Source organism: Terrabacter sp. 05T424 (assembly GCF_056396225.1).
The window spans coordinates 111,078-167,179 of sequence record NZ_JBFTLB010000002.1; the positions used below are offsets into that span (position 1 = coordinate 111,078).

Annotated in this window: 53 protein-coding genes (2 of these 53 cut by a window edge); 20 read left to right on the forward strand and 33 right to left on the reverse strand. The window is 71.7% G+C overall.

Annotated features, from left to right (window positions below; all coding sequences use genetic code 11):
* The 6 genes from AC1DE0_RS05575 to AC1DE0_RS05600 all read right to left on the reverse strand — a co-directional run.
* Window positions 1-924 carry the 5' portion of a glucoamylase family protein gene (locus AC1DE0_RS05575; protein ID WP_478098030.1) on the reverse strand. Its footprint begins 690 nt before the window's first position, so only the first 924 of its 1,614 coding nucleotides appear in the window; its start codon is at window positions 922-924; its stop codon lies off the left edge, out of view.
* Between the two features lie 36 nt (window positions 925-960).
* Window positions 961-1,890: a carbohydrate ABC transporter permease gene (locus tag AC1DE0_RS05580; RefSeq protein WP_478098032.1), complete on the reverse strand. Its 930-nt coding sequence runs from the start codon at window positions 1,888-1,890 to the stop codon at window positions 961-963.
* Window positions 1,891-1,892: 2 nt separating this feature from the next.
* Window positions 1,893-2,900, reverse strand: a complete 1,008-nt coding sequence (locus tag AC1DE0_RS05585; protein ID WP_478098034.1) for a carbohydrate ABC transporter permease — start codon at window positions 2,898-2,900, stop codon at window positions 1,893-1,895.
* Between the two features lie 4 nt (window positions 2,901-2,904).
* The gene (locus tag AC1DE0_RS05590) at window positions 2,905-4,191 is read right to left on the reverse strand and encodes a sugar ABC transporter substrate-binding protein (protein ID WP_478098037.1); all 1,287 of its coding nucleotides are present in this window, start codon (window positions 4,189-4,191) and stop codon (window positions 2,905-2,907) included.
* A gap of 138 nt (window positions 4,192-4,329) precedes the next feature.
* Window positions 4,330-5,439 carry a LacI family DNA-binding transcriptional regulator gene (locus AC1DE0_RS05595; RefSeq protein WP_478098039.1) on the reverse strand — a complete coding sequence of 370 codons (1,110 nt, stop codon included), beginning with the start codon at window positions 5,437-5,439 and terminating at the stop codon, window positions 4,330-4,332.
* Window positions 5,440-5,698: 259 nt separating this feature from the next.
* The gene (locus tag AC1DE0_RS05600; RefSeq protein WP_478098042.1) at window positions 5,699-6,037 is read right to left on the reverse strand and encodes a VOC family protein; all 339 of its coding nucleotides are present in this window, start codon (window positions 6,035-6,037) and stop codon (window positions 5,699-5,701) included.
* Window positions 6,038-6,158: 121 nt separating this feature from the next.
* On the opposite strand from AC1DE0_RS05600, the gene AC1DE0_RS05605 reads away from it, so the two are divergent.
* Together AC1DE0_RS05605 and AC1DE0_RS05610 are read left to right on the forward strand one after the other, a co-directional pair.
* Window positions 6,159-7,091, forward strand: coding sequence for a sigma-70 family RNA polymerase sigma factor (locus AC1DE0_RS05605; RefSeq protein ID WP_478098044.1), 933 nt, complete (start codon window positions 6,159-6,161; stop codon window positions 7,089-7,091).
* Between the two features lie 26 nt (window positions 7,092-7,117).
* The gene (locus AC1DE0_RS05610; RefSeq protein WP_478098047.1) at window positions 7,118-8,155 is read left to right on the forward strand and encodes a patatin-like phospholipase family protein; all 1,038 of its coding nucleotides are present in this window, start codon (window positions 7,118-7,120) and stop codon (window positions 8,153-8,155) included.
* Between the two features lie 36 nt (window positions 8,156-8,191).
* On the opposite strand, the gene AC1DE0_RS05615 is transcribed toward AC1DE0_RS05610, so the two are convergent.
* Complete coding sequence (locus tag AC1DE0_RS05615; protein ID WP_478098049.1) at window positions 8,192-8,962, reverse strand: glycoside hydrolase family 16 protein; 771 nt, start codon at window positions 8,960-8,962, stop codon at window positions 8,192-8,194.
* Between the two features lie 97 nt (window positions 8,963-9,059).
* On the opposite strand from AC1DE0_RS05615, the gene AC1DE0_RS05620 reads away from it, so the two are divergent.
* Both AC1DE0_RS05620 and AC1DE0_RS05625 read left to right on the forward strand, forming a co-directional pair.
* Window positions 9,060-10,115, forward strand: coding sequence for a Y-family DNA polymerase (locus tag AC1DE0_RS05620; RefSeq protein WP_478098051.1), 1,056 nt, complete (start codon window positions 9,060-9,062; stop codon window positions 10,113-10,115).
* 88 nt (window positions 10,116-10,203) lie between these two features.
* Window positions 10,204-11,007 (forward strand): arylamine N-acetyltransferase family protein, encoded by an 804-nt coding sequence (locus tag AC1DE0_RS05625; protein WP_478098053.1) that lies wholly within the window; start codon window positions 10,204-10,206, stop codon window positions 11,005-11,007.
* A 9-nt stretch (window positions 11,008-11,016) separates the two neighbouring features.
* Here AC1DE0_RS05625 and AC1DE0_RS05630 read toward each other — a convergent pair whose 3' ends face one another.
* The 3 genes from AC1DE0_RS05630 to AC1DE0_RS05640 form a co-directional block, all read right to left on the reverse strand.
* Window positions 11,017-11,427 (reverse strand): VOC family protein, encoded by a 411-nt coding sequence (locus AC1DE0_RS05630; RefSeq protein ID WP_478098055.1) that lies wholly within the window; start codon window positions 11,425-11,427, stop codon window positions 11,017-11,019.
* Between the two features lie 74 nt (window positions 11,428-11,501).
* Complete coding sequence (locus AC1DE0_RS05635; protein WP_478098057.1) at window positions 11,502-13,070, reverse strand: HNH endonuclease signature motif containing protein; 1,569 nt, start codon at window positions 13,068-13,070, stop codon at window positions 11,502-11,504.
* 52 nt (window positions 13,071-13,122) lie between these two features.
* Window positions 13,123-14,547 carry an esterase/lipase family protein gene (locus AC1DE0_RS05640; RefSeq protein ID WP_478098059.1) on the reverse strand — a complete coding sequence of 475 codons (1,425 nt, stop codon included), beginning with the start codon at window positions 14,545-14,547 and terminating at the stop codon, window positions 13,123-13,125.
* A 178-nt stretch (window positions 14,548-14,725) separates the two neighbouring features.
* Here AC1DE0_RS05640 and AC1DE0_RS05645 point away from each other — a divergent pair, with 178 nt between their 5' ends.
* Complete coding sequence (locus tag AC1DE0_RS05645) at window positions 14,726-15,358, forward strand: hemerythrin domain-containing protein (RefSeq protein ID WP_478098061.1); 633 nt, start codon at window positions 14,726-14,728, stop codon at window positions 15,356-15,358.
* A gap of 218 nt (window positions 15,359-15,576) precedes the next feature.
* On the opposite strand, the gene AC1DE0_RS05650 is transcribed toward AC1DE0_RS05645, so the two are convergent.
* The 3 genes from AC1DE0_RS05650 to AC1DE0_RS05660 are packed head-to-tail and all read right to left on the reverse strand — an operon-like array spanning window position 15,577 to window position 19,212.
* Window positions 15,577-16,773 (reverse strand): benzoate/H(+) symporter BenE family transporter, encoded by a 1,197-nt coding sequence (locus tag AC1DE0_RS05650; RefSeq protein ID WP_478098063.1) that lies wholly within the window; start codon window positions 16,771-16,773, stop codon window positions 15,577-15,579.
* Window positions 16,774-16,780: 7 nt separating this feature from the next.
* Entirely contained in the window at window positions 16,781-17,581 is an 801-nt protein-coding gene (locus tag AC1DE0_RS05655) for an inositol monophosphatase family protein (protein WP_478098065.1), read from the reverse strand.
* Entirely contained in the window at window positions 17,560-19,212 is a 1,653-nt protein-coding gene (locus AC1DE0_RS05660) for a hypothetical protein (protein WP_478098067.1), read from the reverse strand. Before AC1DE0_RS05660 ends, AC1DE0_RS05655 begins: the two co-directional genes overlap by 22 nt.
* Window positions 19,213-19,741: 529 nt before the next feature.
* On the opposite strand from AC1DE0_RS05660, the gene AC1DE0_RS05665 reads away from it, so the two are divergent.
* The 3 genes from AC1DE0_RS05665 to AC1DE0_RS05675 are packed head-to-tail and all read left to right on the forward strand — an operon-like array spanning window position 19,742 to window position 22,559.
* Window positions 19,742-20,953, forward strand: a complete 1,212-nt coding sequence (locus tag AC1DE0_RS05665; protein ID WP_478098069.1) for a GNAT family N-acetyltransferase — start codon at window positions 19,742-19,744, stop codon at window positions 20,951-20,953.
* The gene (locus AC1DE0_RS05670) at window positions 20,950-21,504 is read left to right on the forward strand and encodes an SRPBCC domain-containing protein (RefSeq protein WP_478098071.1); all 555 of its coding nucleotides are present in this window, start codon (window positions 20,950-20,952) and stop codon (window positions 21,502-21,504) included. The genes AC1DE0_RS05665 and AC1DE0_RS05670 overlap by 4 nt, the downstream gene beginning before the upstream one ends.
* The gene (locus AC1DE0_RS05675) at window positions 21,501-22,559 is read left to right on the forward strand and encodes an NAD(P)H-binding protein (RefSeq protein ID WP_478098073.1); all 1,059 of its coding nucleotides are present in this window, start codon (window positions 21,501-21,503) and stop codon (window positions 22,557-22,559) included. Before AC1DE0_RS05670 ends, AC1DE0_RS05675 begins: the two co-directional genes overlap by 4 nt.
* Window positions 22,560-22,811: 252 nt before the next feature.
* Here the strand turns inward: AC1DE0_RS05675 and AC1DE0_RS05680 are convergent, their stop codons facing one another.
* Entirely contained in the window at window positions 22,812-23,564 is a 753-nt protein-coding gene (locus AC1DE0_RS05680; RefSeq protein WP_478098075.1) for an SDR family NAD(P)-dependent oxidoreductase, read from the reverse strand.
* 332 nt (window positions 23,565-23,896) lie between these two features.
* Between AC1DE0_RS05680 and AC1DE0_RS05685 the strand changes: the two genes are divergently transcribed.
* Window positions 23,897-24,277, forward strand: a complete 381-nt coding sequence (locus AC1DE0_RS05685) for an antitoxin (RefSeq protein ID WP_478098077.1) — start codon at window positions 23,897-23,899, stop codon at window positions 24,275-24,277.
* A 120-nt stretch (window positions 24,278-24,397) separates the two neighbouring features.
* On the opposite strand, the gene AC1DE0_RS05690 is transcribed toward AC1DE0_RS05685, so the two are convergent.
* The 3 genes from AC1DE0_RS05690 to AC1DE0_RS05700 are packed head-to-tail and all read right to left on the reverse strand — an operon-like array spanning window position 24,398 to window position 27,214.
* Window positions 24,398-25,330 carry a DUF4097 family beta strand repeat-containing protein gene (locus AC1DE0_RS05690; RefSeq protein WP_478098079.1) on the reverse strand — a complete coding sequence of 311 codons (933 nt, stop codon included), beginning with the start codon at window positions 25,328-25,330 and terminating at the stop codon, window positions 24,398-24,400.
* Window positions 25,331-25,337: 7 nt separating this feature from the next.
* A complete protein-coding gene (locus tag AC1DE0_RS05695; RefSeq protein ID WP_478098081.1) occupies window positions 25,338-25,979 on the reverse strand; it encodes a response regulator transcription factor in 642 nt (213 codons plus the stop codon).
* Entirely contained in the window at window positions 25,967-27,214 is a 1,248-nt protein-coding gene (locus tag AC1DE0_RS05700; protein ID WP_478098083.1) for a sensor histidine kinase, read from the reverse strand. Before AC1DE0_RS05700 ends, AC1DE0_RS05695 begins: the two co-directional genes overlap by 13 nt.
* 277 nt (window positions 27,215-27,491) lie before the next feature.
* Here AC1DE0_RS05700 and AC1DE0_RS05705 point away from each other — a divergent pair, with 277 nt between their 5' ends.
* The 4 genes from AC1DE0_RS05705 to AC1DE0_RS05720 all read left to right on the forward strand — a co-directional run bounded on the left by AC1DE0_RS05705 (window position 27,492) and on the right by AC1DE0_RS05720 (window position 29,972).
* Window positions 27,492-28,040, forward strand: a complete 549-nt coding sequence (locus AC1DE0_RS05705) for a DoxX family membrane protein (protein WP_478098085.1) — start codon at window positions 27,492-27,494, stop codon at window positions 28,038-28,040.
* A gap of 134 nt (window positions 28,041-28,174) precedes the next feature.
* A complete protein-coding gene (locus tag AC1DE0_RS05710) occupies window positions 28,175-28,681 on the forward strand; it encodes a hypothetical protein (protein ID WP_478098087.1) in 507 nt (168 codons plus the stop codon).
* 32 nt (window positions 28,682-28,713) lie between these two features.
* The gene (locus tag AC1DE0_RS05715; protein WP_478098089.1) at window positions 28,714-29,424 is read left to right on the forward strand and encodes a dienelactone hydrolase family protein; all 711 of its coding nucleotides are present in this window, start codon (window positions 28,714-28,716) and stop codon (window positions 29,422-29,424) included.
* 107 nt (window positions 29,425-29,531) lie between these two features.
* Entirely contained in the window at window positions 29,532-29,972 is a 441-nt protein-coding gene (locus tag AC1DE0_RS05720; protein ID WP_478098091.1) for a hypothetical protein, read from the forward strand.
* Window positions 29,973-30,175: 203 nt separating this feature from the next.
* On the opposite strand, the gene idi is transcribed toward AC1DE0_RS05720, so the two are convergent.
* The 4 genes from idi to AC1DE0_RS05740 are packed head-to-tail and all read right to left on the reverse strand — an operon-like array spanning window position 30,176 to window position 33,548.
* The gene (idi, locus tag AC1DE0_RS05725) at window positions 30,176-30,790 is read right to left on the reverse strand and encodes an isopentenyl-diphosphate Delta-isomerase (protein WP_478098093.1); all 615 of its coding nucleotides are present in this window, start codon (window positions 30,788-30,790) and stop codon (window positions 30,176-30,178) included.
* Complete coding sequence (locus AC1DE0_RS05730; protein ID WP_478098095.1) at window positions 30,787-31,932, reverse strand: NAD(P)/FAD-dependent oxidoreductase; 1,146 nt, start codon at window positions 31,930-31,932, stop codon at window positions 30,787-30,789. The genes idi and AC1DE0_RS05730 overlap by 4 nt, the downstream gene beginning before the upstream one ends.
* The gene (locus tag AC1DE0_RS05735) at window positions 31,929-32,468 is read right to left on the reverse strand and encodes an isoprenylcysteine carboxyl methyltransferase family protein (RefSeq protein ID WP_478098097.1); all 540 of its coding nucleotides are present in this window, start codon (window positions 32,466-32,468) and stop codon (window positions 31,929-31,931) included. The genes AC1DE0_RS05730 and AC1DE0_RS05735 overlap by 4 nt, the downstream gene beginning before the upstream one ends.
* A 9-nt stretch (window positions 32,469-32,477) precedes the next feature.
* Complete coding sequence (locus AC1DE0_RS05740) at window positions 32,478-33,548, reverse strand: type III polyketide synthase (protein ID WP_478098099.1); 1,071 nt, start codon at window positions 33,546-33,548, stop codon at window positions 32,478-32,480.
* A gap of 103 nt (window positions 33,549-33,651) precedes the next feature.
* On the opposite strand from AC1DE0_RS05740, the gene AC1DE0_RS05745 reads away from it, so the two are divergent.
* Complete coding sequence (locus AC1DE0_RS05745; RefSeq protein ID WP_478098101.1) at window positions 33,652-34,458, forward strand: UbiA family prenyltransferase; 807 nt, start codon at window positions 33,652-33,654, stop codon at window positions 34,456-34,458.
* A 24-nt stretch (window positions 34,459-34,482) separates the two neighbouring features.
* Here the strand turns inward: AC1DE0_RS05745 and AC1DE0_RS05750 are convergent, their stop codons facing one another.
* A complete protein-coding gene (locus AC1DE0_RS05750; protein WP_478098103.1) occupies window positions 34,483-34,884 on the reverse strand; it encodes a PPOX class F420-dependent oxidoreductase in 402 nt (133 codons plus the stop codon).
* 212 nt (window positions 34,885-35,096) lie between these two features.
* On the opposite strand from AC1DE0_RS05750, the gene AC1DE0_RS05755 reads away from it, so the two are divergent.
* Window positions 35,097-37,292 carry an ATP-dependent DNA ligase gene (locus AC1DE0_RS05755; RefSeq protein ID WP_478098105.1) on the forward strand — a complete coding sequence of 732 codons (2,196 nt, stop codon included), beginning with the start codon at window positions 35,097-35,099 and terminating at the stop codon, window positions 37,290-37,292.
* A 314-nt stretch (window positions 37,293-37,606) separates the two neighbouring features.
* Here the strand turns inward: AC1DE0_RS05755 and AC1DE0_RS05760 are convergent, their stop codons facing one another.
* From AC1DE0_RS05760 to AC1DE0_RS05785, 6 genes are all read right to left on the reverse strand, one after another.
* Entirely contained in the window at window positions 37,607-37,777 is a 171-nt protein-coding gene (locus AC1DE0_RS05760) for a hypothetical protein (protein WP_478098107.1), read from the reverse strand.
* A gap of 153 nt (window positions 37,778-37,930) precedes the next feature.
* Entirely contained in the window at window positions 37,931-39,622 is a 1,692-nt protein-coding gene (gene ptsP, locus AC1DE0_RS05765; protein ID WP_478098109.1) for a phosphoenolpyruvate--protein phosphotransferase, read from the reverse strand.
* Window positions 39,623-39,627: 5 nt separating this feature from the next.
* Window positions 39,628-39,897 carry an HPr family phosphocarrier protein gene (locus tag AC1DE0_RS05770; protein WP_478098110.1) on the reverse strand — a complete coding sequence of 90 codons (270 nt, stop codon included), beginning with the start codon at window positions 39,895-39,897 and terminating at the stop codon, window positions 39,628-39,630.
* A gap of 151 nt (window positions 39,898-40,048) precedes the next feature.
* Window positions 40,049-42,148, reverse strand: a complete 2,100-nt coding sequence (locus AC1DE0_RS05775) for a PTS fructose transporter subunit IIABC (protein WP_478098112.1) — start codon at window positions 42,146-42,148, stop codon at window positions 40,049-40,051.
* Between the two features lie 69 nt (window positions 42,149-42,217).
* Complete coding sequence (gene pfkB, locus AC1DE0_RS05780; RefSeq protein WP_478098114.1) at window positions 42,218-43,162, reverse strand: 1-phosphofructokinase; 945 nt, start codon at window positions 43,160-43,162, stop codon at window positions 42,218-42,220.
* Window positions 43,159-43,920 carry a DeoR/GlpR family DNA-binding transcription regulator gene (locus AC1DE0_RS05785; RefSeq protein WP_478098116.1) on the reverse strand — a complete coding sequence of 254 codons (762 nt, stop codon included), beginning with the start codon at window positions 43,918-43,920 and terminating at the stop codon, window positions 43,159-43,161. Before AC1DE0_RS05785 ends, pfkB begins: the two co-directional genes overlap by 4 nt.
* Before the next feature lie 204 nt (window positions 43,921-44,124).
* Between AC1DE0_RS05785 and AC1DE0_RS05790 the strand changes: the two genes are divergently transcribed.
* Both AC1DE0_RS05790 and AC1DE0_RS05795 read left to right on the forward strand, forming a co-directional pair.
* Window positions 44,125-45,066, forward strand: a complete 942-nt coding sequence (locus AC1DE0_RS05790; protein ID WP_478098118.1) for a lysophospholipase — start codon at window positions 44,125-44,127, stop codon at window positions 45,064-45,066.
* On the forward strand, window positions 45,063-45,248 hold the full coding sequence (locus AC1DE0_RS05795) for a hypothetical protein (protein WP_478098119.1): 186 nt from the start codon (window positions 45,063-45,065) through the stop codon (window positions 45,246-45,248). The genes AC1DE0_RS05790 and AC1DE0_RS05795 overlap by 4 nt, the downstream gene beginning before the upstream one ends.
* Window positions 45,249-45,414: 166 nt before the next feature.
* On the opposite strand, the gene AC1DE0_RS05800 is transcribed toward AC1DE0_RS05795, so the two are convergent.
* From AC1DE0_RS05800 to AC1DE0_RS05810, 3 genes are all read right to left on the reverse strand, one after another.
* Window positions 45,415-47,007 carry a DUF4389 domain-containing protein gene (locus tag AC1DE0_RS05800; protein ID WP_478098121.1) on the reverse strand — a complete coding sequence of 531 codons (1,593 nt, stop codon included), beginning with the start codon at window positions 47,005-47,007 and terminating at the stop codon, window positions 45,415-45,417.
* A gap of 219 nt (window positions 47,008-47,226) precedes the next feature.
* Window positions 47,227-47,721, reverse strand: a complete 495-nt coding sequence (locus AC1DE0_RS05805; RefSeq protein ID WP_478098123.1) for a hypothetical protein — start codon at window positions 47,719-47,721, stop codon at window positions 47,227-47,229.
* Window positions 47,718-49,136, reverse strand: coding sequence for a cyclic 2,3-diphosphoglycerate synthase (locus AC1DE0_RS05810; RefSeq protein ID WP_478098125.1), 1,419 nt, complete (start codon window positions 49,134-49,136; stop codon window positions 47,718-47,720). The genes AC1DE0_RS05805 and AC1DE0_RS05810 overlap by 4 nt, the downstream gene beginning before the upstream one ends.
* A gap of 175 nt (window positions 49,137-49,311) precedes the next feature.
* On the opposite strand from AC1DE0_RS05810, the gene rocD reads away from it, so the two are divergent.
* A complete protein-coding gene (gene rocD, locus AC1DE0_RS05815; protein ID WP_478098129.1) occupies window positions 49,312-50,574 on the forward strand; it encodes an ornithine--oxo-acid transaminase in 1,263 nt (420 codons plus the stop codon).
* A 275-nt stretch (window positions 50,575-50,849) separates the two neighbouring features.
* Complete coding sequence (locus AC1DE0_RS05820) at window positions 50,850-51,071, forward strand: hypothetical protein (protein ID WP_478098132.1); 222 nt, start codon at window positions 50,850-50,852, stop codon at window positions 51,069-51,071.
* 270 nt (window positions 51,072-51,341) lie between these two features.
* Here the strand turns inward: AC1DE0_RS05820 and AC1DE0_RS05825 are convergent, their stop codons facing one another.
* Window positions 51,342-53,003 carry an HNH endonuclease signature motif containing protein gene (locus tag AC1DE0_RS05825; protein WP_478098134.1) on the reverse strand — a complete coding sequence of 554 codons (1,662 nt, stop codon included), beginning with the start codon at window positions 53,001-53,003 and terminating at the stop codon, window positions 51,342-51,344.
* Between the two features lie 39 nt (window positions 53,004-53,042).
* Window positions 53,043-55,220, reverse strand: a complete 2,178-nt coding sequence (locus AC1DE0_RS05830; protein ID WP_478098136.1) for a glycogen debranching N-terminal domain-containing protein — start codon at window positions 55,218-55,220, stop codon at window positions 53,043-53,045.
* Between the two features lie 159 nt (window positions 55,221-55,379).
* Between AC1DE0_RS05830 and AC1DE0_RS05835 the strand changes: the two genes are divergently transcribed.
* Window positions 55,380-56,102 carry the 5' portion of a LacI family DNA-binding transcriptional regulator gene (locus tag AC1DE0_RS05835; protein WP_478098138.1) on the forward strand. 336 nt of this gene lie beyond the right edge of the window, so only the first 723 of its 1,059 coding nucleotides appear in the window; its start codon is at window positions 55,380-55,382; its stop codon lies off the right edge, out of view.

Below are 56,102 nucleotides of genomic sequence, written 5' to 3' on the forward strand. Positions count from 1 at the left end.
GTTCTCGCCGACCGGCTGCATCTCGTGCCACGACCAGTCGCACGTGGCCGGGAAGGTGCGCCACATGGCGAAGTACTGCTTGGGCGGGATCTGGCCGGTGATGATGCCGAGGTAGCTCGTGATGCGCGTCTCCGACACGGTGGTGTCGTAGTGGTGCGTCGTGAGCCAGACGGGGGCGCCGCCGATGTGGGTGCCCTGGTAGGTGCCTCCGGGGCGGCCGTCCTCGTACGGGTAGAAGCCGCCGTGGATGAGGCCACCGGTGCGCACCTGGTGGGCCGGGTCGCTGTTGTCGTTGTAGAAGGCGTCCCAGCGCATCCGGTCGAAGATGCGCTTCGCCCAGGGGCGGGCGGCCGGGTCGGACTGCTGCACGACGAGGAGGGCGGCGCCGAGCCAGCCGTTGTCGACGCTCGAGCAGAACGGGACGACCTTGTCGCCGGAGTCGGGCCAGGTGTGCAGCGTCGTGGCCGTCGCCTCGTCGTACCAGTTGAAGTACATGCCGCTGGGCGTGTGGTGCTCCATGCGCTCGACCGTCTTGAGCGTGCGGATGAGGCGGGCCGACGCCTCGCCGCGGGTGATCAGGCCGAGCTCGCGGGCCACGACGGTCGACCACAGGTAGCCACCGATATTCGTCGGCGAGGTGTAGCCCGAGCGGTCACCTGCCGCGAGCGACTCGGGAATGTTGTCGGCGGGGAGCCCGGTCTTCGGGTCGGTCATCGCGACGAGGCTGCGCCACGTGTCGGCGGCCCACGTGTGCACGCGGCCCTTGTCGAGGGCGAGCGTCGGTGCGCTGCGCACGAAGGCGGGAGCCGAGGCCGCCCGTGCACTGCCGGTGGGGGCGAGGGCGAAGGCGGCGACCGAGGCCGCCCCGCCCACGAGCAACGAGCGGCGGCTCGGTGCAAGGGTCTGCTTGGAGGTGTGCTGCATGGGGTGTGCTCCGTTCACTGGGTTCGGTTCACTTGGTCACTTGAGACCGGTCGTGGCGATGCCCTCGATGAAGCGCTTCTGGAAGATGAGGAAGACCACGAGGATCGGGACGATGACGACCGTCGCTCCGGCGAGGAGCAGGCCGTAGTTGGTGCTGTTCTGGCCGGTGGAGTAGAGCGCGAGGGCCACGGGGAGGGTGTAGCGCTCCTCGGACTGGGCCACGACGAGCGGCCAGAGGAAGTTGTTCCAGCTGCCGAGGAAGGTCAGGATGCCGAGCGTCGCCAGGGCGGGTCCGCAGAGCGGCAGGATGATCTTCCAGAAGATCTTCAGCTCACCCGCACCGTCGACGCGGCCGGCGTCGAGCAGGTCCTTGGGCAGCCCGAGGATGAACTGGCGCATGAGGAACACGCCGAACGGGCTGACGAGGAACGGCAGGAAGAGGCCGGGCAGCGTGTCGATGAGACCGGCGTTCGCGACGAGCACGAACAGCGGGACGAACGTGACGACGCCCGGGATCATGAGTGTGGTCATGACGGCCGTGAAGATGAACTTCTTGCCCTTGAAGTCGAGCATCGCGAGGGCATAGCCGAGCATCGAGCAGAAGATGAGGTTGCCGGCGGTCACGACGACCGCGACGACGATCGAGTTGGTGAAGAACTGCCCGAAGTTGAGCTTGTCGAACAGCTGCGTGTAGTTGTCGAGCGAGGCGCTCTCGGGCAGCCAGGTCGGCGGCACCTGCCGGAGCTCACCCTCACCCTTGAAGCTGCCGAGCACCATCCAGACGAAGGGTGCGATGACGGCCAGCAGGGCGACGGTCAGGACCAGGTAGAGCCACCAGCGGCCGCCCTGGCTCGAGCCGACCATGCCGGAGCGGGGCTTGCCCGCGCGGCTCCCGGAGCCCCCGGAGCGAGCCGGACCGGACTGACCGGGCTTGCCGACAGGGCGTGGTGCGGTGTCGACGGACATGGTCAGGTCCTCTCTCGGAGCAGCCGGAACTGCAGCGCGGTGACGATGGCGATGACCACGAAGATGAGGTAGCTCATGGCCGACGCCAGTCCGTAGTTGCCGAATCCGAACTGCTGGTACGTGTAGTAGGACACCGTCATGGTGCTGTTGAGCGGCCCGCCTTTGGTCATCACGAAGGGCTCCTCGAAGACCTGGAGGTAGCCGATCGAGGTGGTGACCATGACGAAGAGCAGGGTCGGTCGCAGCAGCGGCAGGGTGACGTGGCGGAAGCGCTGCCGGGCGTTGGCGCCGTCGATGGCGGCGGCCTCGTGCAGCTCGGCCGGCACGGCCTGCAGGCCGGCGAGGAAGATGATCATCGCCGTTCCGAAGTTGCGCCACGCGGCCATCATGATGAGCGCGGGCATCGACCAGTTCGGGTCGCCGAGCCAGTTCGGGCCGGTGATACCGACCCAGCCGAGGGCGGTGTTGATGAGGCCGCCCGGGTCCTGCAGCAGGAAGCGCCACACGACGGCCACCGCGACGATCGAGGTGATGACCGGCATGTAGAAGCCGAGTCGGAAGATCGCACGGAACCGCGTGATCCCCTTGTCGAGCGCGAGGGCGGCGGTCAGGGCGAGGACGAGAGTCAGGGGCACCCCGACGAGCACGAAGTACGCCGTGTTGGCGGCGGCCTTGCGGAAGATCGGGTCGGACAGCGCCTTGGTGAAGTTGTCGAGCCCGATGATGTTGACCGAGAAGGGCTTTCGCAGGTCGCGCGCCTTCGTGTCGGTGATGCTCATGAAGAGCGACTGGGCCACCGGCCACGCCGTGAAGGCGAGGAAGAGCAGGCAGAAGGGGATCGCGAGGACCCACGCCGCCCGGCCCTCCCGGCCCCGGGACGTTCCCCGGCGCCGGGAGCCTCCGTCGCCCACCCCCCGGGGCGACCTGTCGTCAGGTCGCCCCGGGGCTGCGGCCGGAGCTGGCGTCACGGGTCCGGTGGGGGACCCGGTCGTGCCGGTCTGGGCGGTCATGCGATCACATGCCCGTGCCGATTGAGTCGGCCTGCTGCTGGGCGTTCTTGAGACCGGTCGCCGGGTCCTCGCCGCTCTTGGTGACCTTCTCCATCTCGGTGTCGAGCGCCTTGACGGCCTGCTCCCACGTCGGGAACGACGGCGGGGCCTTGGCGGTCTCGAGCTGCTTGCCGAAGACGGCGAGCTTCTTGTCGGACGCGAGGGCCGGGTCCTGCCAGGCGCTCTTCACCGACGGGAGGTCGGTCGAGAGGGTATACCACTTCGACTGGACCTTGGGGTCGGCGAGCCAGTTGACGAACTTCCAGGACGTGTCGCGGTTCTTCGTGTTCTTGAAGACGACGAAGTTCGAGCCGCCGACGAACGACGAGGAGCCCGACGAGCCGGCCGGGATCGGCGCGACGTTGTACTTGTCCTTGAAGCCGGCGCCGCCGACCTTCTCGACCGCGGACATCATCCACGGACCGGAGATGAACATCGGGACCGTGCCCTTGGCGAAGTCCGGCTCGGTGGTCGGGGTCGCCGGGGCGGCCTTGTTGGAGATGCCGTCGGTGAAGTACGACTGGTAGTACTGCGCAGCCTTGAGGATCTGCGGGCTGTCGAAGTTGTACGCCTTGCCGCCGTCCTTGGTCAGGTCGGCGCCGTCGGACCACGCGAACGGCATGAGGGTCTGCCAGGAGCCCTCGCCGCCGGCCTGCAGGCCGATGCCCCACTTGGCGCCGGCCTTGGTCTGCATGGCCTTGGCCATGTCCTTGAGGCCCTGCCAGTCGGTGGGGGCGGCGTCGTAGCCGGCCTTCTTGGCGAGGTCACTGCGGTAGAAGAGCACGCGGGTCTCGACGTACCAGGGGATGCCGTAGGAGGTGCCGTTGACCTCGGTCGTCTTCTGCGCGCCCTCGAAGAAGGCGGACTTGTCGACCTGGGCGGGCGTGGGGTCGAGCGCGTCGCTCGCGGCAAACTCGCCCATCCACGTGGTGCCGACCATGGCGACATCGGGCGTCTTGCCGGCAGCGATCGCGGCGGTGAACTTGTCGTGGGCGGCGTCCCACGGGATCGCCGTCACCTTGACCTTGACGCCGGGGTTGGCCGTCTCGAAGTCCTTGGTGAGCTTGGGCAGGTTGTCACCTTCGGCGCCCATGGCCCAGACGGTGATCTCGCCGGTGGCCTTGCCGGAGCTGACCGCAGCGCCCGTCTGGGCCGCGCCGGAGCCGCCGTTCTCGCCGTCGCGACCGCAGGCGGTCACGGTGAGGGCGGCGGCCGTCATGCAGGCGACCGTGATGGCTGTGGTGCGTCTCATCGGTGTCTCACTTCCTTGTGTGCTCTTCGAGACGAGCGGGGTTTCAGGGGGTGGAGGTGGTGGTGGTTCTGGGGGCGTTCTGGGGGTGGGCTGGGTGGATGGAGGGCGCCCGGTGGGACGGGCTGTGGGCGTATGCCGTCAGGTCGCGCGGGTGGGTGGGGTGGCGCGAGGCGCGGCCGCACAGCCGCAGGAGCCTCGGATGATCACCTGGGTCGGGAGGACGCGCGGCGCAGCGAGCAGCTCGGCCCCGTGGACCCGTTGGTGAAGACGTTCGGCCGCGAGCGCCCCGAGCTCACGGACGGGTTGGCGCACGGTGGTCATACCCGGACGCACGTAGCGGGACGTCATGACGTCGTCCCAGCCGACCACCGCGATGTCACCGGGCACGTCGCGGCCGGCGTCCTGCAGGTGGCTCATGATCGACAGGGCGAGCTCGTCGTTCGCGCACACCAGTGCGTCGGCGGTGATCTCGCCGGCGAGGATGCGCTCGGCGACGGCCTCGCCCTCACCCTCGCGGAAGGGGACGCGCACCGGCTCGGCGGGCTCGAGACCCTGGGCGTGGTGGGCGGCGACGAAGCCGGCGTGGCGCTCGCGGATGTCGGGGGCGCCGTCGGGGTCACCGACGAAGAGGAGCTGGCGCCGGCCGTGGCCGAGCACGTGCTCGGTGAGCTTCTGGGCACTGTGGGCGTTCTCGGCACCGACGCTCTCGATGCCCTCCTGCGGCGACCCGGCGATGATGACGACCGGCTTCTTGCCGTGCAGCGCCTTGGCGACGGCGGGCGGCATGGCGGCCGAGCCGAGCACGGCGATGGCGTCGACGTGGGTGGCGAGCTGGCGCACTGCGCGGGCGATGTCGGCCTTGCCCTCGGTCAGCATGAGCGTGACGCTCTGGCCGAGCTCGGCGGCGCGGGACTCGAAGCCCATGAGCAGCTCGGAGTAGTAGGGACCGGTGAGCTCGGGCAGCACGAGGCCGTGGGCCTCGTGGTGTCGGACGGCGAGGCTGCGGGCGGCGCCGAGCGGCACGTAGTCGAGCTCGTCGACGGCATCGAGCACCTTCTGCGTCGTCTTGGCCGAGACGGTGCCCGCGCCCTGGAGGACCCGCGAGACGGTGGCGATCGAGACGCCGGCCCGCTCGGCGACCGAGTAGATCGTGGCGCCCGGGTGGTTCGCCGCGCTGGGCGCGGGGTGGGCGGCGGAGACGGCGGGCGTGGAGGTCGCGGCCGGGTTCTGCTTGCGTGCCGTTGCCACTGGTCCCACCTCTCGCGTCTCGTCGTTGAGTCGTTCGCGCTCTGTAAGCGCTTACATCTGCCTTTCCATACTGCACAGGTCCGCGGGCCGGCGCAAGACCCGCGCGCCACGACGCCGCCGGGCGGCGGCTCGGAAGGGCCACCCGGGGGCGTACGCAATCGGCGTGCATTTGCTTGTCCCACAGTCGTTTTCATAAATGTGAGGGCGCCCGGTCCGTCGCGACACGCGCGGAGAACCGGACGCCCGGAAAGTGGACGAATCAGTCCTGCATGAGGCCGATCATGTTGCCGTCGGCGTCGGCCAGCGAGGCCGTGCGGCGGCCACCGCCGACGTCGGTGGGCTGCTGCGTCACCGTGGCCCCCGCCTCGACGAGAGCGGCGATCGTCGTCTCGAGTTCGTCGACCGACCAGAACGGCGTGGCGCCCGTGATGCCCTTGCGGTGACCGTTGGGGTCGAGGGCGAGCTCCTGGCCGTCGACGTTGTAGCCGACGTAGTAGGGCTGGTCGGTGTGCGGCGCCACCCCGAGCAGGGCGGTGAAGACCCGCTTGGCGGCGTCGAGGTCGGCAACGGGGTAGATGAGGGTGTTCACGGCAGACATCGGTCTCTCCTTGGTTCTCGTGGTTTTCCTGGTTTGCCTGGTTTCCACGAGCGCGGTGTCACATCGGGTGGCTCCGGCTCGTCAGTGCTATGACGGACCACGAGACGAGGATGTGACGGGGATGGACGACGAGAACCTGACGCGGGAGCAGTGGCTGGCGCGTGACTTCGAGGAGCACCGGCCCCGGCTGCGCGCCGTGGCCCAGCGGGTGCTCGGCTCCTCGGCCGACGCCGACGACGCCGTGCAGGAGGCCTGGCTGCGCCTGCGCCGCAGCGACACGAGCGACGTCGCGAACCTCGGCGGCTGGCTCACCACCGTCGTCGGCCGGATCAGCCTCGACATGCTGCGGTCGCGCGCCTCACGCCGCGAGGACAGCTGGGACGCGGGGCTCGCCGAGCTCACCGAGAGCGAGCGCGCCGCCCACCCGACCGCGCGCACGCCCGACCCGGCGTACGAGGCCGAGCTCGCCGACAGCGTCGGCGTCGCGCTGCTCGTCGTGCTCGACACGCTCGGTCCCGCCGAACGCCTCGCGTTCGTGCTGCACGACCTCTTCGGCATGCCGTTCGAGCAGATCGCCGACATCATCGACCGCTCCCCCGCCGCCACCCGCCAGCTCGCGAGCCGGGCGCGCCGACGGGTTCGCGCCGCCGACTCGGAGGCGGAGGTCGAGAGCGCCGGCGGGGGCGGGCCCGAGGGTCAGCGGCAGCGGGCCGTCGTCAGCGCCTTCCTGCACGCCGCACGCGGTGGCGACCTCGCGACCCTGCTCGAGCTGCTCGACCCCGACGTCGTGCTCACCTCCGACGCCGCGTCCGCCGCCATGGGCTCGCCCGACCGCCTCGTCGGACCCGAGGCCGTGGCGGGTCGTTTCAACGGCGGGGCCCAGTCCGCGCGGCTCGCTGCCTTCGACGGCGGCATCGGTCTGGTGTGGGCCCTGCGCGGCAAGTCGAGGGTGGCCTTCCGGTTCACCGTCACCGACGGACTCGTCACGGCCATCGACATGCTCGGTGACGAGGCCTGGCTCGAGTCGCTGGAGATCTACTACCTGCGCGACTGACACAGCCCGGTCGTAGGGTCGAGGTCGTGGCAGACCGTATGCGTGCAGCAGTCGTCCTCGGGTCGGGCGGGGCCCGCGGCTACGCCCACATCGGCGCGCTCGAGGTGCTGGGCGAGCGGGGTTTCGACGTCGTGTCGATCGCCGGGACGTCGATGGGCGCGCTCGTCGGCGGGGTGGCAGCGGCGGGCAAGCTCGAGGCGTACACGGAGTGGGCGCGCAGCCTCACGCAGCGCGAGGTGTGGCGGCTGCTCGACCTGACCCTCAGCGGCGCCGGAGGGGCGATCCGGGCCGAGCGGATCATCGGCAAGGTCGGCGAGATCCTCGATGGTGCGACCATCGAGAAGCTGCCGATCCCCTACACGGCGGTCGCGACCGACATCAACGCACGGCGCGAGGTGTGGTTCCAGCGCGGGCCGGTCGAGCACGCGATCCGGGCCTCGATCGCCATCCCGGGCGTCATCACCCCCGCGGTCATCAACGGTCGCGTGCTCGTCGACGGCGGCCTCATCAACCCGATCCCGATCGAGCCGACCGCGGCGGCGTCGGTGGACGTGACCATCGCGGTGTCGCTGTCGGGTATGCGGTCGGCGGCCGGTGCCGCTCCGGTCAAGGAGTCGTCCGAGCCGGTGCCGCGCGAGGAGTGGACGAGCCGGCTGCGGCGCAGCGCGACGGAGGTGCTCGAGTCCGAGCGGTTCCGGGGGATCACGAGCCGGCTCGGCGGCTACGCCCGAGACTCCGAGAGCTCCCTCGCCGCGAGCCCGGCTGACGGCGTCCCGGGCCCGACGGACAACGCCCTGGCCGAGGCGACGCTCGTCGTGCCGCAGACCCCGAGCGAGGCGTTCGTGCTCGGGCAGGCCGATGTCGGGCTCGTCGACCTGCTCAACATGTCGTTCGACACGATGAGTGCGCTCATCTCCCGCTACCGGATGGCGAGCAACCCGCCGGACGTGCTCGTCACCGTGCCGTCGAACGCCGTGCGCACCCTCGACTTCCACCGCGCCGCCGAGATGATCGAGCTCGGCCGCCAGCTGACGACCGAGGCCCTCGACCACGCCGGCTACTGAGGACCTCACCGGGTCCTTTGGCCCCGCCCTCCCGGGCTAGGCGTAGCCGCGCACCCAGTCGACGACGAGCTCAGGGACGAGATGGCCGTCGTCTCCCACGGACTTCTCCGGGAAGTCGAACGTCGCGAGCATGAGCTGCAGCGGGTAGTCCGGCGGACGAGGGCACGACCGCACGAGAGCGCCGTCGACGTGGAAGTCCGCACGGTCGCGGTCCCACCGGACGGCATACGTGTGCCATTCGGCGAGGTCGATCGGCAGGCGCGGGGCCGCGAAGTCCTCGCTGACCTCCGGGTCGCGGAACGGGTGCAGGCCCATGCCGACGGCGGTCGAGACGCCCGGCTCGACCGCATCGCCGAACATCTCGGTCACGCAGATCTCCGCCGACTCCTCAGGCGTCTTCTCGAAGCCGACCATCCACAGCGCGACCATCGAGCGGGGCGAGACGACGGCCCGGGCACGCAGCTCGACCCACCCACCGTCGGGAAGCCAGCCGCGGTGCTCGGGCTGCTCCTCGCGCACGACCTGACCGTCGCGGAACGGCTGCTGGCCCTGCGTGCTGCCGGCTGGGCCCGACCAGCTGCCCGACTGGATGCCCGAGACGCGGATCGGCGGCAGGTGCTCGCCCGCGCACCAGACCGGGTGGTCGACGGGGACCCGCAGGTGCAGGCACGAGTCGCGCACGTCGTAGGCGGCTTCGGTCTCGGCGCGCGAGCTCCAGGCGGGCAGGTAGTGCGGCACCCACGTCGTCGGGTCGAGCTCGGTGCCGTCGAAGTGGTCCTCGAAGACGAGCACACGGTCATCGGCCATGTGGACATCCTCGCGCGAACGGCCGGCGAGCCCGCAGGTTTCCGGGCCGTCCATGCGGTGGCTCTGCACTGTCGGCGGCGGCCGCCAGAGTGGAGGTGTGATCCTCCACGCCGACGCCGATGCGTTCTTCGCCTCGGTCGAGCAGCGCGACGACCCCCGTCTGCGCGGCCGTCCGATGGTCGTCGCCCACGAGGTCGTCGCGTGCCCGTCCTACGAGGCACGCGCGCTGGGCATCCACGCCGGTATGCCGCTGCGCCAGGTCCAGCGCCGGTGGCCCGATGTCCTCGTCACGGGCTACCGGTCGGAGGCCTACGAGGAGGCGTCGGCTCTGCTCTTCGACCTCTTCCGCCGGTTCACACCGCTCGTCGAGCCGGGCTCGATGGAAGAGGCGTTCCTCGACGTGACCGGCCGCGACCGCGGCGACGTGAGCGGCATGGCATACGCGTTGCGAGCCGCCGCACGAGCTGAGGTCGGTCTTCCCGTGTCGGTGGGGGCCGGCCGCACGAAGCTCATGGCCAAGCTCGCGAGCAGGCGCGCCAAGCCTGACGGCGTGGTCGTCGTCGACGCCGAGCTCGAGTCCCGGGTGCGGCCGCGGCTGCGGCTCGACGACCTGTGGGGCGTCGGGCCGGCGACGTACGAGAAGCTCCACGCCGCAGGGCTCTTCGTCGTCTCCGACCTGCACGGCCTGTCGGAGGACGACCTCAAGCGCGTCGTCACCACGGCCATGGCACGCCGCCTCGTGTCGATCGCGCGCGGCACCGACGACGCGACGATCCGGCTGCCCGGCCCACGGCGATCCGTGAGTGCGAGCCGGTCGTTGCCGTCCACGCGTACGCGGTCCAAGGTCGTCGCTGTCCTCGACGAGTGCGTCGGCCGTGCAGTCGCGCGGGTGGCCGGCCTCGACGAACCGCCTCGCCTGCCGAGTCGGCTCGAGGTGTTCGTCCGCTACGACGACGGCACGCAAGTGCTCGAGCGGGGGCCACTCGGGGTGCCAACGCTTGACGCGGACACGTTGCGTGGCGCCGCCATCGAGCTGCTCGACCACACGGGCTACGAGTGGGACGGGCGCGGAGTGACGATGGTCGGGGTGACCCTGCCGCTCCCAATGCCGACCACGCCGACATCGAGCCCGCCCCCAGCCGGCACGGTCTGACCACCACGCCGGCCACGCCACGCCACGCCAGCCCCTCGCTGGGGGGAGGGCTTGACCTCAAGGGGGCTCGAGGTCGCAGCATGGGCGGGTGACTGCACCCACGACGACGGAAGCCCTCACTGCCGAGGAAGCGGCGGCGTACCTGCGGCGCATCGGCGTTCCAGCACCCGAGGCTCCGACCTTTGCCGCACTGGCGTCGCTGCACCGCGCCCATCTGCTGACCGTGCCGTTCGAGAACTTCGACATCGGCCTGGGGCGACCGATCCGCCTCGACCGAACCTCGCTCTGGAGCAAGATCGTCGACGAGCGCCGTGGCGGCTACTGCTACGAGCTCAACGGGCTCTTCGGCCTGCTTCTTCGCCGGCTCGGGTATGCCGTCGACCTCGTGTCGGCCCGTGTGACCAGGGCCGACGGCGGCCTCACTGACGAGTACGACCACCTGGCCCTGGTGGTGTCCTCGCCCGACCTCCCCGAGGCGGTGCTGGCCGACGTCGGGTTCGGCGACGGGTTCGTCGAGCCGCTAGCGCTGGTCGATGGTTTCGAACGACGCGAGCGCGGCCTGTCCGTCGGTCTGGTGAGGCGCGGTGAGCTCTGGGTCTCGCGCGAGCGCCGTGACGGGGAGGATTGGCGCGACCGGTTCGTCTTCACGACGACGTCACATCCGCTCGACGACTTCGCCGAGCGGAACGAGTGGCAGCAGAGCTCACCCGACAGCCACTTCACCCGCGCGCGCCTCGCGTCGATGCTCACCCCGACCGGACGCATCACACTCAGCGGCACGCGGCTCATCACGACCGCCCATGGGCACCGCGACGAAGTCGAGCTGGAGGACGAAGCCGCGGTGCTGGTCGCGCTCGCCCACCACTTCGGCATCGTGCTCCCAGCCGGGTAGGTCGTGGGGTCAGTCCCAGGCGTCCTGGGTCGGGCGGCAGAGGCAGAACGGGTGCCCTGCAGGGTCGGCATAGACGCGGAAGCCGCGCTCGGGCTCGGGCCGCGGCGCGTCTACGGGATCGAGTGCCACGCCACCGAGCTCGAGAACCCGCTCGTGGGCGGCAGCGATGTCGATGACGACGAAGTCGAGGTGCGCCTGCTGGTGGCCGCGCGGCCAGTCGGGTGACTCGTGGTTGGGAGCGAGCTGGGTGGCGATCCGCGGCCCGTCCCAGAGCACGTTGAACCAGTCGCCATCGGGGTCGGCCTCAACTCGCCCGCCGAGCAGGTCGGCGTAGAACTGGGCCACGCCGGCCGCGTCGGCGCAGTCGAGGGCCACGCAGTCCCAACCGATTTTCGAGGCGGTGTTGTCAGAAGTGGTCATGCCCTCCACTGAACCATCGTGGAGTGACACGGCACCCGCGTCTCCTTCGCCCCGCCCTGCCCGTCGAAGACGGGTCACCATCGTCGATGCTCCTCGGGGACGTGCCAGATGACCTGGTCGGGCAGGACCGTCGCGGTCAGCCCGAGCTGGTGGACGATCGTGTGGTGCCGCCCGCACAGCAATGCCCCGTTGCACAAGTCGGTGGCGCCTCCGTGAAGCCAGTGCACGACGTGGTGGGCCTCGCACCACTGAGACGGCACCGTGCAGCCTGGATAGCTGCACCCGTGGTCACGCTGAGCCAGCGCCAGGCGCTGCGCAGGAGTGAAATAGCGGTCGGTGCGGCCGATGTCGAGGACCTGTGACGGCCCGCCCAGAACCGTGGGGAGGATCTCCGCCTCGCACGCGACCCGCCGCACCGTCGACGCCGAGAGCACCTCGTCGTTGTCGGCCACCCCGGCGCCGCGGAGCCGGTCGAGCAGCGCGTCGAGCGACATCGTCACGACCAGCTTCGTGCGCGGCGTCCGCGTCACGCCCTGCGGCGCTGCGACCGCTCGCTGGATCAGCTCGAGCGCAGCGTCTGCCCGCCGGGTCGCGGGAGACCTCGGGTCGACCGACCGCCTTGCGTCGGCAGCGGCACCCGCATCGAAACCCGCACCAGCACCGGCCACTGCACCAGCACCAGCACCTGCACGAGCACCAGCACCAGCACCAGCCACTGCATCTGCCCCTGCACGAGCAGCAGCACCTGCGCCTGCGCCTGCGCCTGCGCCTGCACCTGCACCATCCTTGGCGCCGGGCGGCTGCGCGGCCAAGCCGCTCCAGTCGAGATCGGGCCGTGGCCGGGCAAGCGCGTCGACGGCTGCGTCGAGGATCGCGGACCCCTCGGGGTCGAGACGCCAGAGGTACTCCGTCATCCCGGCGCATCGACCGACCTTGGTGAGCGACCGTGCCCCGCGCAGCCGCTGCGCCTCGTCATCCACCTGCTCAGGCGGACGCAAACTCGCTCGCCCATGGGCAGCCAGGCGGCGCAGCTCTCGCACTCCCAGCTGGGGAGCAGCCTCGACCATGGCGTCGACGACCTGCTCGACCTGGACCGGATCGGCGAAGGTGATGACGTCGCCGCGGAACCGCACGATCACCGCTGCCTGGTCGACGGACACCGAACCATCGCGCACGCGACCGGCCAGACCCACCCACCGCGGGTCGTTCATCGCCGCACCGACAGCGGTGAGCGCGGCCGACGCCCCGGCTGCCAGGCCGGGCGCGTGCCCCGCCACCCAGTCGTTGCGGGAAAGCCCCGCCGCCTCCGCGAGCCCACGCGAGCTCACCTCCGCAGCCAGCACCGCCGACAGGCTATGGGCCATCTCGCGGACCGCCTGCGCCTGCTCGATGGCATCGCCGAGCCCGGCCTCTGGCATCGTCCAGACTGGTGTGTTGCGCGCGATGAGGCGCAGCTCGGCGGCCATCGCCGCCAGCCGGGCCGCGAGCCCGGGCAGGTCGTGCAGGCCCGCCAGCTCCAGGACGTCCACCGACGCCAGCGGCACCGAGCCGGCTGCCGCACCAGGACCGCCCACCGCCCCGGTGGCGACGTCGCACGCAGCAGGGGCTCCTGCGCCTCGCTCGATCACGGCCACTGTCGTCATGGTTCGATCATATGTTCGACCGCTGACAGTCCGCCCCGCTTGTCCACACCCCTCAGCGCGGCGGCTTCGGCCAGACGACGGTCGTGGAGGTGACGGGTCGCACCGACGAGCTCTTCTCGGCGCCCTCGACCACGACCGTGTGCGTGCCGGCCGGGAGGTCGGCGAACGTGGCGACTCCGTGCCCCTTGCGCAGCGTCGGCTCGACCCTGCCCAGCACCTTGCCCTTGGCGCTGCGCACCGTCACGGCCACCGCCTTGCGCGGCGGCTCGTCGCCGCCCACCTCGGACTCGAGGTCGAAGCCCACCTTCAGTGCCTGGCCCGTCGTGATCAGGTCGGGCACCGTCGCCCGCACCGTCGTGTCCTTGAGCTCGTCGCGCCTGCGCACCGGCTGCGCCGTGAGGATCTCCTGGATCTGGTCGAGGACGAACGGGTTGCACTGGAGGTTCGTGTGCTGCTCGGGCACCCGCACTGCGAGGTTGGTGTCGAGCGCCTCCCCCAGACCGACCGCCCCCGTGAGCGACACCGTTCCGTCCCCGTAGTCGTTCTCGCTGCCGAACGTCTGCGACGTGAACGCCTTGCCGTCGCGCAGCGTCACCGTCGTCTGGCTGGGCTGCCGCACCCCGACGACCATGTGCGTCATCGTGCGGCTCGCTGCCCGCGCCGTCTCGGCTGCCTGCAGGTCGGCGTGGAAGGCCATCGCGTCGGCGACCATCGCGGTGCTGACGTTCGGCACGGAGACCTCTGTCGTCTTCGCCCACCCGTCCCCGGCGGCGATGCACGCGTACTCCGGAAGCAGCTGGAAGAGCGACGGCATACGTCGTGAGAACGCCGTGAGGTCGATCGACAGCGGCCCGATGCCCTTCTTCACGCCGTTGACCAGCTGCTCCAGGGCGTCGGTCGCGCCTCGCCAGGGCGTGCCCAGGGTGATGAGTTTGCGCGTGACCTCCGCGCCACCGCACTTCTCGATGTACCAGCGCGCCACCAGGCCACCCATGGAATGGCAGATGAAGACCACCTTGGCGTCGGCATACGCCCCGCCCTGCCCGCGCAGCCTCTCGAGGGCCGGCTCGACGACCGACTTCAGCCGCTCGCCGTTGTAGCGGTTCGACAGGCGCCAGTCGTACGCGTACGCGATGAGCGAGGGCGCCCGACCGGCGCCGTCACGCGAGTACCCCTGCGCCTCAAGGGCTTTCACGAGCACGTCGTAGCCGCGGATCGGCGTCCAGATGCCCGGCAGCACGTGCACGTCGGGCATGAGGGCGACCGGTTCGACGCCGTCACCGGGATGCCCGTCGCCGATGCCGTCGGGCAGCTCCTTCTCGAGGATCGAGGTGCCGCCCGTCAGCAGCTTCCACACCGCCCCGGCGCTCGGCGCCCATATGAGGTTCGCACTCGCGGGCGACCCGTCGTCTCCCCTGACTCCGAGAGTGCTGCCAGTGATGCCCGGGAGCACCACCACGAGGTCGTTGCTCGTCATGCGACCCACCATCCGTCCGTTCCGGTGACCTGTCGGTGAACTCCCCCGACCAACGGTGGCACCGACCCGCAGCAGTGATACGCGAAACGGGCAGTCCGGTCACTCGTCGGCGGGTATGGGTTGACCAGAGTCCCAACTCCGTGGATCCGCCACGCCCCGGACGACAGAGAGGCCACCCGTGGACATCACCGACGTCATCCTCCGCCAGCACGACGAGCAACGACGCATGTTCTCGATGCTCGAGGAGTGGCCGCGCGACGACCACGAGGGTCTGGCCGCCGTCTGGAAGCGGCTCGAGATCCTGCTCGAGGTGCACGCGGAGGCCGAGGAGAAGTACTTCTACCCCGAGCTGCTCCGGCTCGGCACGGGAGGCGCCGACGCCGAGTCCGTCGACGAGGAGGTCGAGGACGCCGTCAAGGACCACAACGAGATCCGTCAGGCGGTGCGCAAGGTCGGCCGCTGCCGCACCGGCTCCGAGGCGTGGTGGCGAGCGGTCGTCGACGCGAACGTGCACAACAGTGATCACATGGGCGAGGAGGAGCGGCAGGACCTTGCCGACTTCCGGCAGCAGGCGACGCTCGAGCTGCGACACGAGATCGCGGTCCAGTTCCTCCGCCACGAGGCGCTGCGCTGGTCAGATGGCATCACGCCGAAGGACAAGGACCCGAAAGCCTACGTCAGGGGCGCGAAGTCGACGAAGGCCTCTGCGACCGCCAAGAAGGCGGCCCGTGACGCGAAGAAGGCCGCGACGACCGGTCGCGCTCGCGCCGCGCGCTCGAAGAAGTCGTCGGCCGAGGCAGCCGAGGACTGACAAGAGGACGTATGCCGTCCGCCCCACTCCGGCCCCCACGCCCAGTCCCGCGCCGCCCCCTCCCGGTCGAGTGCCCACTTTCCGACACCTGAATGGGCACTCGACTGGGCCGGGCGCGTCGGGAACTGCGCACTCGACCTGGGCGGGGCGTCGGGAACTGCGCACTCGACCTGGGCGGCGCGTGGGGAACTGCGCACTCGACTGGGGGCGCGCGGGCGTCAGGTGTGGGGGTGTCGGCGGCTGCGCTCGATGCGGAGGGCGGCGAGGACCACCATTCCGGCGACCAGTCCCCAGAAGGCGGCGCCGACCCCGGCGACGGTCACTTCGGACGCCGCGACGACGAGCGTGACCGCGCCCGCCTCGCGAGATCCCGCGTCGGCGAGCGCCGCCGCGGCCGACGCTGCGAACGTGCCGAGCAGCGCGAGCCCCGCAATGGTCTCGATGAGTCCGTGGGGGGCGGATCGCGCTGCGGCTGTGACGAGTCCGGCCAACGGCCCGAACGCGATGTAGGTGACACCGCACGCGACGCCGGCGACCCAGCGGCGACTCCTGTCGGGGTGCGCCTCGGGTCCGGCGGCGAGTGCGGCCGAGATCGCGGCGAGGTTGATGGCGTGCGCCCCGCCGACGGCGCCGACCGCCGTGGCGCCACCGGTGTAGAGCAGCGGCGCGCGCATGCCGGGTCGGTAGCCGAACGACGCGAGCACTGCCATGCCCGGGATGTTCTGGCTCGTCATCGTCACGACGAAGAGCGGCAGGGCGATGGCGACGAGCGCCGCGGCGTCGAACGCCGGCGCAACCGGAACGACCGCGGGGACCGCTGTCGCCAGGTCGAGTCGGCCGAACACCCCCTGGACGCCCATGACCACGATCGCCGCGACGAGCGCCCCGATGACCGCCCAGCGCCGGGCGAACGCGACGAGCACCAGCCACGTGACCATGACGGGAGCGATCGCCGAAGGTGAGGTGACAACAGCTCGGAACGGTGCCACGCAGAGCGTGAGCAGCACACCCGCGAGCATCGCGCTCGCGAGGCCGGTCGGGATCGCCTCGACGAGCCGCTCGAGCGGTCGCACCAGTCCACAAAGGGCGATGAGCACTCCGCACACGACGAAAGCGCCCACCGCGGTGGCGAACCCGCCCGCCGGCACCGTGGCGGCCGCGAGCAGGGCTGCACCCGGCGTCGACCACGCCATCGTGATCGGCATCCGCAGCCGCCACGAGAAGAGCACGCAGCCGAGGCCCATGGTCACGCAGAGGACGAGCAGTCCCGAAGCGGCCTGCTCCGGGCTCGCGCCCACGGCCTGGAGACCGGTCAGCACGACGGCGAAGGAGCTCGTGAAGCCGACCAGGCCGCAGACGACGCCGGCCAGCACCGCGTGCGCGGTCGATGCGGACGACCCCGCGGGTGACGTCACGGACGGCTCAGCGGAGGTGGTCGCTCGACGCGAGCGCACGGCATACGTCGTCGAAGGCCGTGGGGCTCCCCGCGGCCACGAGTCCCGGAGGCGTGAGGTCGCGAGGCGAGTACGCCTGTCCTGCAGTGGTGCCCAGCATCCCGCCGGCCTCGGAGAGCAGCAGCGATCCGGGCACGTGGTCCCAGGGCGACGCCTTCGCGTAGAGGATGTAGTCGGCCTCACCCTCGACGAGCTTGGGGTAGTCGATGCCGCACGACACCCACGTCAGCGTCATCGGCTCGAGACCGTGGAGCGCCTTGCCGATCCACTTGCGACGGGACGTGCGCCCGCGCAGGCCACCCTCGGGGCTCGGGGGCACCGTGAGGCGCCGTGACCCGTCGGCATCGTGCCGCCAGGTGCCGGCGCCGCGCTCGGCGACGAAGGCGAGCTCGTGCTGCGGCTGCCAGATCCAGGCCCGCACCGCCTCACCGCGCACCGTCTCGCTGACCATGACCGCGTGGTCCTTGGACCCGTGGACGAAGTTCTTCGTGCCGTCGACGGGGTCGACGGTGAAGGCGTGGTCGGCGACGGCATACCGGTGGATCAGGTCGGGGTCGCCGGCGAAGGTCTCCTCGCCGAGGATCGTCGCGTCGGGGTAGGCCCCGCTCAGTGCGGCGTTGATGAGGACCTCGGCCTCGCGGTCGGCGTCGGTGACGAGGTCGCCGGGGCGCTTCTCGTGGACCTCGCCCGCGGCGAGCGCCCGGAACCGGGGGTTGATGACCTGCTCGGCCACGTCCTTCAGGAGGCTCAGCACCTCGTCCGTCTGCACGCCCCCAACCTAGCGACCTGACGCCGGTCGCCGACGAGCATCCCATCGGCGGCTAGGGGGCGCAGGTGGTCGGGCACGGCGAGCCACCAGCCGAGCACCCCGCGGGCGATCTCGGACATCGTGAGCGGGTCGTCGCCAGGCACCGGAAGGGCGTCCTGCAGTGCCTTGATCAGGTCGTGGCGGCCCCGCATCCCGAGCACGTAGACGAGTCCGCGGAGCAGCTCGGTGTCGTCGGAGCCGACCAGGGCGCTGCCCGTAGCGATCACCTCCGCGGCGCGTCGGGCGAACGACGTCTCACGCTCGTCGCGCCTGCGGTTGGCCGGCTCGACGGTGTTGCCCACGACGTAGGCCGCCTGCATCGCGACCGAGCAGGGAGTCGTCGGCGACAGAGCCACCCGCTCGAACATGTCGAGGTCCTCCGGCTGGCCCACCCACGTCAGCACGCTCACCGACTCGTGGGCGGCGACGAGGTCGCCCCGGTCCACCGCCGCACTGAACGCGGCCGCGTGCACGCGCCCGATGATGCGGCTCTGGGGCGACAGCATGAGGATGCCGAGCGCGTTGTCGCGCTCCTCCTCGTTGGTCTGGCCGAGTGCGGTCTGCAGCAGGCTGGCGAGCACCGGCTCGCCGGCGGCGGCACGGCCCTCCCCGGCCTCGAGCACCGCCCGGATGCGCTTCTGCGCCTCGCGCACGGCCTGCGCCGACATGGCCCGGCCGTCGCGGATGATCGACGCCGCCGCCCGACGGTCCTCTGCGGTGAGCACGTTCGCGAGGCGCTGGCTCGCCGGACCCAGGGCACGCACGAGGTTCGCGGCGCCGCGGTGGACGAGGTACGAGTGGTCGGGGTCGCGCAGGTGCTGCACCGCGAGGCGCACCGCTTCGCGACGCAGGTCCACGTCGAGCCGCGTGCCATTGACCAGCGTGGTCAGCACGGTGAGGCAGCCCCGCAGGGCACTGGAGCTGGTCGGGTTACGCAGCTGGTCGAGCATGACCGACAGCGCCTGCGGGTCCCTCGTGTACTGCAGCAGGCTGAGGGTGTCGTTGTAGAACTGCGCGTCGGGTCGGGCCACCGCCTCCGCCGCGAGCCGAGCCACGACCCCACCGCTGCGGGGGTGCCCGGCCAGGCGCGCGAGCGCCTCGGTGCGCTGGGCGTAGTCGAGGTAGAGGCAGAGACCGACCTCCTCGAGGAGACGGCGGAAGAGCGCCTCCCAGTCGGCCGAGCGGACCATCGCGTGCGGCATACGGCCGAGGTGGTCGGAGAGCCGGTCCCAGTCGAGGCCGGTCATCCGGTCGTCAGCGAGCGCGCGCTCGAGCAGCTCGAGGGTGCCCCCGACGTCGGGCTCGCCACGTGGTGGCAGGGCCGCGGCCGACCGGATCGGGTCGTGCGACCGGGCGAAGAGGTCGATCATCGAGAGCAGCTGTCCCTCGGGCAGCTCGAGCACCGACTCGTAGCGGCGCACGAGGTTGCGGGTCACGTCCACACCGCCGCCCTCCCACCGGCCGACCTGCGCCCGGTGCACCGGGGCGGCGCGCCCCCCGCCCTGGGCGAAGCCGGCAGCGCTGCGCAGCGCGGGGTCGGTCGCGTGCAGCCGGGCGTTGCGCAGCACCCACCGGATCTCGTCGGTCAGCACGTCCCCCACCCACCCCGCACCGGAGCGACCAACGCCGCGTCGAGAGCCCCAGGCCGAGCCCCGTCCGTTGCGTCGGGCAGTTTTCCTCGCAACGTCACCCACCCCGGGCCCGAGCCCTTCGTAGAGTGGCCGTCGAGCCGGATGCTCCGGGACGGGAGTCGCGATCTGGGGGGGACTCCCGTCCCACCGGCGACGACGCGCAGACGTGCGGCATCGCCGTCGCCGACCTCGATCCGAGCCGACGTCGCCCCCGTATGCCGTCCCATGACGACCCCCTCGCGCATCCCCGGAGCCCCCCGCTCCGTCCCCTTGAACCCCTGCAACGTTGCGCCGGTTCGAACATCCCGCAACGGGTGAGGGATATCTCGTTCCATTGGGTACGGTAAGCCTCGGTACGCAGCCTGTGGAGGGGAAGCGCGCCTTTTGGGCCGGGAGCCAGCATGCTGGCTCCCGGCCTTTCACGTCCGGGGAGCGCCCGAAGGGGTGCCGGGACCTGCCGAGGACACTGCCGAGGACACTGCCGAGGACAATGCCGATGACGAGTGCGTATGCCGGCTGGCAGGCTGACGCCGTGACCGCCGAGCCCCAGCCCACACCGCCCGCCCCCGACTCGCCCTCGGCCGTGCCCGTGCTCACCGACGGCGTCGTGACGCTGCGGGCGCACTCGCTCGACGACGCCGACGCCGTCGTCGAGCAGAGCTGCGACCCCGAGAGCCTGCGCTGGACCACCGTCCCGCGTCCCTACTCCCGCGAGCACGCCGTCTCGTTCGTCGAGGGCAACCTCCGCGCGTGGGGCACGCCCGACGGCACGAGGTCGTGGGCCATCGAGTGGACCGACGGCCTCGGGCGCCCCCGGTTCGGCGGCACCATCGACCTGCGGCCCGGCAGCGCCGCGTCGGTCGGCGAGCTGGGCTTCGGCCTGCACCCTGCTGCTCGAGGCCACGGCATCATGTCGCGCGCCGTGCGGCTCGTCGTCGACCACGCGTTCTCGACCCCCGTCTGGGGCGTGCCGGTGACCCGGCTGCACTGGCGCGCCGTCGTCGGCAACTGGGGCTCGCGACGGGTCGCCTGGGCCGCCGGCTTCACCTTCCACGGCACCATCCCCGAGAGCCACCCTGACCCGATGGGCGGCACCACGGCGCTCGACACCTGGACCGCGAGCATCACCCCGGGCGACCCCCGCTCGGCGAGCAACCCGTGGCTGGCAGCGGCACCGATCGCAGGCGAACGCGTACGCCTGCGCCCGTGGCGCCTCGACGACGTCGACGCCATCGAGCCGCGCAACGACCCCAGCCACTGGATGCCCGCACGCTCGATCCTGCGGCCCGACACGTTCGCGGCGTGGGTGCACAGCCGCCAGGAGCACTTGGCCGAGGGCACGGGGATCGACTGGTGCGTCGCCGACCTCGAGACCGACCGCGCACTGGGCAGCGTCACGGTCTTCAGCCGCGGCGGGCCCATCACCGACACCGCAGAGCTCGGCTACCAGTTCTTCCCGAGTGCCCGAGGACGTGGCGCCGCGAAGGAGGCCGCGCGCCTGGCAGCCGGCCACGCGCTCGCCCCGACCGCCGAGGGCGGGCTCGGCGTGCGACGCCTCGTCGCCGAGACCGCCGCCGACAACGAGGCCAGCAACGCCGTGCTCCGTTCGGTCGGCTTCGTCGAGTTCGGGCGCGAGCACTCGGTCGACCGGCTCGCGGACGGCAGCTGGGGCGACGGGCTGCACTGGGAGCTGCTGCCGTGAGGCTGGCCCACGCCCAGGACCTCGACGCCCCGGTCGACGCCGTCTGGGCCCACTTCATGGACCTCAAACGCATCGGCCGCTGCTTCCCCGGCGCCAAGGTGACGAAGGTCGACGGCGACGACTTCGTCGGCGAGATCCGCGCCAAGCTCGGGCCGCTGTCGATGTACTTCGACGGCACCGGCTCGATGACCGAGCACGACGAGCAGGCCCGGCACGCCCGCCTCACCGCGACCGGCCGCGAGCGCCACGGCCTCGGTAAGGCCACCATCGACATCACGCTCACCCTCGAGCCGCTCGAGCCCCTGCGTGACGGCGACGGCGGCCGCACGCACGCGCGCCTCGCGACCGACCTCGTCTTCCTCGGCTTCCCGATGGACTTCGGCACCGGCCTCGTGCAGCGCGCCTCCGACCCACTCATCGAGCGGTTCCTCTCCTGCATGGCGGTCACCGACCGGCTGCCGGCCGACGAGGAGGAGGACGACGTTGGCGCGCTCGACCTCGTCCGCTCGGCCGGCGACCTCCTCGGCTCGTTCCGCCGCAAACGGCGATGAGGGTCGCCGTCGTCGGCGCGAGCGGCTACGTCGGCTCCCGGCTCGTTCCCGAGCTGCTCCGCCGCGGCCACGAGGTCGTGGCGACGCGGCACCGCAGCCCTGCCGGTGGCGTGACGGCATACCCGTGGGGTGACGACGTCGAGTGGCGGCGCGTCGACGTGCAGGACGAGGACGCCGTCATCGCGGCCCTCGACGGTGTCGACGCCGTCTGTTACCTCGTGCACGGACTCGACGACGACGACTTCATGGAACGCGACCGCAGGGCCGCCGACAACGTCGCGTATGCCGTCGGCGTCGTCGGCGCCACCCGCCTCGTCTACTTCTCGGGCATCGTGCCCGACCTGCCCGACGACGAGCTGTCCGACCACCTGCTCTCACGGCTCGAGGTCGAGGAGGTGCTCGCGACCGCAGACTGCCCGGTGCTGACGTTGCGCGCGTCGATGGTCATCGGGGCCGGCTCGACGAGCTTCGAGGTGATGCGCCAGATGTCGCACCGCCTCGGCGTCGTGCAGACGGTGCCGGCGTGGATGGCCGGTTCCGTCATCCAGCCGGTCGCCGTCGCCGACGCCGTGTGGTTCCTGGCCGAGGCACTCGAGCGGCCCGACGTCACCGGCCACCTCGACGTCGTCGGGCCCGACCGGCTCAGCTACGTCTCGCTCCTGCGCACGTATGCCGCCGAGGCCCGGCTGCTGCGCGTGCAGCTGCCGGTGTGGCTGGCGCCGGTCGAGACGGTCGCGCGCGTCGCCGGCTCGCTCGTCGACGTGCCGAGCGGCACCGTGCAGTCGCTGATCCCGAGCCTCGGCCACGACATGGTGGGCGAGCTGGACGCCACCGACGTGCTGGGTCAGCCGGGTGGGCCCGACGGGCGCGAACGGGGGCGTCTTGGCGTGGCCGAGGCGATCCGGAGGTCGCTGGCGACGGAGCGCGCCGGTGACGGCGCCCCCGACGGGGCGGCCCTGGACGGCGACCCGCAGGCCCCGTCGGCGGGCGACCCGTCGTGGTCGCGGCACCGGTCGGTGCTCGACTGGGCGTGGTCGGCGACCTTCGGTCGCTAAGTTCCCGGCGCCGAGAGGTGCGTCGGGAACTGCGCACTCGACTCACACGACCAGTCGAGTGCCCACTTTCCGACACTCCCCAAGGCGAGTGCGCAGTTCCCGACGTCGCGACGCGTGGGGAACTGAGCACTCGACTCACACCACCAGTCGAGTGCCCACCTTCCGACACTCGAGTGCGCAGTTCCCGACGTCGCGACGGTGGGGAACTGGGCACTCGACTCACACCACCAGTCGAGTGCCCACTTTCCGACGTCACCGGGCGATGTAGCCGCCGTCGATGTAGAGCTCGAGGCCGGTGACGAACGCGGCGTCGTCGCTGACGAGGTAGGCCACCCCGGCCGCGATCTCGGACGGACGACCGAGGCGACCCATCGGCGTCAGGTCGATCATGACCTGCTCGTACGGGGTGCCCCTCGTCGGATCCAGGATGGGTGTGTCGATGAAGCCGGGGTGGACCGAGTTGACGCGCACCCACTTCGACGCCCAGTGGAGGACGACGTTCTTCGTCAGCGTGCGGACCGCTCCCTTGGCTGCGTGGTAGGCCGGCGAGGTGCCGAACCCTCCGCTCGTGCCGAAGATCGAGCTGATGTTGACGACTGCGCCGTGACCCGAGGCTTTGAGGTGCGGGGCAGCGGTCTTCATGCCGAGGAAGACCCCGGTCTGGTCGGTCGCGACGGTGCGTTCCCAGTCGGCGAGGCTCGTCTCCTCGATCGGCAGCAGGTCGCCCAGCCCGGCGTTGTTGACGAGGATGCCGAGCGAGCCGAACTCGTCGACGGCCTTGGCGACAGCGGCCGCCCAGTCCGCCTCGCTCGTCACGTCGTGCCGCAGGAAGTCGACCCGGGCTCCCGAGGCCCGCAGCTCCTCGGTCGTCGTCGCACCCAGCGTCTCGTTGACGTCGGTCAGCAGCACAGCCGCACCCTCCTCGGCCAGCCGCTGCGCCGTCGCCTTGCCGATGCCGCTCGCAGCGCCGGTCACGAGCGCCACTCGTCCGTCGAGCCGGTTCATGATGATCACTCCAGTTCACTTGTGGGACAGGCACACTGCCTGCCCTTCCAGTCTCTGCCGCCGCGACGAGTAGCACCGCGGTTCATCCCGTACGGGTGGCCGGAGGTGACGAAGCAGACAGCCAGGAGAACGGGCCCTTCGGACACACCGGTCGCAGCGCCCTGTCCTCCCAACCCGACGCACCCTCCTGCGCACCGACAGGCTCGTCGAGTCAGGGTGGCTCGGGGTCGGAATCCGGGTCGACCCCGGTTGCGGGGAGGGCCCCTCGGGTATGACTGTGGAAGCAGTGAGCCTGGCGCACCGCCGGGCCAGTGTGAGATGAGGAGACACCGATGTCGTTCGGTGAGCAGCTCAAGCACAAGGCGGACGAGGTCCACCTGCAGGAGAAGGCGAAGGACTTCGGCGACGCCGTGTTCCAAATGGCGAAGGCAGCCGTGTCGGCCGCGGCCGGCTACGCCCAGGAGAACCGCGAGAAGGTCGACGGGGCATTGGACAAGGCCTCCCTGAAGATCGACGAGAAGACCGGCGGCAAGCACGCCGACACCGTGACCAAGGTTCGAGCCTCGGTCGACAAGGGCATCGACAAGCTCGTCGAGCAGCACGACACGACGACGGCCACCACCCCCACCCCGGCCGCGTCCGTGCCCGACGACAAGCACAGTGCCTTCGACAACCCCAACGAGGACGACTCCCCAGTCGGCAACCCCACCTGAGCCGGCGAACCCCAGGAGCCGCGTGTCACCGCCCCCCTCGGTGACACGCGGCTTCGGCGTCCACGGCCTCGGCTGCGATCGCTGAGCCGGACTCGCAACCGGACTCGCGGCCTGGCTTGCTCAGCGGTAGTCGACCTCGATGTCGCCCGAGCCGGTCCTGACCTGCATCGACGACGAGCTGGTCGGGTCGGTCGCCACGTTGACGTCCTCGCTGCCTGAGCCGGCGTCGAGGCTCAACGCATACCGGGCGTCCTGGGGGACCTTGACCGAGACGTCGCCCGACCCGGTCTGCACGTCGACGGTCGGCGCCACGGCTCCCAGCTCGAGAGCGATGTCTCCGCTGCCGGCATACGCGGTGACCTCCCGCGCCCTCAGGCCCGTCGAGTCGATGTCGCCGGATCCAGTCTTGAGGACGGCGCTGCCGAACGAGCCGGTGACGGACACGTCGCCCGAGCCGTTGTCGACCGTGACGTCCGAGGCGTCCGGCACGGTGACGACGTAGTCGACCCCGCACCAGCCGAAGAGGCCGCCGCAGTCGGACCCGAGCTCGAGAGTCGTGCCGTTGAGGTGCTCCGAGACGGTCGGCTGTGACGACCCCGGACCCCATGCGAGGTGCCGGGCGACCTGGATGCGGCCGGCGGCGCCGCCGCTGACGACCGTGACGTCGTCGGCCCCGCCGATGATGGTGAGGCCGCCGGACGGCATCGCGTACGCCGCCTGCTGGGTGCCTTCGCGCCACAGCCCGCCGGTGATGGAGTCCCAGGACAGCGCCCCGAAGACGCTGGCGAGGAGCAGCGTCGCTCCGAGGCCGGCCACGAGCCAGGAGGCCCCGACCGGGGGCAGCGGTCGCGCGGGTGCGGGCGGGGCAGGCTCGGCCTCATCGACGGCGGGAGCGGCCTCGGCCTGCTGCGTACCTGTCGCCAACGTCGGCCGCAGCCAGGGGTCGCCGAAGGCATCGCCGTGGATGCGGTCGTCGGGAACAGGGGGTCCGGCCGGAGCCGTCGGTCGCGCCCCGGTCGGCTGGGTGCCGTGGGTGGGCTGCTGGTCGCTCATGGTGGTCCTATTCCGAGAGGTAGTGCAGGACGGCGAGGACGCGGCGGTGGTCACCGGCCGTCGTCGGCATGTCGAGCTTGGTGAAGATGGCGTTGACGTGCTTGGCGATCGCGCTCTCGCTCACGTGGAGGGCCCTCGCGATGCCGGTGTTGGAGCGACCCTCGGCCATGAGCGAGAGGGTCTCGCGCTCACGGTCGGTGAGCCGGTGCAGCGGGCTCTTGTCACGCCTCAGCAGCAGCTGGGCGACCACCTCGGGGTCGAGGGCGGTGCCGCCGTCGGCGATGCGGCGCAGCGACTCGACGAACTCGTCGACGTCGGCGACGCGGTCCTTGAGCAGGTAGCCGACGGCGGACGTCGTGCTCGCGAGCAGGTCTGCGGCATAACGCTCTTCGACGTACTGGCTGAGGATGAGGAGCGCGACCTGCGGCCACTGGGCGCGGATGACGAGGGCGGCGCGCAGCCCTTCGTCGGTGTGGGTCGGCGGCATCCGGACGTCGAGCAGGGCGAGGTCGGGCTGGTGCCGTTCGACGGCGACGAGGGCCTCCTCCGCGTCGCCGACCGCCTCGACGACCTCGATGCCGTTGGCGGCGAGCAGACGGCTCAGCCCGTCTCGCAAGAKGGTCGAGTCCTCGGCGATCACGACGCGCACGGCAGCTCCGCCCTGAGCACGGTGGGTCCCCCTGCGGGGCTGGTGACGGTGAGGGTGCCGTCGACGGCGGCGACGCGGTGGGTGAGACCGGTCAGTCCGGTGCCGGCTCCTTCCACAGCGCCGCCGTGGCCGTTGTCGCTCACCTCGACGACGAGGCGCTGCCGGTCGGAGGTCACCCGGACCGCGGCCGAGGTGGCTCCGGAGTGCCTGGCCACGTTGGTCAGCGCCTCGGAGACGACGAAGTAGGCGATGGCCTCGAGGGTGCGGGGCGGACGCACGGCGAGCAGCACGTGCAGGCTCGTCGGCACCGGCGACCGGGCGACGATGCCCGACAGGGCCGCGTCGAGGCCGCGCTCGTCGAGGACGGCCGGGTGCAGTCCGCGGACGAAGCCGCGCAGCTCGGCGAGCGCCTGCTTCGCCTCGTCGTGCGCGTCCTCGATCGCGCGGCGGGTCTCCGGCGGGGCGTCGGGTGCGAGGGTCGAGCGCGCCATGCCCAGGTTGAGGGCGAGCGAGGTGAGCCGCTGCTGGGCACCGTCGTGCAGGTCGCGCTCGATGCGGCGACGCTCCGCGTCTGCTGCGTCGATGACGCCCGCGCGGGTCTGCTCCAGTGCGGTGACACGTGGGCTCAGCTGCTCACCCCGTGTCTCACCGAGCATCGGCCGCATGATCGCGACGTCGAGCGCGGCGGACCACCGCGCGAGCCGCGGGGCCAGCACGATGCAACCGACGCCGAAGGCCGTCGCGAACCAGATCCGCCCCACGCCCTGGAGCACGCCGCCGGGTCGGGAGGCCAGCTCGGGCCCGATCCTCGCCCACAGCGGCGACGAGGCGAGCACGAGACCGCCGCCCCAGCAGAACGCGACGAGCGCCGCGGAGAGTCCGAGAACGACCGGCGCGACGACGCCGTTGTAGGCGAGCTGGCGCCACGTCGTGGCGCGGCCGAGCCTCGCGAGCCACCCCCGCCATCCGGGCTCGACAGGTGCGACAGGCGCGTCGACGACGACGCCGAGCAGGGCCGCCGCCCGCTGCCGGTGCCAGCGGCTCAGCCCTTCGGAGGCCGCGAGGAGCAGACCCACGAAGGCGATCCCGACCACCACGACGAGCAGCCCGGTCGCGAGACCCGCCAGCGTCCAGAGCACCGGCGCCGCGAGCGCCGCGACGAGTCCACCGAGCACGACGTATGCCGTCTGGCGGGGGGCGAGCCTGCGCTCGGTTCGGGAGGGGTTCTTGGTCACGGGTCCACGGTAGGGCGGCCAGGCAGGCAACGACCATGACAACTGCCCCAGACGCACCCTGCAGAAAAGTACAGGTGAGCAGCCGTCCTGCTGATGAAACACTGTCGAATCTCTTTTGATGTCAAGCGAATTGAAGAAACTGCGACTACACGCCCGATTTGCCCGTAAAGGTGGCCGTTTCGTCTAGGTAGTTGCACTCAACCTCGGCGTGAGGGGTATCGCAGCGCCCCCCTCCTCCTTCTGACGTCCGAACAACGACTTCCAAGGAGAGACCACCATGTCGCAGCTCGTCGTCGACGGCCCCGGACGTTCCGGAGCCCGTGCACCGCTCAGCTCCCGCCTCGCCGGCGGGCGCACCGCCCTGACGGCCAAGGCCACCGCCGCGGTCGACCGCCTCCAGGCGTTCCTCGTCGCCTACAGCCTCCACGCCCTGCGGATCAGCCTCGGCCTGATCTTCCTCGGCTTCGGGGTGCTCAAGTTCTTCCCCGGCCTCAGTCCTGCCGAGGCCATGGCATCGGCCACCATCGACCGGCTCACGTTCGGCCTGGTGTCGGGTCACAACGCGGTCCTGCTCACGGCGGTCACCGAGACCGTCATCGGCCTGACGCTCGTCACCGGCAAGTTCCTCCGCGTCGGCGTCGTCATCCTGGGCAGTGCGCTCATCGGCATCATGTCGCCGCTCGCGCTCTTCACGGCCGAGCTGTTCCCGCACGGCCCGACGCTGATGGGCCAGTACGTCCTCAAGGACATCGTCCTGGCTGCCTCGGCCCTCGTCGTCGCGGCCTACGCCCTCGGTGCCCGTCTCGGCCCGGGTTCGGACGACTGACCGGCACGAGGTGCCCATCCGGCGGCAGCCCGCCTCCGGATGGGCACCTCGCCCGTCCCCCGACTCCCGCCTGGCTGCACACGCCAGCACCTGAACTCCTGAAGACCCTTGACCCTGAACGAGGAGCTATCGCCATGACCGCCCTGCCCGCCCTGACCGCCCTGCCCGCCGTTCCTGCCCTGCCCGCCGTTCCTGCCCGGCCGTTCCCCGGCGCCATCCACCTGACGCGCCTCGTCGACACGCCCACCGACCACCGACGCCGTTTCGGGATGGGCGAGGGGCGCCGCGTCCACCGCTTCCCCGCCGCGACCTTCCTCGACCGGTCGGTCGCCCGCGAGGAGCTCGCGATCGCCCGTGACGCCCTCGAGTCCTCCGACCGCGCCGCATCCCGGCGCCTGGCCGGTCTCGGCACAGCCGCCGCGCTGCTGCTCGCCGCCCTCGTCGCGCTGCTCGCCACCGGGCACGGCACCGGCCCGGGAGTCACCGGTTCCTCGGCTCTCTGGGGCGCCGGCGCAGGCCTCGCCGTCGTCGTCGCAGGTCTCGTCGCCGTGCTCCGGCAGCACCAGCGCGAGCACGACGCCCTCTCCGGGCGGGTGCACATGTACGAGGCGCGACTCGAGCAGATCCGCGCCCTCCGCTGAGAGCGCTGCAGGCGGCATACATACTGGGCCGCATGGACGACGCCGTGACCATCCCGACCGAGGCGGGCGAGATGCCCGCCCACCTGTGGCTGCCTCCGACGGGCCAGGGGCCGGGGATCGTCGTTCTCCAGGAGATCTACGGGGTCAGCGCCTACATCCTGCGTCGCGCCGCCCAGCTGGCCGAGCTCGGCTACGTCGTCGCCGCACCCGAGATCTTCTGGCGCCTCGGGGTCACGTCCCCGGTCGAGGGCGACGACGTGCTCCAGCAGGGCATGGCCCTCGTGCAGCGACTGGACTGGCCGGCGGCCGTCACCGACGCCACCGCGACCGTCGAGTGGCTGCGCGACCGCGACGAGGTCACCGGCGGTGTGGGCGCCGTGGGCTTCTGCTTCGGTGGCGGGCTCGGCTTCAACGTCGCGGCCCACCTCGAGTCCGAGGGCTCGGCGCCGCTCGACGCGCTCATCAACTACTACGGCTCCGCGCTGCCGGGGCTGCACGACGTGATGACGGTGACGGCCCCGAGCCTGCACCACTTCGGCCTGTCCGACTCGTTCATCGACACCGACACCGTGCGGCGCATCGAGACGTCGCTGACGCAGCAGCCCGCCACGGTCGTCGAGACGTATGCCGGCGCCGACCACGCGTTCGACAACGACGACATGCCCTGGCACGACGCCGGGGCCTCGACGCTCGCCTGGACCCGCACCGAGGACTTCCTCCGCGAGCGGCTTCCCGTCGCCTGAGACGGCTGCACCGTGTCACCGCTGCTGCCGGACCCGGATCGGGTATGGCTCGAAAGGCGCCGTGAAGCGGGGCCCTGCAAGCGCCTGGTCGCGAGCGAGGAGGCACGGTGAGCGCACACGACGACGGGTCCCATGCCCGCGCGCTCGAGCGTCGCATCTCCGAGGCCACCCCGGGTGACGCCCGCCGGTATGCCTTCGGCGTGGCCCGCCTCGCCTGCTCGACCTCGGGCCTGCGCGACACGCTCGCCCTCGAGGTCGCCCTCGGCGGTCTGGAGCGCTATCCCGAGATCGACGAGCTCGTGCAGCTGTGGGCTCTCGAGCGACGCCTCGACGCCTCATGCGCCTCTCAGCTCGGCGGCGACCCGGTCGACCACTCGCCGGACGAGCTGCTGCGCCACCCGGCGTGCAAGGAGGCACGAGCCGTGTCGGCCGTCATCGCGGCGCTGCTGCCCGACGCCTTCGTGGCCGCGCGAGGAGCGACGCGCGAGGCCCGCGCTGCCGGATGCCGGCAGGCCGACCTCGACTCCACCGCCACCGACCTGCTCTGAGCCCGTCGGGAACTGAGCACTCGACCAGAATCCTCCCGTAGGAAAGTGAGCACTCGACCAGAACCCTCCCGTCGAGTGCTCAGTTCCCGACGCTCCCCTCCCGTCGAGTGCTCAGTTCCCGACGCTCCCCTCCGGTGGAGTGCTCAGTTCCCGACGCTCCCCCTCCCCGTCGAGTGCTCACTTCCGTACGCCGCCGGTGGGCGTCAGCGTGGCAGCGCGGCCGGGAGGTCGGCGGGGTCGGCATCGGGCCAGCGCACAGGGTCGGGACCGAGGGCGTCGAGCTCGACCACCTGCTCGCGGCACCACGTCGACACCGAGCGGGCGCCGGACAGCACATCGCCCGCGAACACCTCCCAGGGCACCCACGTGGTCGTCTCGACCTCGGATGCATCGGGGAGCGGCGCGGGTGCAATGCCGGAGACACGGCCGACGAGGACCGGGCACAGCTCGTGCTCGACGATGCCGTCCTGCTCGGCGCGGTAGGAGAAGCGCGGCAGCACGAGGCGGAGGTTCGCAACGGCCAGACCCAGCTCGTCGGCGACGCGACGGCATACGGCGTCGTGCAGGGCCTCGCCGGGAGCTGGGTGGCCGCACGCAGAGTTGGTCCACACCCCGGGGAAGGTCGCCTTGTCGAGCGCGCGCTGCGTCACGAGCAGGGAGCCCGCGTCGTCGAAGAGGTAGGCGGAGAAGGCGAGGTGCAGCGGCGTGTCGGCGTGGTGGACGCTCGACTTCGGCGCGGTCCCGATGGCCTCACCCTCGGGCGACACGAGCACCACGAGCTCCTCGAAAGGCCCACTGCGAGAGGCGTCCACGGTCACCGGCCCGGCCTCGCGAGCTCGTTGACGGCGCCACGGAAGACCGGCGGCAGCGCGGCAGCGGCCGGCACGAGCAGTCGCCGGCCCCATGACGGGCGGGTCACCTGCACGAGGGTGTGGGTGAGCAGCGCGTAGCGTCGGGTCGCTGCCCGCCACGCGCGTTCGTACGCATCGGGTTCACCGGCGGCGATCGCGGAGACGGCGGCGCGGGCGTGGGCCAGGCCGAGCGAGATCCCCTCGCCGGTGAGGGCGTCGACGTAGCCGCTCGCGTCACCGGCCAGCAGCACCCGACCCGAGACCCGGCGGCTGGTCCGCTGCCGCAACGGGCCGGCGCCACGCACGGCCGTCACGACCGGAGCATCGCCGAGTCGCTCACGCAGCTGCGGGAAGTCGGCCAGGCTGTCGTCGAGAGGTCCCCGCTGTCGGCTCAGCACGGCGACGCCGACGAGGTCGTCCGCGACGGGTGTCACGTAGGCCTCCGAGTGCCGGCTCCAGTGCACCTCGACGTGGTCGCCCCAAGGACGTATGCCGTAGTGCTGGCGCAGCCCGTAGCGCCGCGGTCGGCGCTGGTCCCCCTCTCCGCCCCGACTCTCGTGCGTGCCCACCTCGCGGGTGCGGGGGTCGCGGTCGAGGCCGAGGGAGCGACGGGTCGGCGAGTGCAGCCCGTCGGCCGCGATGACCCACGTGGCCGAGATGGTGGGTGCGGGCCCGCCGGAGTCCTCGGTGCGCACCAGGACGCAATCCTCCTCCTGGATCAGGCCGCACGCCGAGAGCGGGAGCACCTCGATGCCCGCCTCGTCGACGGCGCCGCGAAGCGCGTCGTGCAGCACGGTGCGGCGCACCCCTCGGCCGAGGCCGCCGCTGAAGTCGGCCTCGGCGACCCGGCCGCGGGCGAGGTAGCGGATGCCGCGGAGATCGTGCCCGGGCGGGTCCACGCCGAGGTCTGCGAGCGCCTGCAGGCCGCCGGGCATGAGGCCCTCGCCGCACGCCTTGTCGATCGCGCCCACCCGAGGCTCGATCACGACGGGGGACAGACCGGCCCGGGCGGCATACGCTGCGGCCGCGAGACCGACGGGTCCTCCTCCGATGACGGCGACGTCGATGTGCCGGTCAGCGGTCGGGCTAGAGGGCCGCGCAGCCGTCACGCGGACGCCCCTGCAGGAGAGGCGATCTCGCCCAGCGCATCGTTCTCGACGCGGATGCGGACCGTCAGAAGCACCGCGTTGGCGACGGTGAAGACGATCGCGGTGACCCACGCCGTGTGCACCAGCGGCAGGGCGAGACCTTCGACGACCACGGCGACGTAGTTGGGGTGCGGCAGCAGCCGGTACGGGCCGCGACGCACGAGAGCCAGGCCCGGTACGACGATGACGCGGGTGTTCCACTGGTTGCCGAGCGTCGTGACGCACCACCAGCGCAGCGCCTGGCTCGCGACGACGAGGGCGAGCATGACCCAGCCGAGCGCCGGCACGAAGGTCCGGTCGGCGGCCCACACCTCCGCGACCGCGCCGACCAGCAGACCGGTGTGCAGCACCACCATGAACGGGTAGTGCGACTGGCCGCGCTCGACCCCGCCGTGCGAGAAGGCCCACACCGCATGGCGTTTCGACACGACGAGCTCGGCGACGCGCTCGAGTCCGACGAGGAGCAGGAGGCCCGTGAAGAGCCATTGGGACGTCATGGGGATCCTTCAGCCGGCCGCTCGGAGGAGCACGAGCTCGAGGCAGAAGCCGGGGCCCATCGCCATGAGGACGCCCCACGAACCGGGCGCGGGCGTGTGTTCGGCGAGGGTGTCGGCGAGCACGTGCAGCACGGAGGCGGAGGAGAGGTTGCCGATGCGGTCGAGGGATCGCCAGGTGACCCCGAGCGCCTCACGGTCGACCTCGAGGGCCTCCTGCATCGCGTCGAGCACCTTGGGTCCGCCCGGGTGGGCGACCCACCAGCCGATGTCGCCGCGCGTGAGGCCTTGTGAGGCGAGGAAGCGGTCGACGTCGTCGCGCACGTTCTCGCGCACGAGGTCGGGTACCTCGGCGCCGAGCACGATGCGCAGCCCGGTCGCGCCGACGTCCCAGCCCATCGCACGCTCGGTGTCGGGGTAGAGCCGGCTGCGCGTGGCGACGACGTGCGGCTGGTCGGCGGCGAGGTCGGGTGCACGGTTGGCGCCGACCATGACGACGGCGGCTGCACCGTCGCCGAAGAGGCCGCTCGCGACGAGGTTGGCCGTCGAGGTGTCGTCGCGCTGCACGGTGAGGCTGCAGAGCTCGACGGAGAGCAGCACGGCGACGTCGTCGGGGTGCCCGACGAGGTGGTCGTGCACCCGCGCGACACCGGCGGCCCCGGCCACGCAGCCGAGCCCCACGAGCGGGATGCGCTTCACGTCGTCGCGCAGACCGATCTCGCCGGCGACCCGCGCCTCGATGGACGGGACGGCGAGACCGGTGATCGTCGTCGAGACGATGAGGTCGACGTCGCGCGGCGTCAGGCCCGCCGCGGCGAGCGCCTTGCTGACGGCGTGCGAGCCGAGCTCGGTGCCGACGCGGATGAACTCGTCGTTGGCCTGGCCGAAGTCGGCGAGCTGCCGGTAGCGCTCGAGCGGCAGCGCGAGGTGTCGCTGGCTCACGCCGGCGTTGGCGTGGAACCGCTCGAGGACGGCACGGTCGGTGCCGGTCGAGCCGAGCACGTCGGCGAAGGCCGCGGTGATCTCGGCCTGCGCATAGGTGTGGTCGGGCAGGACGCCTCGGACAGCCGCTAGGTGGCTCACGTCGCCAGCCTAGGCCGCGCCGCGCTCGGCACCACGGCAGGTTGGACAGGGCGGCACGGAGTGGTCACCTGGATCACCTACCCGACCCGCCTAGGCTCGCCTCGTGGCCACGACCCGGGTTCTGCGAGGGCTGGTGCTCGCCTGCCACCCGGGCCCGACGCTCGCGGTGACGGTGCTGACCGCGCTGCTCGCCTGGTCGGCGGGGCACGCGCCGGGGCGTGCCCTGCTCGTGACCGCAGCGGTGCTCACCGGACAGCTCTCGATCGGCTGGTCCAACGACCTCGTCGACGCCCGCCGCGACCGCGCCGTGGGCCGAACCGACAAGCCCGTGGCGACCGGCCTCGTCTCCGAACAGGTTGTGCGCGTCGCGTGCGCGATCGCTCTCGCTGCGTGCGTCGGCCTCTCCCTCGCCTGCGGCCTGGCGTCGGGTCTCGTGCACCTGCTGCTCGGGGTCGCCTCGGGGTGGGCCTACAACCTGTGGTTCAAGCGGACCGTGCTGTCCCCGCTCCCGTATGCCGTCGCCTTCGGTGCGTTGCCCGCAGTCGTCACGCTCGCCCTGCCCACGCCCACCCTGCCCGCCGCGTGGGTGGTGTCGACGGGTGCGCTCCTCGGGGTCGGCGCTCACCTGCTCAACGCCCTGCCCGACCTCGCCGACGACGAGGCGACCGGCGTCCGGGCCCTCCCCCACCTGTTGGGGGCGCAGGTCGTCAGGTGGCTGGCACCCGTGGTGCTGCTCGCCGGAACCGTCGTGGCGGCATACGGCCCGGGGATGGACGCGGCCGGCTGGCTGCTGCTCCGCGTGTGCGTCACCCTGGCCGTCGTCGCGGTGCTGGCGCGCGGTCGGCTGCCGTTCGTCGCTGCGGTGCTCATCGCGCTCGCGAACGTCGTGGCGCTCGTCGCCCGCAGCTGAGGGCTTCGGGGAGGTCGCGCGCTGCTAGCTGGTCGGCGAGATGCGCAGGACGACGCGGTTGCTGTTGCCGCGCCGCAGCACCCACTCGATGGCCATGAAGATGCGGAACTCGGCGCCGTACTTGCGCAGCAGTCGGCGGTTGACGGCCTCGGACGCGGCGCTGTCGCGGATGATCTCGGTCGTGCCCTCGACGACCGCCGAGCCGGGCTCGACGTTGCCGCGTCGGTCGCACGGCTGAAGCGTGACGTTGGGGTTGTGCCGGATGCGCTTGAGCTTGCCCGCGCCCTCGGGGGTGCTGACGATGGCGCCACCGGCGTCGGGCAGCACCCAGACCGGCGTCGCGACCGGTTCGCCGGAGCGACGATAGGTCGTCAGCAGCACGAAGCGTTCGCCGCCGAGGTTGTGGAGCGTGGGCGCCTGGGTCATGGGTGCGTCGTACCCGATCGCCCCCTCGCACCGCACACGCCGTCTCACAGCCGCTCCGATGTTGCTCCGCTCAGGGGAGCAAGGCCCGAGCGCAGGAACTGCGCACTCGATGGTCGAGTGCTCAGTTCCCAACCGAACGCGGCGTCGAGAACTGCGCACTCGATGGTCGTGTGCGGCGCCGTGGTGTCGGCGCCCGTGGCTACGATCGGCGAGTGAGCGCCAAGCCCGCCGTCGTCGACGCACCGAGTCCTGCCGACCCGTCCGGGGTGCGGGAGGTGCGCGTCTCGAGCCCCGACCGCGTGCTGTGGCCGGCCGAGGGGATGGCCGGCGGCAAGCCGGTCACGAAGCTCGACATGGCGCAGTACCTCGTCGCCGTCGCCGACCCGATGCTGCGGGCGCTCGGAGACCGTCCGGTGACGCTGCAGCGCTTCCCCGAGGGCATCGAGGGCGAGGAGTTCTTCTCGAAGAACCCGCCCAAGGGCGTGCCCGACTGGGTGCGCACGGTGATGTGCACCTATCCGTCCGGGCGCAAGCACCCGCAGCTCGTCATCGACGAGATCGCGAGCGCCGTGTGGGCGGCGCAGATGAACACCATCACCTTCCACCCGTGGCCGGTCCGCACTGCGGACGTGAACAACCCCGACGAGCTGCGCATCGACCTCGACCCGCAGCCGGGCCGCGGTTTCACGGATGCGGTCGAGGCGGCATACGCCCTGAGGGAGGTGATGGCCGAGATCGGCCTCACCGCCTGGGCGAAGACGTCGGGCAACCGCGGCGTGCACGTCTATGCCCGCGTGGCCCCGACGCACGAGTTCCTCGACGTGCGCCACGGTGTCATCGGCATCGCGCGCGAGCTCGAGCGGCGGCTGCCCGACCTCGTCACCACGTCGTGGTGGAAGGAGGAGCGGGGCGAACGCATCTTCGTCGACTTCAACCAGGCCTGCCGCGACCGCACCATCGCCTCCGCCTACTCGCCGCGTCCGCTGCCCGGCGCGCCCGTGTCGACACCGGTCACATGGGACGAGCTGCGCGACGTCGACCCGAAGTCGCTCACCGTCCGCACGGTTCCGGGGCTCGTGGCCGAGCGTGGTGACGCGTGGGCGGGCATCGACGACACGATCGGTGACGTGGGTGCGGCAATCGCGCTGTGGGACAATGACGTCCAGGAACGCGGGCTCGGCGAGCTGAACTTCCCGCCGGACTACCCGAAGATGCCCGGCGAGCCGCCCCGGGTGCAGCCGAGCAAGCGTCGCCAGGACAAGCCCGACGCCGAGTACATGGCGCCCAAGGCCGAGCGCGACGCCGAGATGCGCGACGTGTGGGGGCAGGTCGTGCCACCCGTCCCGCCGATGCTCGCCAAGCCGGTCAAGGACTTCTCCGCGGTCAAGTCCGAGGTGCTCTACGAGCCGAAGTGGGACGGCTTCCGCTCGATCATCTACCGGGCCGGCGACCTCGTCGAGATCGGGTCGCGCAACGAGAAGCCGATGACCCGCTACTTCCCCGACATCGTCGAGGCCGTGCTCGCGAACTTCCCCGACAAGGCCGTCATCGACGGCGAGATCATCCTCGTCTCACCGGAGTCCGGCGACCGGCTCGACTTCGACCTGCTCCAGCAGCGCATCCACCCGGCCGCCTCGCGGGTCAAGAAGCTCGCGGCCGAGACACCGGCGTCGTTCGTCGCCTTCGACCTGCTCTCGCTCGACGGCGTCTCCTACATGGACAAGCCGTTCGCCGAGCGCCGGGCCGTGCTCGAGAAGGCGCTCGCGAAGGCCCAGGCCCCGATCCACCTCACCGCGGCGACCCGCGACCAGGACGAGGCGAAGGGCTGGTTCACCCAGTTCGAGGGGGCGGGCCTCGACGGCGTCATCGCCAAGCCGGTCGACGTGCTCTACGAGCCCGACAAGCGGCTCATGTTCAAGCTCAAGCACGAACGCACCGCCGACTGCGTCGTCGCCGGCTACCGCGTGCACAAGAACGGCCCCGACGCCATCGGCTCCCTCCTCCTCGGCCTCTACGACGCCGACGGCCAGCTCGCGTCGATCGGCGTCATCGGTGCGTTCCCGATGGCCCGTCGCAAGGAACTCTTCGAGGAGCTGCAGCCCCTCGTCGCCGAGTGGGACGAGCACCCGTGGAACTGGGCTGCGCCCTCGGAGGACACCGGCGGCGTGCGCACCCCGCGGTCGTCCGAGTACTCCCGGTGGAACAACCAGAAGGACCTCTCGTTCGTGCCGCTGCGGCCCGAGCGAGTCGTCGAGGTGCGCTATGACCACATGGAGGGCACCCGGTTCCGCCACACCGCGCAGTTCGTCCGCTGGCGCGAGGACCGCACCCCCGAGTCGTGCACGTTCGACCAGCTCGACGAGCCGGTCAGCTACGACCTCGCCGACGTCCTCTCCGCGGGCTCCTGACCCTGTGTGGTCACGGCCGGTGACCGATCCCGGTGACCGATCCCGTGACCGAAACAAGTGACCGAGGCCTGTACCGGGGGTGTGCCGCCGGAGCGTGGCGTCCCGACGGCACATCCCCCTGAGCCCGGCGCCGAATGGCGGTTTGGACGTTGCGGTCCCGACCGATGGGAGCGGACGGCGCCGGACGCAACGAGTGTGCGGCGGCACGCGTGGCCGTCGCCGCGCCATCGGGGAAACCTTGGCGAGGTCTTTAACTTGCTGCCGGATAGGTCCGACATGTCGGACAGTGGGCTCCCTGTTCGGAGCCATGGAGATCAGTGGCGCGGCGACCGAGGGTGACGGTGGTGGTGGCGGTCGGCGGCCTTGCGCAGCTGCGAGACGACCTTGGCCTCGGCGTCCTGGAGGGCCACCTTCGTGTCGGTGACGTCGGAGATGCCGATCACGGCCGGCAGCCCACTGACGTGGACCTCGATCGAGGTGCGCATGCCCGGTTGCCCACGGCCCTTGACCCGTAGGCCTACCTTCACTCTAGTGAACGGCGTTGCGGCGCAAGGCATCGCCGGCAGTGAAGACAGTCACGGAGCGCTGTGCCAGGGTAGGTCGGTGCCGGAGCAGGTCGGTGCCGGAGCAGGTCGGTGTCAGAGCAGGTCGGTGAGCTCGCTCCTGGCGCCCGCACGCACGGCGTGCAGCGCGTCGACGGCGGTGCGCGAGTCGCGGGCGGTCGCGGCCAGCGCCTGGCACTCGGCGACGGAGTGCAGCGACAGGGCGAGACGCACGACCGGCACCTTGCTCGGCGCCATCGACAGCGAGGTCACGCCGAGGCCGACGAGCACGAGAGCCAGCAGAGGATCACCCGCGGACTCGCCGCAGACCCCGATCGGCCGGTCGACCTTCGTGGCCCCCTCGCAGGCCGCTCCGACGACGTCGAGCACGGCCGGCTGCCAGGGGTCGAGCAAGTCGGAGAGGGCGCCCTGCATGCGGTCGGCGGCCATCGTGTACTGCGCGAGGTCGTTGGTGCCGAGCGAGCCGAAGTCGACCTCACCGAGCACGTCCTTGGCGCGCAGGGCGGCGCCCGGCACCTCGATCATGACGCCCGCCTTGGGCAGCCCGTTCTCGCGCACGCGGCGGGCGAACCACGCCGCCTCCTCGGCGGTGGCGACCATCGGCGCCATGACGCGCACGTCCGCCCCGGTCTCGCGGGCCGCGACCGCGAGCGCCTCGAGCTGGGCGTCGAGCAGGTCTGGCCGCTCGGCCGAGAGGCGCAGCCCGCGTCGGCCGAGGGCCGGGTTCTCCTCGGGCCCGAGGTCGGCGAACTTCAGCGGTTTGTCGGCTCCGGCGTCGAGGGTGCGCACGACGACGCGGCGGCCCTCGAACGGCGCGAAGACGCCGCGGTAGATCTCGGTCTGCTCCTCGACCGTCGGGGCCTTGGTGGCCGAGAGGTAGACGAACTCGGTGCGGAACAGGCCGACACCCTCGAGGTCCTGGGCGCCGGCTGCGACGGCGTCGTCAACACCGCCGATGTTCGCGAGCAGGGCGACCGCGGCGCCGTCGGAGGTGCGACCCGGGCCGGAGAGGTGCGACAGCGCCTCCTTGCGACGAGCAGCGCGCTCACGCTGGGCGGTCACGAGCGACATGTCGGGGGCGATGCTGACCTCGCCCGAGTCGCCGTCGAGCGCCACGGGTGTGCCGGCCGCGATCGACGTCGCGTGGGGCACCTGCACGACGGCGGGGATGCCCATCTGGGCGGCGAGGATCGCGGTGTGGCTGGTGCGACCGCCCGCCTCGGTGATGATGCCGACGACGAGCGACCGGTCGAGCGTTGCCGTCTCGGCAGGAGCGAGGTCTTCGGCGACGATGACGCTCGGCTCGGAGAAGGCCGGCACACCCGGTGCCGGGACGCCGAGAACGGCTGCGACAGCACGGGACCCGACGTCGCGCAGGTCGGCCACCCGCTCGGCGAAGTAGCCGCCGAGCGCCTCGAACTGGGCGGCATACGTCTCGATGGCGTTGGCGATGGAGTTCGCCCGGCCGTGGCCGGCGGCGAGCTCTTTCGTCGCTGCCTTGACGAGGCCCTTGTCGCGGGCGATGAGAGCCGTCGCCTTTAGGATCTGCTGGGCCGTGTCGTCGACCCGGGTGGCCCGCTCCTCGAGCGAGACCGCGACCGACTCGAACGCCGCCTTCACGTCGGCGAGCGCCGCCTCCTGGTCGTCGACGGCCGGCTCGTTCGCCGGCGGCCGGACCGGTGGCGCGACCTGCACCACCGGCCCGTATGCCGTGCCCGGGCTGACGCCGATTCCCTGCCTGGTCTCGCTGGTTTCCGAGTCGGCCATGACGACTACTCGGCGTCGAGGTCGCGCGACAGCAGCTCGACGAGCGAGTCGAGCGTCTCGTCGGCGCCGTCGCCCTCGGCCGTCAGGACGACCTCCTCGCCGTGCTTGGCCCCGAGGGCCATGACGCCGAGGATGCTCGTCGCGTCGACGGGGTCCTCGCCCGGCTTGGCGATCTCGACGTCGAGGCCGGAGCTGCTCGCGGCCTCGACGAAGAGCGCGGCCGGACGGGCGTGCAGGCCCACCGAGGAGGCGATGGTGACGGTACGGGTTGCCATGTGGCGTGCTCCTTCTTGGATGAGAGGCTGTGCTGACAGGTGTCGTGCGGGGCGGTCGAGCAGTCAAGCGTTCGAGCAGTCAAGCGTTCGAGCGTTCGAGCGGTCGAGCAGTCGTGACCCAGGTCAGCGAGTGACCTGGGTCACGTCCTGATCAGACCGTAGCGGTCGCGTCGATCTCGGCGAGGTTCGTCTCCCGCGACTTGAGGGTGACGACGATGCCGGTCATGACGAGCACCCCGGCCGCGAGGGCGACCAAGAAGAGCAGGAAGTTGCCGATGAGCGGCAGCACCCAGATGCCTCCGTGCGGGGCGCGGAGCGTCGTGCCGAAGAGCATCGCGAGCGCTCCGGTGACGGCGGAACCGACGACCGAGCTGGCGATGATGCGCACCGGGTCGGCCGCGGCGAACGGGATGGCTCCCTCGGAGATGAACGAGAACCCGAGCAGCCAGGCCGCCTTGCCGTTCTCACGCTCGGGCTCGGAGAAGAGGTGCGGGCGGATCGTGGTGGCGAGGGCCATGGAGAGCGGAGCGACCATGCCGGCAGCCATGACGGCGGCCATGATCTTCAGCTGTGGTGCGTCGGTGGACGCACCCGCGGCTGCGAGACCGGTGGTGGCGAACGCGTACGCGACCTTGTTGACCGGGCCACCGAGGTCGAAACCCATCATGGCGCCGAGGATGATGCCGAGGATGATCGAGCTCGCGCCGGTCATGCCCGTGAGCCAGCTGTTGAGGCCGTCGGTGATGCCCTTGATCGGGCGGCCGAGCACCGTGATGAACAGGCCGATCGTGATGAGCGAGCTGAGCAGCGGGATGACGACGACGGGCATGACACCGCGTACGCCCTTGGCGACGTTCCAGCCCGACACCCAGCGGGCGACGAAGCCGCCGAGCAGGCCGGTGACGAGGCCGCCGAGGAACCCTGCGCCCATCGTCGAGGCCACGGCGCCGCCGACGATGCCGGGCACCAGCCCGGGACGGTCGGCGATCGCGAAGGCGATGAAGCCGGAGAGGATCGGCACGAGGAAGCCGAACGAGGCACCGCCGATCACGAAGAGGAGCGCTGCCCACGACGTGAGGCTGAACGGGTTGAAGTTCTGGGCGATGTTGAACTGCCCCTCGGCGGTCAGGCCGTACTTCACGATCTGGATGGCGCCGTCCTGGCCGAGCGCGATCTGGGCGAGCATGAAGGACAGCGCGATGAGGATGCCGCCCGCGGCGACGAACGGGATCATGTAGGAGACACCGGTCATCAGCCACTGGCGCACCTTGGTGGCGGTGCTCGCGCCCTCCTGGACCTTCGAGGTGAGGCCACCCGACGATCCTGCGACGGCCGCAGCCGCGGCGGCGGCCTCTCGCTTGCTCGGGTCGGCGTCCCACTCGGCGACGAGTCGCTCGGCCTGGAGCACGAGAGCCGGGCCGTCGGAGATGCCCTTCTTGACGCCCACGTCGACGAGCGGCTTGCCGGCGAAGCGGCCGGCGTCCTTGACGGGCAGGTCGTGGGCGAAGATCACGGCGTCGGCCGCGGCGATCTGGGCCGCGCTCAGGGGCTTGGACCCCGCCGAGCCCTGGGTCTCGACGAGCATCGTGTGGCCGGCGGCCTTCGCGGCGTTCTCGAGGCCCTCGGCGGCCATGTAGGTGTGGGCGATGCCGGTCGGGCACGACGTGACGCCGACGAGGTTGAGCGTGCGGGCTCCAGGCGTCTCGGCCGTGGCCACGGTGCCGGAAGCTGCACCGGTGCGGTCAACGGCGCCGGCGGACGCCGCAGCGGCAGCCGGGGCGGCGGCACCGGCCGGCTGGTCGAGCTCGACCTCGGCGCTGACGATGCGCACGACCTCGGCCTCGGTGGTGGCCGTTGCGAGGGCGGCCTTGAAGTCCTTCTTCATGAGGGCGCGGGCGAGCTTGGGCAGCATCTGCATGTGCGCGTCACCGCCGCCCTCGGGGGCCGCGATGAGGAAGACGAGCGTGGCCGGGCCGTCCTTGGCGCCCCAGTCGATGCCGCCCCCGTCCGTCGCGCGGCCGAAGACGAGCGACGGCTCGGTGATCGCCGTGCTGCGAGCGTGCGGGATGCCGATGCCGCCGGGCAGGCCGGTCGCCATCGTCTCCTCTCGCTTGCGCACGTCGTCGAGGAAGGTGTCGAGGTCGGTGCACCGGCCGGACGCGACGAGGCGCTCGCCGAGCCTCCGCGTCGCCTCGTGGCGATCGGCACCTGTGAGGTCGAGGACGACCTGCTCTTCGGTGATGAGGGACATGGGGGTTCCTTTCGGAGGATCGGGACGATCGGTGTTCGGCGTCTTGTGTGTGTCCGCTGGGTGGCCGGGTCAGGTGAGGACGCGGTCGAGGTCGGGCTCGTGGGTCAGCTCCGCGCGTATGCCGTCGAGGTCTTCGGGGGTCGGCACGCGGCTTCCGGGGAGGGTGACCGCCGCAGCGCCCCACCTCACCCCGGCCATCAGGGCGTCCGCCGGGTCGAGCCCGGTGGACAGTCCGTGGAGCAGGCCGGCGAGCATGCAGTCGCCGGCGCCCACGGTGGACAGGGGGGCGGCGATCGTGGCCCGGGCGTGCGCCGAGGCCCCGTCGGTCACCAGCAGGGCGCCGTCGCCGCCGAGGCTGACGGCGACGACCTGGATGCCGCCGGCCACGAGCTCGCGGGCGGCGTCACGCACGTGGCCCAGGGTGGGCAGGTCGTGGTCGACGAGCTCGGCGAGCTCCTCGTGGTTCGGCTTGATCAGGTGCGGCTTCGCCGCGACCGCCGCCGCGAACGGGGCACCGGACGAGTCGATGGCGATGCGGCCACCGCGCCCGCGCACCCTGGCGACGAGGACGGCATACAGGTCGACGGGAGCGCCGGGCGGGAGGCTGCCGCAGCCGACGACCCAGGCGGCGCCGGCGCTGCGTTCGAGGGTGGTCTCGACGAGGGCCTCGACCTCGGCCGGCGAGAGGTCCGGGCCGGGCTCGTTGAGCTTCGTCGTCGTGCCGTCGGGCTCGAGGACGCTGATGTTCATGCGGACCGTGCCAGTCACGGGCACGGAGGCGTGGGCGACACCGGCGGTGTCGAGGAGGTCCTCGAGGAGGTGGCCCTCGGGTCCGCCGATCGGGAGCACGGCGGTGGTGTCGGCGCCCTGGGCGGCGAGCGCGCGAGAGACGTTGACGCCCTTGCCTCCCGGGTCGATGCGGCCACCACTGCTGCGGTGCACCTCACCGCGGTGGAGCGCGTCGATGAAGACGGCGCGGTCGATGCTGGGGTTGGGCGTGAGCGTGACGATCATGCGGTCACCACTTCCGGTCCGGCCGCACGGATCTCGGCGGCGACGTCGTCGTCGAGGTCGGTGTCGGTGATGACGAGGTCGATCTCGGACAGCTGGGCGAACCGGTGCAGGTGGTCGTCACCGGCCTTGCTCGAGTCGGTGAGGACGATGCACCGGCGGGCGGCGCGCACCATGGCGCGCTTGACGAGGGACTCGGACTGGTCGGGCGTCGTCAGCCCGCGGGCGACGGAGATGCCGTTCGTGCCGAGCATCGCGAGGTCGACGGTGACGTCGGCGAGGGGGCTGATGGCCCAGTCGCCGACGGCCGCACCGGTGGTGCCGCGCACCCGCCCGCCGAGGAGGTAGAGGTTGATGCCGGGGTGGCTCGACAGGACGCTCGCGGCGGCCAGGCTGTTGGTGAGGACCGTGAGGTCGATGTCGGGCGGGAGCATCTCGGCGACCGAGAGTGACGTCGACCCGGCGTCGAGGATGATGCTGCCGCCGCTCGGCAGCTCGTCGAGGGCGCGGGCCGCGATGCGGCGCTTGACGTCGGCCAGGCGGCCCGAGCGCGTGGCGAGCGACGGCTCGACCTCGAGGCGCTCGACGGGGATCGCGCCACCGTGGACCCGGCGCAGCGACCCGCGGCGCTCGAGGGCGGTGAGGTCGCGGCGGACGGTCTCGGCGGCGACCCCCAGGGAGTCGGCGAGCGCGGTGACCTCGACGCGGCCGGCACGGCGTGCCTCGGCGATGATGCGCTGCTGCCGCTCCGCTGCGTACACCCGGACTCCCTCGTCCTGTCGTCCCTGCGGGCCCCACCTCGGGCCGTTGCTCTAGGAAACCACCGGCTCGGTTCGATGTAAAGAGATTCGGGCACCCGTTTTTGTGGGAATCGATCCGGAAACACAGATTCATGCCCGAACCGGGCAGCGCGTCCGGCGCCCGGTCGCGGGCGCAACCCGGTCCTGCGGCATACAGTTCGGCTCATGCAGAGCAGCACGTTCACGCTGACGACCCCCGACAGCACCGAGGTCTTCGTCAACCGGTGGCTCCCCGACGGCCGGGCCAAGGCGGTCGTGCAGATCGCACACGGGCTCGCCGAGCACTCCAGCCGCTACGCCCGCTTCGCGCAGCGCCTCACCGACCACGGGTATGCCGTCTACGGCTCCGACCACCGCGGCCACGGCCAGACGTCCGGCCAGTCGTCCGGGAAGCGCGGCTTCTTCAACGAGAAGGACGGCTGGCAGGCCGTCGTCGACGACCTGCACGCCGTCACCGACACGGCGCGCGAGGAGCAGCCGGGGCTGCCCGTCTTCCTCCTCGGCCACAGCATGGGCTCGTTCATCGCCCGCGGGTATGCGGCCCAGTACGGTTCCGAGCTCGCCGGCCTCGTGCTGTCGGGAACCGCGGGCGGCGCAGGCGCCCTCGGCAAGGTCGGCGTCTTCCTCGCCGCCACCCAGGCCCGGCTGCGCGGCCACACCCACACGAGTGGCCTCATGAACACCCTGACGTTCGGGCAGTACAACTCGGCGTTCAAGCCAGTCCGCACCCAGTTCGACTGGCTGTCGAGGGATCCCGACGAGGTCGACAAGTACATCAACGACCCCGACTGCGGGTTTGTCTTCAGCGCAGGCGGATTCGCCGACCTGCTGCGCGGTCTCGAGACCGTCAACGGCGACAGGTCTGCTTCGCGCATCCCCAAGAGCCTGCCCGTCCACATCGTCTCGGGCGACAAGGACCCCGTCGGCGCGAACGGCAAGGGCGTGCGCGCGGTGGCCGACCAGCTGCGTCGCCTCGGCGTGCAGGACGTGACGCTCACGCTCTGGCCCGACGCGCGGCACGAGATCCTCAACGAGACCAACCGCGACGAGGTGGAGGCCGAGCTGCTCGAGTGGCTCGACTCCCATCTCGTCGCCGCACGCTCATGACCGGGCCGGTGCGCGTCATCATCGGCGTGGTGCTGCTGGCGATGGGCGCCCTGTGGACCCTGCAGGGGCTCGGCTACGTCGGCGGGAGCGGCATGTCGGGCCACGTCATCTGGGCCGTGATCGGCCCGATCGTCGCGGTCGCCGGCCTGGGTCTGGCGCTGTCCCGCCCGCGCAAGCAGTAGAAGGGTCCGTCGGAAACTGAGCACTCGACTGAAGGCGGGCCCAAGACTCACTCGAGTGCCCACCTTCCGACGCCCACGTCCATCGAGTGCCCACTTCCCGACGCCCCACGCACATCGAGTGCTCACTTCCCGACGGGGATCCGTCGGGAAGTGAGCACTCGACTGGTCAGATCGTGAACTGGGGTGGGGGCTCGGCCCGCTCGGCGCCGACGGACGGCGGCGGGGGCGGCGGAGGCGGGGGCAACGGCGTCTCGGCGCCACCCTCGTCGAGCTGGAACGGCGGGTACACGTCGGTCATCAGGGCGGCATACGCGGCGACGCGGTAGACCCAGCGGTTGAGCCCGATGACCAGGTCGAACAGCGCCCGCGGGTAGCGGTCGGCGAAGAGGAGCGACAGGCCGGCCACGAGCACGAGCAGGCTGAGCAGGCCCCACCCGAACGACTCGAGGTGCGCACCGCCGTCCTGGACCCGGTTCCACGCCCAGCCCCCACCGACGATCAGTCCCACGATGATGTAGTGCGGGATCGCGAGCAGCCACCACTTGACGAGCACGAGCCCGCGCGAGAGCCGCTCCGGGTAGGCGATGTCGAGCGTCGCCGGGTAGTCGGGCTCGAGCCCCAGGCTGAACGGCGGGTAGCGGTCGGTGGCGAACGCGCCGTTCGCGTAGTACGACACTCGCCACGTCCAGCGCAGCACCCCGAGGTTGAAGTCGAAGAGGCCGCGCGGGTACTGCCCCGTCACGAGGATCGCGAAGAACGCGATGACCGACACCACCCAGAACGCGCACCAGAGGAAAGCCAGCACGAAGAGGTGCGGGATGACGAGCAGCCACTTGAGCAGCCACAGCCACCGCGACAGCGGCTCGTCGAGGCGCGCGTCGAGCCGCACCGGGCTCACGGCGCGGGAGGCCGCGCCCCACGTGTGCGGTGCGGTCGCGCCGGCGTCACCGACCACGTATGCCGTCGACCCGGGTGGGGGCGGTGGCGCCCCGTTCCCAGGGGCGCCGGAAGCGCCAGGTGCACCGGGCACGGCAGGTGCCGCATACGCAGACTGCGCCGGGTAGGTCGGGTAGCCCGTGCCATCGCGCGGGTAGCCGTCGCCGCGGGAGGCTCCGGTGCCGCGGATGATGAGGGCCACGGCGAGCCCGGTCAGCACGAGGCCGACACCGAGCATGACGAGGGCGAGCGGGATGAGGAACCCGGCGCGCACCCCCATGCTGGCCGCGACGTCGACCCCGGGGCTGCCGTCGGCGTTCATGAGCACGACGGCCCAGTGACCGTCGGTGACGCGCCAGGTCAGCGCCTGCGTCCCCGTGCCGTCGGCGGTGGCGGCCCAGAAGGACTGGCCCGAGGGCGGAGCCGCGGTCGAGTCACCCGGGCTCGTGCGCAGCACCGCCGCCCGCTCGCCACGCGAGAACGGGTCCGTGATGTCGACGATCTCGTCGTGCGCCACCCCGGAGAGGTAGGTGGCGACGCGGCTGGCGTCACCGATGCCGATGAAGACGGCACGACCGTCCGTCGCGGGTGTCGCCGTCAGGCGCACCTCGACGTCGAGCCGGTCGAACACCCAGTTCGGCACGTCGGGACCGGTCTGCACGGCGACGTCCTCGGCGGTGATCGCCGCGGTGGGGCTGCGCAGGCTCGGCAGCGACCCGGAGAGGTAGCCGGCGGTGTCCCGGCCCACGGCATACGTGATGCCGAGGCCTGCGCCCCCGAGGAGCAGGCCGAGTCCGGGAAGGAGGAGGAGGCAGCCGATCACGAGGGCTACCAGATGGGGGCGGGTGGGGTGCGATGCGCGCACAGGTGGAGGGCTGCTGCTTGCGGACATGCTCCAGCGACCTGTCTCGGCGAAAAGGCCGTGTCTCACTGCGCCGGGGCGACGCGGACGGCTGTGTCAGCGTCCTGGACTTCCCCGGTCCTTCGACGCTACGCCGATCTGACGAGTTCGCCTGCAATAGCTGGATTTTCGTGGCAGGACTCACGTGCGATTCGGTGCACCTCGGACGAGTCGGACCAGTGCGACGAGCATCGAGATGCCGCTGCCGACGAGACCCAGCACGAGCAGCACGCGCACCACGGTCTCCCAGGCACTCCCCTGCAGGTCGAACGGGAAGACCTGCCAGATCCGCACCAGGGCGGCGGTGCCGACGCCGCCGATGGCGAGGTCGCCGAGCGCCTTGAGCCGCGGCGGGTGCCACGCGGTGCGCACGAGGTTGACGACGATGCCGACGACGAGCGAGGCGTTGACGAGGCCCAGCACCAGCGTCATCCGGTCGGTGAGGAACGGCACGACCTCCCAGCCGGGCCAGACGTTGACGAGCACGAGCAGGACCACGTTGACGACGGCGCCGCCGAAGTAGCTGCCCGTCGCGTTCGCGGCGCGGCCCGGCGGCGGCGCTTCCCCGGGCTCGGACAGATGGCCCGACCGGTGGTCGCGCGAGTCGGACGGCTGGTGGTCGGTCGTGGCACTCATGACACGCTCCCGGCAGGCACCGAGCCCGTATGCCGTTCGAGCAGCTCCGCCGCCAGGGCGGAGCGCACGGCCGCGGCCAGACCACCGGGCACGACCTCGCGCAGCTCGTAGCGGGCGCGCACGACCGGAACCGGCGCCGACAGCACGCGGGTCAGGTCGATGGGCGTGCCGGCAACGACGGCCTCGCAGGCTCCCGCCTCGACTGCAGCGCGGATCGTCGCCTCCAGGTCGCCGACCTGGGTGGCGCCGTAGCCCATGGCCGGCAGCACACCCCGCGCGTTCGGGTACTTCGCGTAGGTCGTGGCGATCGACCCGACGGCATACGGGCTCGGGTCGACGATCTCGGTGGCACCGGCGGCGCGGGCCCCGACGACCCCGGCCCCGTAGGTCATCGAGCCGTGCGTCAGGGTCGGCCCGTCCTCGACGGCGATGACGCGTCGGCCGCGGAGGGCGGCCGGATCGTCCACGGTGACAGGGCTTTCCGCCCGCAGCACGGTGGCCTCGGGGTTGAGCGCGTGGACCGATGCCTCGACCGCCTCGATGTCGCCGGGCGTCGCCGAGTCGCACTTCGCGATGACCACGACGTCTGCCATGCGCACGTTCGTCTCGCCGGGGTGGTAGGTGGCCTCGTCGCCCGGGCGCAGCGGGTCGGCGAGCACGAGGTGGAAGTCCGGAACGTAGAAGGGGAGGTCGTTGTTGCCGCCGTCCCAGAGGATGACGTCGGCCTCCTGCTCGGCCTCGCGGAGGATCCGCTCGTAGTCGACGCCGGCGTAGACGATGACGCCGTTGTCGATGTGCGGCTCGTACTCCTCGCGCTCCTCGATGGTGCAGTCGTGCAGGTCGAGGTCTGCGGGGGTGGCGAAGCGCTGGACGGCCTGGGCGGCGAGGTCGCCGTAGGGCATCGGGTGGCGCACCGCGACGACGCGCAGGCCGAGGTCGCGCAGCAGGCGCGAGAGGTAGCGGGTGGTCTGGCTCTTGCCGACACCCGTGCGCACGGCCGTCACGGCGACGACGGGCCGCGAGCTGCGCAGCATCGTGTGGCGGGCGCCGTGCAGCCGGAAGTCGGCGCCGGCCGCCATCACCTGCGACGCGAGGTGCATGACCTGCTCGTGGCGCACGTCGGAGTAGGCGAAGACGACGACATCGACGTGTTCGCGCGCGATGAGATCGGTCAGCTCGGCCTCGGCGACGATCGGAATGCCTTGTGGGTACAGGGATCCCGCAAGCTCCGGCGGGTAGCGTCGCCCGTCGATGTCGGGGATCTGCGTCGCTGTGAAGGCCACGACGTCGTAGGTCGGGTCGTCGCGGAAGACGACGTTGAAGTCGTGGAAGTCGCGGCCGGCTGCTCCGAGGATGACGACGCGGGTGCGACTCGTGTCGATGGTGCCGGTGCTGCTGGAATCGGTGCTGCGCATGGCCATCTCCGTGGCTGGGCCACCGACGTGACCGACACACCCCAGCGCGGGTAGTCCTGGCTGCGGGACCCGCCATCGCCAGTGTCCCACCGGGGCGACGGCCCGGTATACGGCCGAGAGCGGCGTCACGTCGGATTGTGCTGCCACCCAACGGCGACGGTGCGACGATCGGGGGGTGAGCGACACGGCCGCACGACCCGGGGCACGCCAGCAGACCAACCCGAACCGCCCCACCCCCGGCACTCCGACCCACGAGCACGTCTCTCTCGCCGAGGACTGGGTGGCGAGCAACTACAGCCCGCTGCCAGTCGTCATCGAGAGGGCTGAAGGGGCGTGGGTGACCGACGTCGAGGGGCGCCGCTACCTCGACGCGCTCGCTGGCTACTCGGCCCTCAACTTCGGGCACCTGCACCCGGCGCTCGTGGGAGCGGCCAGGGCCCAGCTCGACCGCCTCACCCTGACCAGCCGCGCCTTCCACAGCGACCGGCTCGGGCCGTTCTGTCGCGACCTGGCCGTGCTCGCGGGCAAGGAGCTCGTGCTGCCGATGAACACCGGTGCCGAGGCCGTCGAGACGGCGATCAAGACGGCGCGGCGGTGGGGCTACGAGGTCAAGGGCGTGCCGGACGGTCGGGCCCGCATCGTCGTCATGGCCGGCAACTTCCACGGCCGCACGACGACGATCATCAGCTTCTCCGACGACCCCGTCGCGCACGACCACTACGGGCCCTACACGCCCGGCTTCGACATGGTGGCCTTCGGCGACCTGGCGGCGCTGGAGGCGGCGATCACCGATGACACCGTGGCGGTGCTGCTCGAGCCGGTGCAGGGCGAGGCCGGTGTGATCATCCCGCCGGACGGCTGGCTGCGCGGCGTTCGCGACCTGACCCGCAGCCGGAACGTGCTGATGGTCGCCGACGAGATCCAGTCAGGCCTCGGCCGCACCGGCACGACGTTCGCGTGCGGCGTCGAGGACGTCGTGCCCGATGTCTACGTGCTCGGCAAGGCGCTGGGCGGCGGCATCGTGCCAGTGTCGGCCGTCGTCGCCGACCGCGACGTGCTCGGCGTCTTCACCCCGGGCAGCCACGGGTCCACCTTCGGCGGCAACCCGCTGGCCGCGGCCGTCGGGCAGGCCGTCGTCGGGCTGCTCGCGACGGGTGAGTACCAGCAGCAGGCGCACCGGCTCGGCGTGCTGCTCGAGGAGGGGCTGCGCGCGCTCGTCGGGCGCGGCGTCGACGCCGTGCGCTGCCGCGGCCTCTGGGCCGGCGTCGACCTCGACCCCACCCTGATGACCGGGCGCGAGGCCTCGCACCGGCTGCTCGAGCACGGCGTGCTCGTCAAGGACACCCACGGCTCGACGGTGCGCATCGCCCCCCCGCTCGTGGTGACGGAGGCCGACATCGAGGTCCTCCTCGATGCCTTCCGCCGCATCCTTCCCTGACGCGTGGACCGCCTGCACCCAGCTGCCCCTCCTCGACATTCCCCCGACCCAGACCGGATCGGAGGAACGGCGTCGACGCTCGATAGCGGAGCGACACCGGTGCCGACGGCGACCCAGGAGGTCCGAATGAGCAACCCGAACGATCCCACGCAGCGCCACGACTTCATGGCGCCGACGCGGCAGGTGCCGGGACAGCAGGGCGGCCCCGCGCAGCAGCCCGTCCCGCAGCACGTCCCGCAGCCCGTCCGCCGGGTCGAGCGGCGCACGAGCCGCGGATGGTCATCGACGTGCCGCGCCTGTGGTCCGGCGGTGCAGCCACGGCGATCGTCGCCGCCGTGGCTCCGTTGACCCGCGAAGGTACGATGGCCGACAAGGTTTCCGTCGGCGCCCTCAACCTCCTGCTCGGCATCTGCCTCGGGTCGCTGCTGTCGGCCATCATCGCCTGCACCGTCGTCGACCGAGGCGAGGCGGTACGCGTGGAGCGCCGGACCCGCTGAGGCGTCTGGTCGGTCACGACCGACGGACCGTGGCGCGTCGCCGTGCCACTCCGTCGAGGGTTGAGGGCACGACGATCGAGACCGGCGTCAGCCAGCTGATGTGGGAAGGGTTGTCGCCGCGCGCACCCACCACGTCCCCCTCGCCGAGGACCGTGTGGCGAGCAGTTGCAGCGCGCTACTCCTCGTCACCGAGAGCGGAGGCGTTGATGGCGTTTGCCGCAGCCGGACGTGCCGGTGTCCCCGCCGGTGTCGGCGGGGTGTGGGGCGAGGTCATCGCGTGTGCCAGGTGACCCCGGTCGCCGTGACCGTGGCGGTGAGGTCGTGCTCGTGGACATGGGTGTGGTGCTTCGGGCACAGCAGTGCCCCGTTGGCCAGGTTGGTCTTGCCGCCGCGATACCAGGGCAGGACGTGGTGGGCGTCACACCACGTCGCGGGCACCGTGCAACCTTCGAAGCTGCAGCCCTTGTCGCGGGCGATCAGGGCCAGCCGCTGGCTGTAGGTGAAGAGCCGCTCGCGGTAGCCGACATCCAGTGGTGCCCCGTCGCGGCCCAGGACGACCGGGATGATGCCGGCCTCGCACGCCATCCGTCGCACCACGCTGGGCGAGAGCACGTCACCGGTCAACGTCGTGCCGGCCCCCTTGGCACCCTTGGCGTCGTTGAGATCCTCGACAAGAGTGTCGTAGTCGATGAGGACGACGACCTTGGCCTTGTCGGTGACCGGGACGCCACGTGCGGCCGCGACACCGCGGGCCACGATCGCGAGCAGGGCCTCCATCCGCCGGCGGGCGGCGGTGCGCTCGTCGGCGGCGATGGTGCGGCCTGCCTCGTCCTTCTCGGGCCGCGGGGCCGACAGCGGTTCGATCGCGGCCTTGAGGATCGCGGCGCCCTCGGGGTCGAGCACTCCGCGCAGCCCGACCATGCCGGTCGCGTTCGGTGGGGTGCACCAGAGGCCGCGGGCCGCGCGGCGGCCGCGGTCGAGCTGGTCCTCATCACGCGGCGGGCGGACCTGCTCGGTGTGGTGCCGCACCATACGGGCCAGCTCCTCAGGCCGCAGCTGCGGCGCCTGATCGATCAGGTCGGCCAGGGCGGTGGTCAGGTCGTCGGGGTCGGCGACCGGGCTGGTGCGGGTGTCGAAGTCGATGATCTGGGCGGCGTTGCCGACGGTGACCTGCCAGGTGGCCACCAGCATCCGCAACCGCGCCCACCGGGCCTCGGCCAGCGCCGTGCCGACGGTGACGAACGCCTTGGCCTGCGCGGCGGTCAGGCTGGGGTCGTGCATTCGGAGCCAGTCGGTGCGCGAGAGTCCGCTCGGTGCCTCGACGCCGCGCGCGACGAGCTCGGACACGATGGTGACGAGGGTGACCTCCAGGGCCCGCCGCTCGCCGGCCACCCGCTCCGCTGCGGCGGTCAGCTCGACCTCCGGGTGTGACGCCAGGCCGATGCCGAGGCTGGCCTCGATCGAGATCGCCTCTTGGCTGCCAACCCACTCGCCGCCGCCGTCACCGCTCTCGCCTCGGCTCGCGTCCTGCTCCAAGCCGTGCGCACCGATGTCAGTGGAGCGGCGTTGAGCCCGCGCCTCGGCCTCGGCCTCCACGGACTCGATCCAGGCGGGGTCGTTGACCATCTCCTCGTAGCCGGCTGCACCGAGCCACGGCACGTTGCCGAAGTCCAACGAGTCGAGAAAATCGACCGGCACCCCCGCCCACGCACCCCCCGGCTTCGAGACCGGACGCGCCCGCGGCGCCACCTGTCGCGCCCTCCCCCGGCCACGCCCAGACGGCGCGGCGGGCTGGGACGACGCAGACGGCATACGCCCCGAGAACCTCTCCCAGAAACCAGGCTCGGACGCGCCACCCGCGGCGCGCTGTCGCGTCTCGAGGTCGGCGAGCCGGCTCCGCAGGAGCTCGAGCGTCGATGGTTCGGTGGACATGAGTCGAACATATCTTCGACTACTGACAGCGGTCGGAGCTCAGCTCGTGAGCGTGAAGCCCTCCGGGAGTCCACCGACCTCGACGCCACCAGCGGCATCGACCGTCACGGTGAGGCGCGACTCCCCCACGCGGATCCCGCGCACCGTCATCGCACCGAAGGGCGACGACGCGGCCGGGCGCACCGTGACGGTCCGCGCTKGGACGTCGACGGAGAGGCCGAGGGCGACGGTCAGCACCGCGACCGCGGAGGCCGCTGCCCAGGCCTGCGGCCGACACGACGCAGGGTAGGGCGCGGGCCGGTCGAGGGCGCCGATGTCGGAGAAGAGCTCGGGCAACCGGTAGCCGAAGGCCTCACCGAGGTCGAGCAGCCGACCGACGACCAGGCCTCCCTCGGCGGCGTGCCCCTCGCGCGCCAGGCCCAGGGCGCAGACCGCGGTGTCGTGCACCCACACCGAACCCGTGTGGTAGCCGATGGGGTTGAAACCGCCATTGTCGGTCGCCATCGTGGCGATGCCGAAGCGCCGCAGCATGGTCGGACCCGTGAGGGTGGCGGTGACGAGCGCCGCCTCGTCCCGCGTCACGGAGCCGGTGCCGAGCACGTGGCCCATGTTGGAGCCGACGCCGTCGACCGGGCGCCCCTCCCCGTCGATGGCCATCGCGAGGTAGCGCTCGTCGCCCTCACCGACCCAGAAGCGGTCGCGGATCACGTCCGTGAGCGTTGCGGACCAGGCGTCGAGCGCCTCCGCGAGCGCAGCGTCGCCATCGTCGCCATCGTCGCCGCCCTCGCCGCCCTCGCCGGCGTCGCCCCCCAGCGCCCGCAGCAGGACCGCCGCGTCCCTGGCGGCCTCGACGGCATACGCCTGCGCTTCGACGAGCGCGATCGGGGCCGTCGCGATGGACCCGTCGCGGAAGCGCATCGAGTCGCCGGAGTCCTTCCAGCCCTGGTTGACGAGGCCGTGCCCGCTCTCGTCGACGTACTTGAGCAGCCCGTCGCCGTCAGGCGCGGCGTCGTCGAGCAGCCAACGAGCCGCGGCGCGGAGGTTCGGCAGCAGGGCGACGACCTCGGCATCCGGCATCCCCCAGCGCCAGGCGTCGTGGAGCAGGCAGAGCCACAGGGCGGTCGCGTCGACCGTGCCGTAGTAGACCGGCGGCAGCGAGAAGCCCACCGCGCTGTCGGCATGCGCCGTGCGACGCAGCTCGTGCGGGATCTTGCCCGGCGCCTCGGCAGTCAGGGCGTCGAACGTCACGCCCTGCCGGCGGGCCAAGGCTCGCAGCGTGCCTGCCGCGAGAGCGGTGCCCAGGGGCAGGGCCATGCGAGCCGCCCAGATGGAGTCGCGACCGAACAGCGTGAGGTACCAAGGGGTTCCGGCGGCAGCGAAGACGTCGTCGGGGCAGTCGGGGTCGGTCAGGAGCAGGCTCTGCAGGTCGGCCAGCGAGGCGTTCACGAGCCGCCCGAGTCGCGGATCGGTGGCCGTGACGTCCACGGACTCGGCCCAGTCGACGGACGCCGACCCGGCATCGGCGTCGAAGCGCGAAGGCGCGCGCCGTTCGGTCGTGACGAGGACCTCCACCTCGAGTCGGCCCCCTGACTCGAGCGCGACGGGGAAAAACGCGACGACGCCCTCGCTGGTCGCGTCGACCTTGGCCGGCGCCGACGTCGGCGCCGACGCCGACGCCGACGCGAAGCGCACCTGGGTGACGAGCCGGTCGGAGCTCCACGTCGCCATGACCGGCCCGACGCCCGCCGACTCGACGATGACCTCGGCGATCGGTCCCTGGGCGACGCCCGCCTTCACCGCCCCGATGTCGGCCCCGTCGCCACCGATCGTCACGGCGAGGTCGGCGCGCACCGGAGCGGCCGCGCGTGACACGACGGTGATGCGCTCGCTCAGGCTCCCGCCCGAGATCACCCGGCTGCGGTGGACCTCGACCGTGGGGTCGGGTCCGGGGTCGCCGAGCCCCCGGGCGGAGAGGAAGAACTCGCTGCACGCGCCGCGGCTCGCGTGGGCGACGTCGACCAGGTGGGACGCCCCGAGGCTCACCGCGAAGAGGGACACGACCCTCTGGTCGTCGACGAAGAAGCCCTCGGCGCCCGACCCTGACATCGAGCCGTCCGCGGCGCTGAGGGCCGTGCCGTTGCCGTCGACGCAGATGGCGAGGTCGTGCAACCACGGCTGCCGATGGGCATCCTGGGTCTCAGCGCTGTGAGCGGTCATCAGCTGCTCCTACCGAAGGTCACGAGTCGGTCGCCATTCCGGCACGGCATCGTCGCACCTCTTGACATGCCGTGGAGGAAGGCAACAGGATCCGGAAAAGGCAATTGGAACGTTCAAACGGATATTTGACCGTTCCACTTCGACAGGCAGGCGTCAAGGGTGACCACCAGACCTCGTGCGCGACCGCGGGTGACGATCAACGATGTCGCGCGCGCCGCCGCCGTCTCTCGGCAGACCGTGAGCAACGTGGTCAACTCCCCCGAACGGGTCGCGCCGCTCACCCTCGAGCGGGTCGAGCGCGAGATCCAGCGCCTCGGCTTCCGCCCCAGCCGTGCCGCCCAGCAGCTCAAGCAGGAGCGCGCCGGCGCGTGGGGGCTCGAGATCAACTCCCAGGGCTTCGGCCGGCTCGGCGCGATCCTCGACAGCTTCCTCGTCTCGCTGACCACCGGTTCACGTCGGCACGGCTCGCACGTCGTCCCCTTCACGACCCCCGACCCGACGAGCCCGATCGCCTCCTACGACGACCTCATCGCCCGCCGCATCGCCGACGGCTTCGTGCTCACGGACACCCGCCACGACGACCCGCGGCCGGCCTGGCTCGACGCCAACCAGGTGCCGTATGCCGCCTTCGGACGTGTGTGGGACGACCCCAGCGTCACGTCGTGGGTTGACGTCGACGGCGCGTCGGGCGTCGACGCCGCGGTGCGGCACCTCGCCGACCAGGGCTACGAGCGCATCGGCTTCCTCGGCTGGCCCGAGGGCTCCCCCGTGGGCGACGACCGGCGCTCGGGCTGGGCCCGAGCCACCGCCGAGCTCGGTCTGGCCCACCCCGAGTGGCACGCGAGCACCCACCAGACGCTCTCGCAGGCCTCCGCTGCGGCG

What these genes read in the sequence shown, in the direction of transcription:
- pfkB (WP_478098114.1), bottom strand. Translation starts at nt 43,162, where the DNA reads ATGATCGTCACGCTCACGCCCAACCCCAGCATCGACCGCGCCGTCTTC.
- AC1DE0_RS05685 (WP_478098077.1), top strand. Translation starts at nt 23,897, where the DNA reads ATGTCGTTCGGTGAGCAGCTCAAGCACAAGGCGGACGAGGTCCACCTG.
- ptsP (WP_478098109.1), bottom strand. Translation starts at nt 39,622, where the DNA reads ATGGCCGACTCGGAAACCAGCGAGACCAGGCAGGGAATCGGCGTCAGC.
- AC1DE0_RS05820 (WP_478098132.1), top strand. Translation starts at nt 50,850, where the DNA reads ATGGTCATCGACGTGCCGCGCCTGTGGTCCGGCGGTGCAGCCACGGCG.
- AC1DE0_RS05775 (WP_478098112.1), bottom strand. Translation starts at nt 42,148, where the DNA reads ATGTCCCTCATCACCGAAGAGCAGGTCGTCCTCGACCTCACAGGTGCC.
- AC1DE0_RS05790 (WP_478098118.1), top strand. Translation starts at nt 44,125, where the DNA reads ATGCAGAGCAGCACGTTCACGCTGACGACCCCCGACAGCACCGAGGTC.
- AC1DE0_RS05600 (WP_478098042.1), bottom strand. Translation starts at nt 6,037, where the DNA reads ATGTCTGCCGTGAACACCCTCATCTACCCCGTTGCCGACCTCGACGCC.
- AC1DE0_RS05635 (WP_478098057.1), bottom strand. Translation starts at nt 13,070, where the DNA reads ATGACGACAGTGGCCGTGATCGAGCGAGGCGCAGGAGCCCCTGCTGCG.
- AC1DE0_RS05630 (WP_478098055.1), bottom strand. Translation starts at nt 11,427, where the DNA reads ATGACCACTTCTGACAACACCGCCTCGAAAATCGGTTGGGACTGCGTG.
- AC1DE0_RS05615 (WP_478098049.1), bottom strand. Translation starts at nt 8,962, where the DNA reads ATGGCCGATGACCGTGTGCTCGTCTTCGAGGACCACTTCGACGGCACC.
- AC1DE0_RS05665 (WP_478098069.1), top strand. Translation starts at nt 19,742, where the DNA reads ATGCCGATGACGAGTGCGTATGCCGGCTGGCAGGCTGACGCCGTGACC.
- AC1DE0_RS05710 (WP_478098087.1), top strand. Translation starts at nt 28,175, where the DNA reads ATGACCGCCCTGCCCGCCCTGACCGCCCTGCCCGCCGTTCCTGCCCTG.
- AC1DE0_RS05580 (WP_478098032.1), bottom strand. Translation starts at nt 1,890, where the DNA reads ATGTCCGTCGACACCGCACCACGCCCTGTCGGCAAGCCCGGTCAGTCC.
- AC1DE0_RS05680 (WP_478098075.1), bottom strand. Translation starts at nt 23,564, where the DNA reads ATGAACCGGCTCGACGGACGAGTGGCGCTCGTGACCGGCGCTGCGAGC.
- AC1DE0_RS05690 (WP_478098079.1), bottom strand. Translation starts at nt 25,330, where the DNA reads ATGAGCGACCAGCAGCCCACCCACGGCACCCAGCCGACCGGGGCGCGA.
- AC1DE0_RS05640 (WP_478098059.1), bottom strand. Translation starts at nt 14,547, where the DNA reads ATGACGAGCAACGACCTCGTGGTGGTGCTCCCGGGCATCACTGGCAGC.
- AC1DE0_RS05825 (WP_478098134.1), bottom strand. Translation starts at nt 53,003, where the DNA reads ATGTCCACCGAACCATCGACGCTCGAGCTCCTGCGGAGCCGGCTCGCC.
- AC1DE0_RS05770 (WP_478098110.1), bottom strand. Translation starts at nt 39,897, where the DNA reads ATGGCAACCCGTACCGTCACCATCGCCTCCTCGGTGGGCCTGCACGCC.
- AC1DE0_RS05675 (WP_478098073.1), top strand. Translation starts at nt 21,501, where the DNA reads ATGAGGGTCGCCGTCGTCGGCGCGAGCGGCTACGTCGGCTCCCGGCTC.
- AC1DE0_RS05750 (WP_478098103.1), bottom strand. Translation starts at nt 34,884, where the DNA reads ATGACCCAGGCGCCCACGCTCCACAACCTCGGCGGCGAACGCTTCGTG.
- AC1DE0_RS05795 (WP_478098119.1), top strand. Translation starts at nt 45,063, where the DNA reads ATGACCGGGCCGGTGCGCGTCATCATCGGCGTGGTGCTGCTGGCGATG.
- AC1DE0_RS05760 (WP_478098107.1), bottom strand. Translation starts at nt 37,777, where the DNA reads ATGCGCACCTCGATCGAGGTCCACGTCAGTGGGCTGCCGGCCGTGATC.
- AC1DE0_RS05715 (WP_478098089.1), top strand. Translation starts at nt 28,714, where the DNA reads ATGGACGACGCCGTGACCATCCCGACCGAGGCGGGCGAGATGCCCGCC.
- AC1DE0_RS05810 (WP_478098125.1), bottom strand. Translation starts at nt 49,136, where the DNA reads ATGCGCAGCACCGATTCCAGCAGCACCGGCACCATCGACACGAGTCGC.
- AC1DE0_RS05735 (WP_478098097.1), bottom strand. Translation starts at nt 32,468, where the DNA reads ATGACGTCCCAATGGCTCTTCACGGGCCTCCTGCTCCTCGTCGGACTC.
- AC1DE0_RS05585 (WP_478098034.1), bottom strand. Translation starts at nt 2,900, where the DNA reads ATGACCGCCCAGACCGGCACGACCGGGTCCCCCACCGGACCCGTGACG.
- AC1DE0_RS05805 (WP_478098123.1), bottom strand. Translation starts at nt 47,721, where the DNA reads ATGAGTGCCACGACCGACCACCAGCCGTCCGACTCGCGCGACCACCGG.
- AC1DE0_RS05705 (WP_478098085.1), top strand. Translation starts at nt 27,492, where the DNA reads ATGTCGCAGCTCGTCGTCGACGGCCCCGGACGTTCCGGAGCCCGTGCA.
- AC1DE0_RS05605 (WP_478098044.1), top strand. Translation starts at nt 6,159, where the DNA reads ATGGACGACGAGAACCTGACGCGGGAGCAGTGGCTGGCGCGTGACTTC.
- AC1DE0_RS05590 (WP_478098037.1), bottom strand. Translation starts at nt 4,191, where the DNA reads ATGAGACGCACCACAGCCATCACGGTCGCCTGCATGACGGCCGCCGCC.